Origin of the sequence: Aromatoleum sp. (assembly GCF_032027225.1) — a bacterium.
Lineage (GTDB): Bacteria > Pseudomonadota > Gammaproteobacteria > Burkholderiales > Rhodocyclaceae > Aromatoleum.
Map to the genome: position 1 here is coordinate 1 of NZ_JAVSMM010000011.1, position 57,671 is coordinate 57,671.

A 57,671-nucleotide genomic window follows, 5' to 3' on the forward strand; every position below is an offset into this window, starting at 1 on the left:
TATTGACGTAACTGAACAGAGCGTTCTGTTTGTGGTCGGTGCCACGCATCGAGATTATTGATTTGTTGATTCGAATGGAATTATATCAGCCCTGAAATACCCGCCAATACTAGGATTTATCGTAAATCAACACCCTGCTAAGTACGGCAGTCAAAGCGGCCCCGCGGAAGGCGATTCAGGCGGGGCGCCCCGTTTTGGGAAGGCCGCGCGCTTCGTTGCGTGTATCTCCAATCACACGCGCGGGAACGCCAGCCACGATTGCGAAGTCGGGAACGTCCCGCGTCACGACTGCGCCAGCACCGATGAGCGCGCCTTCGCCGATCGTCACACCCGCCATGATCGTCGCGTTCGATCCGATCGACGCGCGACGGCATACGTGCGTCGGCTCGACGCTCCAGTCGCTTTCATCCTGCAAACTGCCGTCCGGATTCGACGCGCGCGGATGGCGATCGTTGATGAACATCACCCCGTGTCCGACGAAAACCTCGTCTTCGAGGACAACTCCTTCACAGATGAAGGAATGCGACGAGATCTTGCAGCGTTCGCCGACCGAGGCATTCTTCTGGATTTCGACGAAGGTACCGATTTTCGTGCCGTCGCCAATGCGGCACCCGTACAGATTGACCAGCTCCGGGTGGAATATCTGCACGCTTTCGCCTAGCGCGACCGTGTCTGCAATTGGCATCCCGACGCCTCCCCTTTCGCTTCCCGACCGCGGCACAAACGTCCAAAAAACGAATGCATTCGTGGATCGCGATTATGTGCGAAAGCACTCCGGCCAAGAATACCGACATCAAAGTGGAGAGCTATTAGGATCCACGTAGAAGATCGCAAATGAGGCGGATCGCGTGGCGCTTTTCTGCTCGGCGCCGGGACCCTCATCCAGGCCGGACATCCGGCGAGCGCAGGCGCTCTCGTGCCTCGGGCCAATCACCACAGGGAGCGCGAGGACGGACGAGGAGACGCTGTAAGCGCCTCCGCACCCGCCCTGTCGGTTCAGCTCGCCAGTTCTTCCCGCCGCTCGAACTGCGCGAGCGCCTCCGGGTTCGCGAGCGCCTCGATGTTCTTCACCGGCCGGCCATGCACGACGTTGCGCACCGCGAGTTCGACGAGCTTGCCGCTCTTCGTGCGCGGGATGTCGGTGACCTGGACGACGCGCGCCGGCACGTGGCGCGGCGTCGCGTTGTCGCGGATCGCCTGCTTGATCCGCGCGGCGAGCGCATCGTCGAGCGTGAGCCCGTCGCGCAGGCGCACGAACAGCACGACGCGCACGTCGGTCGGGTCCGTGGGCGGCCAGTCCTGGCCGATGACGATCGATTCGAGCACTTCCGGCAGCTTCTCGACCTGGCGGTAGATCTCGGCGGTGCCGATGCGCACGCCGCCCGGGTTCAGCGTCGCATCCGACCGTCCGTAGATGATCACACCGCCGTGCTCGGTGATCTCGCAGAAGTCGCCGTGGCACCACACGCCGGGGAAGCGCTCGAAATAGGCGGCTTGGTACTTCGCGCCGTCGGGGTCGTTCCAGAAGCCGATCGGCATGCTAGGGAAAGGCTTCCGGCACACCAGTTCGCCTTTCTCGCCGACCACCGGGCGGCCGTCGTCGTCCCACACTTCGACCGCGAGCCCGAGGCCGACGCACTGGATCTCGCCGCGCCATACCGGCAGCACCGGGTTGCCGAGCACGAAGCACGACACGATGTCGGTGCCGCCCGAGATCGACGCGAGCTGCACGTCGCGCTTGATCGCCGCATAGACGAAGTCGAAGCTCTGGGGTGCCAACGGGCTGCCGGTCGACAGCACCGAGCGCAGCGCCGAGAGGTCATGCGATTCCACCGGCCGGACGGTGCCTTTTGCGAGCGTCTCGATGTATTTCGCCGACGTGCCGAAATGCGTGATGCGCTCGCGCTCGGCGTAGTCCCACAGGATGCGGCCCTCGTCGACGAAGGGGTTGCCGTCGTAGAGCATCAGCGTCGCGCCGGCGGCAAGTCCGGAGACGAGCCAGTTCCACATCATCCAGCCGCAGGTCGTGAAGTAGAAGAGCTTGTCGCCTTCCCTCACGTCGGCGTGCAGCTTGTGTTCCTTCAGGTGCTGCAGCAGCGTGCCGCCGGCGCCGTGCACGATGCATTTGGGCACGCCGGTCGTGCCCGACGAATACATCACGTAGAGCGGATGGTTGAACGGCAGGCGCACGTACTGCGGCTGGGTCTCGCCGCGGTGCGGCGCGACGAAGTCGTCGTAGGACAGCGCCCGCGGCAGGCCGGCGAGGTCGAGGGGCTTTCCCGCCGCGAGATAGGGCACGACGACGAGCCGCTCGACGCTCGGCAGTTGCGGCACGAGCTCGGCGAGCTTCGGACGGACGTCGATCGCCTTGCCGTTGTACCAGTAGCCGTCGCAGGCGATGAGGAGCTTAGGTTCGGTCTGGCCGAAGCGGTCGAGCACGCCCTGCACGCCAAAGTCCGGCGACGCGCTGGTGAAGACCGCCCCGATCGAGGACGCCGCGAGCATCGCGACGAGCGTCTCGGGCATGTTCGGCATGAACGCGGCAACGCGGTCGCCCGGCTGAACGCCGAGCGCGCGCAGCGCCGCCGCAAAGCGCGCGACTTCGATGCGCAGCTCGACGCGCGTCATGCGCCGTTCGAGCTTGTCCTCGCCGCGGAACACCAGCGCCTGCGGGTTGCTGCTCTCGCGCAGCAGGTTCTCGGCGAAGTTCAGCCGCGCATCGGGGAACCACTTCGCGCCTGGCATCCGCTCCGCGTCCACCAGGCCGCGCTCACCCTGCGCGCCGATCACGCCGCCGAACTCCCACACCTGGCGCCAGAACGCGAGCGGGGACTGGATCGACCAGTCGTGCAGCGCCGCGTAATCGGCGAGCGGCAACCCCGTGGCGGCGCGCGCGTGCGCGGTGAAGGTGGTGATGCCGGCCGATGCGATCTGTTGGTCGCTCGGGCTCCAGAGCGGAGCGTTCTCGGCCGCCGCCGTCGTCCAGGCCGCGCCGCCCTGCTCCGTCCCCGACGTCGCCCGTTCCTGTTCCGACAGCCGTTTGCGGAGGGTGCGCGACAACGCTGCGAGCGACTGCGGCACGGTATTCGCGAGGACGACCGCGACGTCGACCTCCGTGATCTTTCCCGCCAGCAGGCCGGCGCGCGCGGCGAGCGCAACGTAGTGGAACCACACGCAGGCGCGGATCGCGAAGTAGTCGATCACCTGCAGCGGAATCCGCGGGCCGCCCGCGTCGCGGTACGCTCCGAGGAAGCGCTCGTACAGCCCATCGTCCTTCACGCTCAGCCGCACGTAGCCGAGGTCGAACGCCGGGTGCCCGAGGTGCACCAGCTCCCAGTCGAGCAGCGCGAGCAGATGTTCGTCGTCGTAGAGCATGTTGTGGACGCCGACGTCGCCGTGGACGAGCCCCGGCGGAAAGCCCTCGATGCATTCGGCATTCGCGTCGAGCCACGCGATCGCCGCCTGGAGGAGCGGCGACGGTTGCGGCTCCGCGTTCGCGATCCCCTGCGCGAACACCTTCAGCTCCCGTCGCATCTCGTCCGCCGTGCACTCGCGCCGCGTCAGGCGCTCCAGATCGTCGAACGGCGCCGTCCCCAGCGCGTGAATGCGGCCCAGCTCGGCGGCGAGTTCGAGCAGCGCCGGCGTGCCGCACTCCGGCACAAAGAAGCGGTCGCCACCGGCAGTGCGCCCCGGCTCGCGCGACACGACGACAAAGGGCGCGCCGATCGCGTCGGCGGAGCGCTCGACGAGGAAGGGTTTCGGCACCTTGATGCCGGCTTCGTGCAGGCGCACGAGCACGTCGTACTCGTCGCCGACCGTCCCGCCGGTGATCGAGTTCGTCCAGTCCTGGCGGATCACGATGTCGCCCGGCAGCGCGCGCGCGCCGCGCTGGGTGACGAGGACGGTGACCTTCTGTCGCCCCCCGACGAGAAGCTTCGCCTCGTCGATGCGCAGATCGGGGCCACCGAGCGGGTGACGCCGCAGGTAAGCTTCGAGCGCCGCCGCGTCGAACGCGCGTGCCGGCGGCCGGCTGCCGGCGAGCAGTGCTTCGACCCGCGCGAGCGCGTCGCGGTCATGCAGTTCGACCGCGCGACCCTCCGCTGCGGCCGGATCGTCGAGCCCGTCCGGCCCGCACAGCACCCGCCGCACGTCGTCCGAGGGCTCGACCGCGCAGGCCAGCCGCACGACCGTCTTGAGGCAGTCGAACGCCTTCTTTTTCGTGTCCCCTTCGAGCGCCGGCATCAGGTCGCCCGCGATCGCCTCGGCGACGGTGCGCAAGTACGCCGCGGCGAGTTGGGGCGACGCGGTGACGAGCAGGGATTCGAGTGCGGCGTCACGCGCCGATGGCAAATCGTTTCGCATTGGTTTTCTCTCTTTTCAGACGGGACGAACGACGCCGGGATGCCAACCTTCGGCCCAGATCGTGCCGGGCTCGAGGACTTCCGGCCGGCGCGTACCGGCCTGCAGGTTCGCAGTCGTCTCGAAGATGCCGAAGCCGACGCGGTCGCCCCAGCGCACGCGGCACATCGAGTCGAAACAGATGATTCCGTGCACCCAGCTCGCGAGGCAGGGCACGAGGGGCTCGAACTTCGCTTCGAACCGTTCGCCGGTTTCCAGCGTCATGCGCAGGTTTCCTCCGCGGTTCGTGCCGGCGTCGGCGAGGATGATCGCCTCGACTTCGATCTTTTCCGCGTAGATCGCCTGCCCATTGCGGATCACCCAGCCGACGCGGGTGATCGGCGAATCGCCGGTGAGTCGCGTGACCGCGAGGAAGGAGTTGTCGCGATCGAAAGTGCCGAGCAACCATCGGTGACTCAGGTAGCCGCCCCAGGCACGCGGGCCCCAGCCATGGTCGCGCACCGCGAGTGCCTCGACTTCGTACGTCCGCCCCTTGACCGTCAGCGTCCCGCGCACGCCGCATGCGGCGTCCACGTGGTCGCGGTGGAAGCGGTCACCGGGGGCGCGATCGCGGGGCGCGAAGCCGTTGATATCAGGCACCCAGTTATCGACGACGAGGCGCGCTTCAATCCCCGGCTCCCGCACCGTCCACACGATGTTCCGGCCGTCGTACTCGTAGCCCAGGCTGCCGTCCCCGTTCGACAAGCCGTTGTCGCGGCGGTCCTCGGGACGCAGCGGCAGCGTCGAGGAGCGATGGAAGATGCCCTCCGGCGCGAAGATGTTCGTCATGAACTGCGACCGGCCGGCGTTCGGCTCGTGGCCCAGGCGGAAGAAGCCGCCGACCGACTGTTTCAGGTCGTACCAGATCAGCACGAAGCTTTCCTGCCAGTTTTCCTCCGGCCCCGGCTCGTGCGGGAGCTGTTCGGAGGGGGGATAGACGTGCATCTTTCCCCCGCCAACGATATCCATGTGTTCTCGCCTCCTGTCTGGTTTTGCCGCTACCGCTCATGTTCGGCGCCGAACCGCCTCCCCCGCACCGGCGTCCGGTTCTTGCGAGGGATGGTTCGACCCGATGAGTGCACGGCGGCTGAGCTTGACGTGTCGTACTGAAGCATACTATATATACTACATACGAACAGAAGAAGCGGCAGCCCGACGTCACCGATGTGACCACCGAAGATCTTCGGTCACGGGCACGACGGTCGGATCTCGTATGGACGGCAGACAGGACCGGGCGCGCGCATTGCTCCCAAACCAGCAGACAGAACGCGAAGTGAGGCAATCATGGGAACCGACGACCGTTCATTCATTGCATCGCAGCCGGCGGTCAACCCGCAGCGGATCAGTGCGAGCCATACACCGTCGCGCCGCGCGGTCCGAACGAAACCGTCTTTCGCCCTCACGCCGCGGGAACTGGCCGACCAGAATCATCGCTTCGCCGGCACAGGCGGGCGCAGCGAAGAGAACTGCCACGCGGCCTTTCGCCCGGCCTTCCTCGATCGGGACACGTCACAGGTATATGAGTCGCGGTTCGCCGACGGCCGTCCCGCTCCGATCCATCTGCTCGACGGCCTCCCGGACGAGGTGGTCGTCGCGCGCACCACCTGCGGACGCGTGCTCGCCGTCAAGGAATCGGTGATCGCCGGATTCGTTCGTGCGGCCCGCTTCTACAGCCGCGAGGAGGCGGCCGCTGCGCTCTCGCTTTCGGGCGCCTGATCCTGCCCCGCCCTTCCGGCGACCCGGCCGTGCCCACGCCATCCCCGATGTGGGCGGGACGTCCTCCTCTCGCGCCGGAGGACGATGCGGCGAAGCCGCGGATCCCGCCCGCTTGCCGCGCCTACTTCCTGGCCGAACGTTCGAGAAAGCCCCGCACTCGCTCCACGAAGTCCTCCTCCGAGACGCATGCGCCGACATCGAGGCTTTCCTGAACGAAATGCTCGGCCAGGCCGATGCGGTGGGCCTTGTTGATCGCGGCCTTCGTCCTCGCGATGGCGACTCGAGGCATCTTCGCGACCCGCGCCGCGATCTCCATCGTCTTCTCGTCGAGCGCGTGATCGGGCACCACCCAGTTGACGAGCCCGATGTCGAGCGCCTCGTGGGCGTCGAAGGTGTCGCCGAGGAAGCACAACTGCTTGGTCCGTTTCACGCCCATGTGCCGCAGGATGTTGTAGCTCGCGCCGGAATCCGGGATCGCGCCGAGCTTGATCTGCGCGACGAGGAAGCGCGCAGTCTCCGACGCGACTGCGAGGTCCGCCTGCGCGACGAGCGCGAGCCCGCCGCCCGCTGCGGCGCCGCGAACGGACGCGATGACCGGCTGCGGAATGCGCTCGAGGGCGAGAAACATCTGATTCGTCTCGTCCGCGCTGCGCATCCAGAACTCGGCGCGCTCCTCCGACGACATGTGCACGGTCGAATGGAACTGCTTCACGTCGCCGCCCGCGCAAAAATTCTCGCCCGCGCCGCGCAGCATGACACATCGTACTTCGCGGTCGTGTTCGACCTCCCGCAGCAATTCGAGCAGCGCCGGCCACATGTCGGATCGCATCGCATTGAGCGCCTCCGGCCGGTTGATCGTGATCGTCGCCACCCCTTCGGTACGTTCCAGCAGCAGTTCTGACATTTCGTGCTCCTCGCTCGTGTGGTTGTCGCAAGTCTTCACGCGGTTCCGATCAGGATGCAGTCCAGGCCAGGGACTGCCTGGGGACGGACGATCGGGAGTTGTATTTCGACCGGGGCCGACCGCCCGCAGCGGAATCGGCCACGGGAGTTGCGTCGCCGATCACACGGCCGTCGCCCCGCCATCGACCAGCAGCTCGGCGCCGGTCACGAAGCTCGCCTCGTCCGACGCAAGAAAGACGATCGCATTCGCGATCTCCCGCGGCTCGGCCATGCGTTTCAGCGGCACGGCCGCGGTGAGACGGGCAAGCACGCTGTCCGCCCCGGTGCCCTCGCGCTCGCCCAGGCGCTCCATCTGTCGCGCCGCGGCGTCGGTCAGCACGCTGCCCGGGGCGACGACGTTGACCCGGATGCGCCGCTCGTCGGCGGCGAAGTGCAGCGCCGCGGAGCGCGACATCGCCCGCACCGCGCCCTTCGCCGCGCTGTACGGAAACGACTCGGGCAAGCCGACGAAGGCGGCGAGGCTCGCAACATTGACGATCGCGCCGCGTGCCGCCATGCAGCCGCTCGCCATCTTCATGCCGAGAAACACGCCCTCCGACGTCACCCGCTGATTGCGCTGCCACAGGTCGACCGTGGTCTCGTCGAGCGTGAGCGGAATGCGAAACGCGGCGTTATTCACGAGCACGTCGAGCGCGCCGAAGCGCGCCAGAACCTCGTTCCCCAACTCCCGCCAACTCGCCTCGTCGCCGGCGTCGAGCGGCATGAAAACGGCGCCCGCACCCGCGGCGGCCGCGCTTTCCATTCCCGAATCGCCATCGCAGTCCGCGACGACGACCGTCGCGCCCTCCTCTGCGAAGCGCTCGACCGTGGCGCGACCGATGCCGCCGCCACCTCCGGTCACGATCGCGACCTTGCCCGCAAGCCGCCCGCTCATCGCGCGGACTCCGCAGACGCTTGCCGTGCCGAAGCCGGATGCACGCCGGGCGACCCGAATCCCGTCCACGCAATCGGATCGCTTGCCCGCTGCGCCGCCTCCGATGGCGAAAGCATTGCGTCCCAGCGGCTCGCGAGGAGGCGGCGCCCACTGAAGCCGTCCGACGCAGCGGATGACAGGAACACCGCGGGCGCGGCCATGATCGTGTCCGGAAAGAGCTGATCCCGCGGGATGCCGACCTGGTCCGTCATGCGCGATCCGGTGCCGCCGCCGGGGATCAGCACGTTCGCGGTCACGCCGGTGCCGGCGAGCTGATTCGCCATCACGGCGGTCTCGGCCTCGAGCGCCGCCTTCGACCCGCCGTACAGCGGAAAGCGCAGCATGCTGTCGAGGCTCGTCGTGTTCGCAACGATCCGTCCCCAGCCGCGCTCGACCATCGCCGGCACGAGCCGGTTGGCGAGCAGCATCGGCGCCACCGCGTTGACCGCGAAAAAGCGCTCGATCACGGTCCGGTCCGACCGCCAGAAGCGATAGGGATCGACGAGGTAATCGGTGCTGACCGCGTTGAGACTCAGGCCGGCGTTGTTGATCAGGATGTCGACGCGGCCGAACGCGGCGAGCGCGGCGTCGGCGAGCCGCTCGGCTTCGCCGCCGAGCGACAGGTCCGCAACGATCGCCCGCGCGCGTCCGGCCAGGCCTGCCGCTTCGGCCACGGTCGCCGCGAGCGCATCGGCATCGGTGGCGGCAATGATGACGTCGTGGCCGTCGCGCAGCAGCGCGAGCGCCATCACCCGCCCCAGCCCGCGTCCGCCGCCCGTGACGAGCGCCGCCCGCTTGGGCGCGGTCATGTCCGCACCTCGCCGTCAGCGACGATGCAAGGGGCCACGCCTCGCGCGTCGATCACGTCCTTCAACCGACCGCCCGGCGCTCGGATCCCGTCGGCGCTCATTTGCCGCTCCACACCGGTTCGCGCTTCGCCGCGAACGCGCGCAGACCTTCGCGAAAATCCTCGGTGCCGAAAATCCGCTGGTTGCGAGCGTCCGCCGTATGCCCGACAAGCGCGTCGAAGTCGGTGTCGCCGAACAGCGTGTCCTCGGCCAGTTCCTTCGTGACCTCGACCGGGATCGGTGCGCCGCGGACGATGTCGCGTGCCCACACCTTCGCCGTTTCGAGGAGCCGGTCCGCCGGGACGACCTCGTTGACGAGGCCGAGCCGCGCGCCTTCGGGGGCATTCAGGCGGCGGGCAGTCAGCATCAGCCCGAGCGCGATGTTGTACGGGATCTTCCGGCACAGGCGCGGAATGCCGCCGCCGAGTGCCGCGGCGCCGATGCGCACTTCGGACAGCGCGAACTGCGCGTGTTCAGCGGCGATGATCAGGTCGCAGCAGATCGCGAACTCGAAACCACCGCCGAACGCGAGACCATTGACGGCGGCAATCACTGGCTTCTTCAGCCGCCGGTGCGACAGGCCGCCGTAACCGTTCTGCGGCAGCGTGATCTCATCGACCCCCGCGTAATACTTCAGGTCGCTGCCGGCGCTGAACGCCCGCTCGCCCGCGCCGGTCACGATCGCGACGCGCAGGCCGCGGTCGGCTTCGAATTCGTCCCACAGCCCGTCGAGCCGCCGATGCACGTCGGCATTGAACGCATTGAGTACTTGCGGTCGATTGATCGTGATCGTCAGAACTCCGCCGTCCACTTCCGTCAGAACTTCGCTCACGTTGTCTCCTCTCGCTGCGAATCGGTGCTCACCCGGTCCGCCGTCGTCGCCGACCGGCAGAAACGGGTGATCCCGCCTGGTTCATAAACGCCACCCCAACGACCGGCCGCCCGGGGAACGCTGTATCCACCGGCGCCCGCGCGCCTTCAACGCGGCAGGTCGCCTTACAACGACTGCATCGTCGGACGGATGACGATCTCGTTCAGCGACACGCGCGACGGCCGGCTGAGCGCGAACACGATCGCTTCGGCGACGTCCGTGCCCTTCAGCACCTCCATCGCGGCGCGCATCTGGTCGAAGCTCTTCTTTTTCTGCTCGTCGAAGTGATCGAAGAACTCGGTGTCGACCATGCCGGGATAGATGTCGATGACGCGGACGTCGTCGGCACAGAGTTCCTTGCGCATGACTTCCGAGAACGCGGCGACCGCCGCCTTCGTCGCGGAGTACACCGACGATCCCGGAATCAGCGCCTTGACGACCGTCGACGACACATTGACGAGGCTGCCCCGGGACTTGCGCAAGGCCGGAACGGCGAGGCGGGTGAGATTCGCGAGTGCGAACACGTTGGTGTCGAGCATCAGGCGGATGTCGTCGGAAGTGGCGCTTTCGAGTTTGGCGCCGCGCGACAGGCCGGCGTTGTTCACCAGCGCGTCGAGCCCACCGCCCCAGCCGAGCGCGCGCTCGACGAGTCGCTCCACATCCCGCTCGTCGCGGATGTCACACTGCACCGCGAGGAATCGATCGTCACGCGCGTCCAGGCGCTTCGCCAGCTCTTCGAGGCGGTCGAGCCGGCGCGCGGCGGCGACGACCCGCGCGCCGGCGGCGACCAGCTCGGTGGCGGTCGCCGCACCGACTCCGGACGAGGCGCCGGTGACGATCACGACTTTGTCTTGCAATGATTCGGCCATCTTCGCTCTCCTTCAGTTCGCTTCGGCGGCCGTGGCTGCGGGCGCCGTGGTTCTCATGCTGCGGAAGCAGTTCCGCACTTCCTCGACGAACAGGCCGGGCTGCTCGAACGCAGGGAAGTGCCCGCCTCGCGGCGGCGCATTCCAATGGATGAGCTTGCTGAACATCGCTTCGGCCCACGCGCGCGGCGGGCGGCTCAGCTCGCGCGGAAACAGGCTGCAGCCGACCGGCAGGTCGACCTTGCGCGGGCGCTCGCGGAAGCTCTCCCAGTACAGCCGTGCCGCCGACGCCGCGTTGTTCGGCAGCCAGTACAGCATGATGTTGTCGAGCAGTTCGTCACGGCTGAAGACGTTCTCGGGCATGCCGTCGCAATCGGCCCATTCGCGGAATTTCTCGTAGATCCACGCGGCCTGCCCCGCGGGCGAATCGGCGAGGCCGTAGGCGAGCGTCTGCGGACGCGTCGATTGCTGCTTCGAGTAGCCCGCGCCGTGCCGCTGGTAGTCGGCGATCGCATCCCAGGCGGCCTTCTCCGCGGCGTCGGGGTTGTCGGAGCGCTTCGGCGGAATCGTCATCACGGTGTTGAGGTGAATCGCGGCGAGCCCGGGCGCACGCATCGCGCCCAGCGCCGTCGTCACCGCCGATCCCCAGTCACCGCCCTGGGCGACGTAGCGCTCGTAGCCGAGCCGGCGCATCAGTTCCGCCCACATTTCGGCGATGCGCGCGATGTTGCAGCCGGCGCGGGTCGGCTTGTCGGAAAAGCCGTAGCCGGGCAACGAGGGCGCGACGACGTGGAACGCGTCCGCGGCCGAGCCGCCGTGCGCGACCGGGTCGGTGAGCGGACCGATGACCTTGTGGAACTCGATCACCGAGCCGGGCCAACCGTGCGTCATGATCAGCGGCATCGCGCCCGGGTGCGGCGAGCGCACGTGCAGGAAGTGAATGCCCAGCCCGTCGATCTCGGTGCGGTATTGGCCGAGAGAGTTCAGCATCGCCTCGCAGCGGCGCCAGTCGTAATCGGTGCGCCAGTAGTCGACGAGTGCGCGCACGCGGTCGAGCGGTGCGCCCTGCGCCCAGTCGTCGACCGTCTCGCGATCGGGCCAGCGCGTGGCGGCGAGCCGGCGGCGAAGGTCGTCGAGATCGGCTTCGCGGACGTTCAGCGTGAAGGGATGGATCGAGTCGGACATCGGAACTCCTTCAAGGGGACTCGAGCCGTCGCCGCGGCGGGACGCGGACTCGAGAAGGAAGGTGGGGACGAGGCGGAGGACGAGGCCGGGACGCGACCGCCCCTGCGTCAGGGGCCCTGCCGCCTGCTTCCTCGGAAAGGCCATCGCCGGAAATCGCCGCCCGCAGGAAGGCGGTGCCGGCCGGCCGTCAAGGACCGATCTGGCGCTGCAGCGCGGCGGCGATCTTCATCTCGATCTTGCGCAGGCCGGCGAACGAATTCATGCCCTTCATGTAGTCCTGGGTCGCGCCCTCGACGTAGTTGCGCGCGGACATCGCCACCAGCGTCGTGCCCTTGAGCCACTGCAGCAGGTCGGCGAGCGCGATGCGCTCCTCGTCGACGTCGGGCCCGCCGGCCTCGCGGTAGAGGCGCATGAACGCCTCCCACGGCATCGCCGCTTCGGCGAACGGCCGGATCACGCCGAGGTCCTCGGCGGGATCGCCGACGTGCATGAACTCCCAGTCAAGGATCGCCGACAGCCGGTCGCCGTCGACCAGCCAGTTGAAGCCGCCGGCGTCGCCATGGACGATCACCGGCCTGCCCTCGTACGGCTTGTCGATCACCTGACGCGCCCACGCGTAGGCGTAATCGATCAACGCCGAGCCGCGCGTCGTGTTTTCGCGCCAGGTCTTCCAGTAATCCTCGATGCGTGCCCGGACGAGCTCGCGCGGGTCGGCGCCGGTTACTTCCAGTCCGACTTCCGCCGGATCGAGGCTGTGCAGGCGCGCGAACGCGCGGGCAATTTCGGCGACAGATTCCGGGCAGGCGCGGGACGGGCCGTAGAAATCACCGATCGGCGCGCCCGAAAGCCGCTCCATCAGATAGAAGGGTCCGCCGACGCCGGTGACGCCCGTTTCGGTATACAGCGGCGACGGAACCGGCAGCCCGAGTGCGCGCAGGCGCTTGAGCGGCTCGACTTCGTTGATGACGCTGCGCACGGCGTACTTCAGCACGAGGTCCTGGCGCAGGATGAGCTTCGCGGGCAGTTCGGCGGTGTTCGCCACGGTGATCGCCACCGTGCGTTTCGACTTGCCGCCCGGCACCACCGACACTTCGGTCGCGAGGATCGCCGGCGAGTCCGGAAACGCGCCGCGCAGATAGTCGGTGACGCTCTCCGGCGTGAGCGAACCGTCACCGCCCGCGGTCGGCGCGCCTCCCGCCGCGTCGCCGCCGAGATTCGCCACCCGCGCCTGGCGCGCCTCGTCGTAGAGCGTCAGCCACTGGAAATCAAGCCGCCCCAGCTCGCGGATCACCGCGGCGGACGCGGTGCCGACGTCGCGCTGCGCGTCGGACAAATCTCGGATGACACGGCCGGCCAGGTCGCGCAGCGCCGCGAGCTCGCGCTGCGCGGCGAGCCCGTCCTGGCGCTCGATCGCTTGCAGCGATTCCCGATGGGGCGCGACGATTTGCGCGTCGGCGAAGGTGCCGAGAGCCGCGGCGATTGCCTGCCGGTAGGGCTCGCGCAGGTCGCGCAGCAGCACGGACGACACGTCGAGGTCGGCCGCGAGGTAGTCGAGCACCATGCGCGCGAAGTTCATGTCCTCGACGCTTTCGGGAGACTGGAGCACCGGCACGATCCGGTCGGCGAGGCGCTGCGCGACGGCCCGCAACAGGCGGGCGTGATGAAGGTGGGTATCGATCTTCTGCGGCACGTTGAGCTTCCCGTCTTGTGTCGGCAGGGGCGCCGATCCGGATGAGTCCGCCGACCGCGGCCGGCCCGTATTTCGTCAGTATCCTATACGGTGTTTTACCATACGGTAAAGATATTGTTGTACTTGCTTCGGCGTCTGACCGTGCATTTGCTGAGGCACATCGAGCTTTGCTCGCCCGGGGCGCTCGAACATGCGGGCGAGCGGCAACCACCGGCCGACAACCAGGATCATTAAAATATATATACGGTATTGTTGCATACGGTTCGATTTGCTAAAGTTCATCCACAGGCCACGACCGCGGTGTGTCGAACCTCTTCATCCATTCGAAGAGAGCGATCGCCGGATGGCGCCCTTGCGCCTGGACTGCCGTGAAAGCGGCGACGAACGAATCGAACAGGCCCGGCTTCGCCTCTCACCGGAACAATGCCCCGCCACCACCGACAGACGACAACGCCAAGATGAACGCACGCACAGGAACTCTCGACACGGTCGTTTCGCGGCTCCAGCCGGGCACGACCGTGTTCGTCCCCGGCGTGTCGGGCGAATCGCAGGCCTTCTTTGCCGCGCTCGCGCGCAATCCGGCGAAGGCCGACGGCGTGCGCTTCGTCGGGGTGCATTTTCCGCAGCTCAACCACAACGATTACGCCGGGCTTCATCCCGCGGCGCGGCTGCGCGCCTACTTCATGCAGCCGGAGCTGCGCGAGCCGTTCCGCCAGGGCCGCGTCGAACTCGTGCCCGCCGACTACCTCGGCGTCCTGCGCGACCTCGCCCGACTGGAGGTCGACATCGCGATCGCACAAGTCAGCGCGCCCGACGCCTCGGGCGACATGAGCCTCGGCCTCGCTTACGACTTTCTGCCCGCGGTGTGGGCGCGCGCGCACTTCAGGGTCGCGCACCTCAACCCGGAACTTCCGGCGACACGCGGTTCGTTCCGCGTTGCCGCAAGCGACTGCGATCTGATCTGCGAAGAGGATTCCCCGCTGATCGAATACGACAGCGGCGATCCGTCGGACGCACTGCTGCGGCTCGGGCGGAATGCGGCGAGCGTGATTCGCGACGGCGACACGATCCAGCTCGGCATCGGCAGGTATCAGCGCGCGCTTCTCAAGGCGCTCGACGGCCACCGCGGTCTGCGCATGGTTTCGGGGCTCGTGACCGCCGACGTGCTGCCGCTCGTCGACCGCGGCGTCATCGCCGGCGATGCGGCGATCGAGGCCGGCGTCGCGCTCGGCGACCGGGCCTTCTATCGACGGCTCGCGCAGGATCCCACCTTTTACTTCCGCCCCACGAGCGAGACGCACGACGTGCGGCGCATCGCGGCAATCCCGGATTTCGTCGCGGTAAACGCCGCGATCGAGATCGATCTCTTCGGACAGGTGAATACCGAATCCCTCGGCGCCCAGCTCGTCGCCGGCGTCGGCGGAATGCCCGCTTTCGTTCAGGGTGCCCAGCTCGCGGAAAACGGCCGGGCGGTGTTCTGCATCACGGCAACGGCCGACAAGGGACGCGTCAGCCGCATCGTGCCGCGCCTCGCCGACCGCTTCGTCGCGCTGCCTCGACACGCCGCAGACATCCTCGCGACCGAATTCGGCGTCGCCCGGCTCGAGGGGCTGTCGGCCGACGAGCGCGCCGCCCGCCTGATCGAGCTTGCCGCACCGCAGTTCCGCGCGGCGCTCGCCGGGCAATGGCAGGAAATCCGCAGCGCGCTTTAACCGGCTCGACTTTCGACGCCGCTCCCACACCAAAAGGAAACGAAGGAGAACGAAATGGCAGGCAAATACTTCGAGCAGCTGGAAATCGGGCAGACCTTCGAGCACGAGATCCGGCGCACCGTCACCGAAGGGGACAACATCTGGTTCTGCAGCGCGACCTACAACCCCGCGCAGATCCATATCGACAACGAATACTGCCGCGAGACCGAGTTCGGCCAGCCGCTGGTCAACAGCATCTTCACGCTCGGCCTCGTGATCGGCCTGACCGTGCAGGACACGACGCTCGGCACGACGGTCGCAAACCTCGGCATGACCGACGTGCGCTTCCCGAAACCGGTCTTCGCCGGGGACACGCTGCGCTCGGTCACGACCGTGCTCGAAAAGCGCGAGAGCAAGTCGCGCCCGAACCAGGGCATCGTCACCTTCCGTCACCAGGGCTTCAACCAGCGCGGCGAAGAGGTCGCGACCTGCGTGCGCCAGGCGCTGATGCACAGGCGGGCGGTGCCCGTCGGCGCCGTCGAGGCCGCCGCCTGACGCGCAAGGCGCTCCGGACATTCGATCCGAACGCCGCAGAGCCCCGGCACGCGGCGAGGCATCCGAAGACCGGAGCCCGTAGTCGAACTTCTACCTGAACTCCTCCTACCCTCCACGGGTATTCCGCCGAGAGCGAAAGCTCTCGGTTTTTTTTACCCGGAACGCGACTCGCGCCCCGCATCGCGATCGCTTTACCGTGCGTCACGGCGAAAAAACACCGCCCCGAAGGGCGGCGCAGGAATACCGAAAATACTGCCGACGGCGGCCGACCGCTCTCAAGCTAACTGGGCGCGCTCGTTCGCCTGCTTCTTCACCAATCGCGCCGCGTACACGAACAGCGCAGCGGCCAGCAGGCAGAAGATCAAGGTCGCGGCCGTGAGCGCATAGCGCAGGCTGTCGTCCCCGAAATCCGCCGCCCACCGATCGCTCATCACGCCGACGACGAAGGCGTAGAGACCGCCGCCGATGACCGAGTTGATGCATCCGGAGAGCCCGGCCGCCGTGCCCTGCGCGCGGGAGTGGCAGATCGACTGCCACGCCGCGGTGAAGCACGGCGAGTACACGACGCTCATCGCCGTGCCGAGCAGCGTCGCGGTGAGCGCGGCGTAAAGGGACGGCAGCCAGAACATCAGCAGGAACAGCGGAATGATCAGGATCATCGAGATCGCCGACAGCCAGATCAGGCCGGTCACCGACTTGCTCGCGATGCGGTTGCCGACCCAGCCGCCGAGCAGCATTCCGACCGTCATCCCCGCGGCGAGGACCGGGCCGAACAGCATCCCGACTTCCTGCAGCGTCAGATCGTGGCTGCGCAGAAAGAAGTTGGGCAGCCATGCGGCGATGCCGATGTTGGTCGACGTCGCGGTTGCGCCGGCGAGCAGCACCCACACGAGCGGACGGTTCTCGAACACGAGCCGGTACGAGGACCGCCCCGCACCGGCAGCGGCTTCGGCCGCCGACTGGGGTTCGCGCATCGGCTCGCGCGCGAACAGCGCGACCAGCAGCGCGAGCAGCAGTCCCGGCGGCCCGGCGACGAGGAAGGACGCGCGCCAGCCGTACTCGGTCGCGATCCACGTGCCCAGCACGAAGCAGGCGAGGATCCCGACCATGCCGCCGGTGTAGAACAGCGCCACCGCCATCGGACGCTTGGCGAGCGGGAAGGTGTCGCGAATCGTCGACGCCGCGGTCGGCACGATGGCCGATTCGCCGATGCCGACGCCGGCACGGGCGATCGCGAGCTGGATGAACGAACTCGCCAGGCCGCACATCATCGTCACCCCGCTCCACACCGCAAGCGAGATCACGATGATCCGCTTGCGGCTGTAACGGTCGGCGAGCCAGCCCGAGACGATGTTGAAGATGCCGTAGATGACGATGAACGACGCCCCGGTGAGGAGCGAAAGCTGTCCGTCGGTCAGCGCGAACTCGATCTTCACCATCTCGCCGACCGCCGCCATCAGCATGCGGTCGAAATACGCGAGGAAATAGGCGAGCGCGAGAAAGACCAGCATCAGGTTCGCGGGCGACAGTCCCGCGACGGTTCTGGAGCCCGCGGCGTCACCGGGAAGGACGCCCGTATCGAGGGTGGTGGCGGCGGAGCCGATGCCGTTCGTGCTCACTGGCTCACCTCCCGCGTTCCGGGTTTGTGCTCGCTTGCATTCACTGTGGTGTCTCCTGTCTTTTGATAGGTGTGACGTCGGGGGTGAAGCGACCGCCGGTGCAGGCAGCGGGGCCCGCGCACGGCGGGAGGTTGCGGGCCTTCAGGAAGGGAAGCCGAGGAAGGTCGCGAACTCCTCGGGCCGTGCGCGCGTCGTCGGAAAGCGGTTAACCGGATGCTCGGGATCGGCATAGCCGACCGACATCCCCGCGAACAGCATCAGGTTCGACGGCGAGCGGACGTACTGGCCGATCGTGCGCGGATAGAGCGCCCAGCATTCCTGCGCGCAGCTGTCGAGCCCCTCTTCACGCAGCAGCAGCATCACCGACTGCAGATACATGCCCAGGTCCGACCACTGCGGCGGGCCCATATAGCGCTCGACGAAGCAGAACAGGCCGACCGGCGCGTCGAAGAAGCGATAGTTGCGGCTGAACCAGCGCCGGCGCGCGGCACGGTCGTCGCGCGCGATGCCCATCTGCGCATACATCGCCTCGCCGACCGCGAAGCGGCGCTGCGCATAAGGCGAGTCGAGCGCTTGCGGATAGATGTCGTACTCGGTGCCCTCGCCTTTCGGGTCGGCGCCGGTGCGCTCTTCCATCAGCTGCTTGAGGCCGTCGAGCGCCTCGCCGGCAAGCGCGTAGATTCGCCACGGCTGAAGATTGCCGCCCGACGGCGCCCGCGACGCGCGCTCGATCACGCGACGGATCACGTCCGGGTCGACCGGACGATCGAGGTAGGCGCGCACCGAGCGGCGCGTCGCCAGCGCTTCGCTGACTTTCATCGCCCGCCCTCCCCACGCGCCCCGCTCACATGACCCCCTGCAGTTGCGGTGCGACGAACTCGACCCCGAGTCCGCCCTGGAAGCGCGAACGGACCGCCGCGGGCACGTTGCCGTAGAGCTTCACTTCGCTCTTCACGATCTGGAGGATGTTCGCCATCGTGGGGCCGGCATTCGCCATGTGCGCGGCGAGCGCCTCGGCGTCGCGATAGACGTCCAGCGTCAGGCACTCGGTTCCCGCCGCATTGAGGAACCATTCGTACGCGATCGTCCCCGGCTCGCGCGCCTCGACGGCCGCGAGGCACTCCGCGGCGAGCGCGCGGAATTCGTCCTGCTTGCCCGGCTGGATCGAGAAGTGCGCGACCGCGAAGATCATCGAGCCCGCATCCGGGCCGCCTGCGCCGACGGCGGGGCTGTTCAGCCGCCCCTGGAAGCGCGGGCCGAAATAGTCGACCGTCCCGAGGCGCGCGCGCATCCGTTCGATCACCGCGTCGGGCACGTCGCCGGCGAAGCGGATGCTGAACTTCGCGAGCTCGAGGATCGGCGGAATCGTGTGGCCGACCATCTTGCCGTGATGCGCGACGCCCTCGGCGCCGTCGTAGATCTCGATGACGGTGCACTCCCGGCCATCGTCGGAGAGGAACCATTCGTACGCCGTCGTCCCCGCGAGATCTTTGCGCGCGGCCTCGATGCACGCAGCGGCACGCTCGCGGAAGTCGTCCGCCCGCCCCGGTGCGATCTCCATGCGGACGATGCCGAAAATCTTGTCCATTGCGTTCTCCCGTTTCCTGTTCTCGTTGCTGACCGTCGCCGCCGGCTCAGATCGACATGCCGCCGTCGACCGGCAACGCGACCCCGGTCACGTACCGGCTTTCGTCGGACGCGAGCCACAGCACCGTATCCGCCACCTCGTCCGGTTCGCCCATGCGCTGCATCGACACCTTGGCTTTCAGCATTTCGAACTTCTCGGGCGCTTTCGCGAGCGCCGCGCCGAGCATGTCGGTCATGACGAGCCCGGGGCACACGGCATTGACGCGCACGTTCTTCGCCGCGAACTCCATCGCGATCGCCTTCGTCATGCCCACCACCGCGTGCTTGCTCGTGTAGTACGCCCCCGAACGCTGTCCGCCGCGCAGGCCGGTGATCGACGCGCAGTTGATGATCGAGCCGGCGCCGGCTTCCAGCATTGCCGGGATCTCGTACTTCATCGACAGCCACACGCCGCGCACGTTGACCGCCATCACCTGGTCGAAGCGCTCCTCGTCGGCCTCGGTGATCAGCGCGTCCACCTGCCCGGGGAAGCCGGCATTGTTGAACGCGATGTCGAGCCGCCCGAAGCGCTCGACGCAGGCCGCGACCATGTTGCGCACCGATGCGGAATCGGCAACATCGGTCTCGACGAACGCCGCCTCGCCGCCCGCGGCGGCAATGCCCGCGACCGCGGCGTTCCCCTCCTCACGCCGCCGCGCCGCGATCAGCACGCGCGCCCCTTCGCGCGCGAACGCCTGTGCGGCGGCGAGCCCGATGCCCGAATTGCCTCCGGTCACGAGCGCGACCTTGCCCGCGAAGCGTCCTTTCGTTTCAGTCGTCATCAGTGGTCTCCTTGTCCCGGCGGCGGCGCTGCGCGCCGGCCGATCACTGCTTTTCGAAGCGCGGCGACGCCGCGGTGGCGAGGACCCGCAACGCGGTCGACATGTCGAGCGCGTCGGTGATCGGCATCGCCGGCGTGCGCACAACCTTCTGGATCTGCGCGAGCGTCGCCTCGATGTCGTCGCTTTCGATGTCGTACACGACCATCACCTTCCAAGCCGGGACGGCGATGCCTTGCGGCTGCTCCTCGACGCGGAAACGCTGCGCGGCGACGAAGCCGTCGAGCGCGAGGCAGTCCGGGATATGGCGCGTGTCGTACCAGTGCTCGAGATCGCGCTCGCGTCCCGGGACCGGCGTCGATAACGCGACCCACTTGTAAGCCTGCATTCGAAACCTCCTCTGTCGAGCCTGCGGATATACGTGAAACGCGTGTCACCCCTTCCCGCGCCGAGCCCTGTGGTCGCCGCGCGACGGAAGCACGCGTTACCTGCTGTCGTTTCAGATCATATCGTAGTTTATGAGACGGTATAGTATCTATACCACCTCGCGGGTCGACCGAGAATCCAAAAGGGGAGCAGCGAGGAACGAGCAGTCGAGGTCAGGAACGGCTGGAGCAAAGGTGCTCCGCAGTCCTCTTCGCGACGCGCAAATAGCCACGGCGGAACGCGTCGCTCGCATCGCATATCCGCGCCAGCCCTGCCTTTCAGGTTGCCGCCATCGCTCGACTTTCGCTGCATTCGAAGGCATACCATTCAAACATACATAATGTATTGCAGCATACAAGTTGCTATAGTACGATCAGTTCCATTCGCGCTCGAACCGCTTCGTCAACGGTGAAAAAGCGGGACGGCCGAGGGCGCTCCGGCCGGGGTCTTCGACGTCATTCGTGACGCGCATGGGAGGCTCCGGAGGGGGTTCCTCTGGAGCAGTGGGTGCCGCGCGGTCGATCAGGCCACGCGCGCAGACAACAGTGAGACAAGCAAGAACAGCGACCATGAAAATCCTCGTACCCGTCAAGCGCGTCGTCGACGCCAGCGTGAAGGTTCGCCTCAAGGCCGACGGCAGCGGCGTCGACTTCGCGAACCTCAAGATGAGCATCAACCCGTTCGACGAGATCGCCGTCGAAGAAGCCGTGCGGCTGAAGGAAAAGGGCGTCGCGACCGAGGTCGTCGCGGTCTCTTGCGGCACGACCGCGTCCCAGGAAACGCTGCGCACCGCGCTGGCGATGGGCGCCGACCGCGCGATCCTCGTCGAGTCGGAAGCCGAACTGCAGCCGCTCGCGGTCGCGAAACTCCTGAACGCCCTCGTCACGAGAGAGCAGCCCGATCTCGTGATCCTCGGCAAGCAGGCGATCGACGACGACTGCAACCAGACCGGCCAGATGCTCGCCGCGCTCGCGGGGCGGCCGCAGGCGACCTTCGCGAGCCGGATCGAGCTCGCCGACGGTTTCGCGTCGGTCACGCGCGAGGTCGATGGCGGTCTCGAAACGCTGAAGATCAAGCTGCCCGCGGTCGTCACCTCCGACCTGCGTCTGAACGAGCCGCGTTACGTGACGCTGCCGAACATCATGAAAGCGAAGAAGAAGCCGATCGAGACCGTGAAGCCGGACGCGCTCGGCGTCGACATCGCGCCGCGCATCCGCACGCTGAAGATCGCCGAACCACCCCAGCGCAGCGCCGGCATCAAGGTGCCCGACGTCGCGACCCTCATTGCCAAACTCAAGAACGAAGCCAAGGTGATCTGAATGCCCGTCCTCGTCATTGCCGAACACGACAACGCGTCAATCAAGGGCGCGACGCTCAACACCGTCACCGCGGCGCTCGCCTGCGGCGGCGAGGTTCATGTCCTCGTCGCCGGAAGCGATTCGTCGGCGGCTGCGCAGGCCGCGTCGCGCATTTCCGGAGTTTCCCGGGTGCTCCACGCGGACGCGCCGCATTTCGATAAAGGCCTCGCCGAAAACATCGCCGCGCAAGTCGTCGCGATCGCGCGGGATTTCAGCCATGTGCTGTTTCCGGCGACCGCCGCGGGCAAGAACGTTGCGCCGCGCGTCGCCGCGCTGCTCGACGTCGCACAGATCAGCGACGCGACCAAGGTGATCGATGCCGACACCTTCGAGCGCCCGATCTACGCCGGCAACGCGATCGCGACGGTGCAGAGCACCGATCCGATCAAGGTCGTCACCGTGCGCTCGACCGCATTCGAAGGGGCCGCGCCGGACGGCGGCAACGCTCCCATCGACGCGATGCCGGTAATCGCCGACAGCGGTCTGTCGAGCTTCGTCGGCAGCGAGATCGCGAAGAACGACCGGCCCGAACTGATCGGCGCCAAGATCGTCGTCAGCGGCGGCCGCGCGCTCGGCAGCAGCGACAAGTTCAACGAGGTGCTCGCGCCGCTCGCCGACAAGCTCGGCGCCGCGCTGGGGGCGAGCCGCGCCGCGGTCGACGCGGGTTACGCACCGAACGACTGGCAGGTCGGCCAGACCGGCAAGATCGTCGCGCCGACGCTCTACATCGCCTGCGGCATCAGCGGCGCGATCCAGCATCTGGCGGGCATGAAGGACTCGAAGATCATCGTCGCGATCAACAAGGATGGCGACGCCCCGATCTTCGGGATCGCCGACTACGGCCTCGAAGCGGACCTCTTCGAGGTCGTACCCGAACTCGTCGCACAACTTTGACCGCTCTCACAGGGCACCCGGGCAGACGGCCGCCTCGCTCCCCGCTCTCCCTCCCTCAACCCGGCGGGGGCGAGGCGTGCCCGACGCGCTCGAAAACGATTAGGAGACAAGCATGAACTTTGTCCTGGCAGAGGAGCAGGTTGCCATCCGCTCCGCCGTCGAAGCCGTGTGCGCCGGCTTCGACGACGAGTACTGGCTGAAGAAGGACCGCGAAGGCGGTTTCCCGGAGGACTTCTACCGCTCGATGGCGGAAGCCGGCTGGCTCGGAATCGCGATGCCGACCGAGTACGGCGGCGCCGGCCTCGGCATTTCCGAAGCGGCGCTGATGATGGAAACCGTGTCCGGATCCGGCGCCGGTCTGTCGGGCGCGTCGGCGATCCACATGAACGTGTTCGGCCTGCACCCGGTCGTCGTGTTCGGCACCGACGAGCAGAAGGCGCGCTGGCTGCCGCCGGTCATCAAGGGCCAGGCCAAGGCGTGCTTCGGCGTGACGGAGCCGAACACCGGCCTCAACACCCTGAAGCTCAAGACCATGGCGGTGCGTCACGGCGATCGTTATGTCGTCAACGGCCAGAAGGTGTGGATCTCGACCGCGCAGGTCGCGCACAAGATCATGCTGCTCGCGCGCACGACGCCGATCGAGGACGTGAAATCGCCGACGCAGGGCCTGAGCCTGTTCTACACGGACCTCGACCGCAGCAAGATCGAGGTGCGCGAGATCGAGAAGCTCGGCCGCAAGGCGGTCGATTCGAACCAGCTCTTCATCGACGGCCTCGAAATCCCCGTCGAGGACCGCATCGGCGAGGAAGGCAAGGGCTTCGAGTACATCCTGCACGGGCTGAACCCGGAGCGCGTGCTGCTCGCAGCCGAAGCGACGGGCCTCGGCAAGGTCGCGCTGCGGCGGGCGGCGAAATACGCCGGCGAGCGCATCGTGTTCGACCGGCCGATCGGCAAGAACCAGGGCGTCCAGCATCCGCTCGCGAAGTGCTGGGTCGAGCTCGAGGCCGGCTCCCTCCTCTACCAGCGCGCCGGCTGGCTCTACGACCGCCACATGCCCTGCGGCGCCGAGGCCAACGCGGCGAAGTTCTTCTGCGCCGAAGCCGGCTTCAAGGCGTGCGAAACCGCGGTGCTGACGCACGGCGGCTTCGGTTACGCGAAGGAATACCACGTCGAGCGCTATTTCCGCGAAGCGATGCTGCCGCGCATCGCCCCGATCTCGCCGCAACTGATCCTGAGCTTCATCGCGGAAAAAGTGCTGGGCCTGCCGAAGTCGTACTGAGCGGGCGGCAAACGGCGCGCTTGCGCTGTCGTTGCAACAACCGAGGAGACAAGAATGAGCCAGCAAGGCAAGGTCATCATCAGCTGCGCCGTGACCGGCGCGATCCACACGCCGTCGATGTCGCCGTATCTGCCGGTCACGCCGGAAGAGATCGCGGAATCGTCGATCGCCGCCGCCGAGGCCGGCGCAGCGATCATCCACCTGCACGCGCGCGACCCCGTCACCGGCAAGCCGGACCAGCGGCCGGAAGCGTTCGAACCCTTCCTGAAGCTGATCAAGCAGGGCTCCGACGCGATCGTCAACCTGACGACCGGCGGCTCGCCCTACATGACCGTGCAGGAGCGGATGCAGCCGGCGAAAGTGCTCAAGCCCGAAGTCGCGTCGATGAACATGGGCACGATGAACTTCGGCCTGTACCCGATGCTCGAGCGCTACAAGGAGTTCAAGCACGACTGGGAGCGCCCCTACCTCGAAGGCAGCAAGGACCTGATCTTCCGCAACACCTACGGCGATCTCGAGACCGTGCTGACGGAGCTGTCGGTCAATGACACCCGCTACGAGTTCGAGTGCTACGACACCTCGCATCTCTACAACCTCGCCCACTTCGTCGAGCGCGGCCTGGTGAAGCCGCCGTTCTTCATTCAGACGGTGTTCGGCATCCTCGGCGGCATCGGCACCCACCCCGACGACGTGATGCACATGAAGCGCACCGCCGACCGCCTGTTCGGCAACCACTACCGCTGGTCCGTCCTGGGCGCCGGCGCGGCGCAGATGAAGGTCGCGACGATGGCGGCATCGATGGGCGGCAACGTGCGGGTCGGTCTCGAGGACAGCCTGTGGATCGGTCGCGGCAAGCTCGCGGAGTCGAACGCGCAGCAGGTGTCTAAGGTCCGCGAGATCCTCGAGGGCCTCGGCCTGCAGATTGCAACGCCGGCCGAAGCGCGCGACATCCTCCAGCTGAAGGGCGCCGACCGCGTCGCGTTCTGAAGCTCGAACCGCATCGGGCCGGGGGGCGATCGGCGCGTGGGCGCGATGCGGATGAATGACGGCCGTGATATTCGATGTTGCAGAAATTCGTTGCGACAAGCCGGGCGGATGATAGAATTTATGTAAGCATATAGTTGGAAGGAATGACCGCCATGGGCAATACGATTGAATCCGATCTGGCACAGGGACAGACGCCCAGGCGCGCCAAGGCACCGGGCAAGCAGCGCCGCAGCGGCGACCAGGAGAACTGGGATCAACGGCTCGGCTTCCTGATGCACGACGTGTCGCGGCTTCGCCGCACGGTGTTCGACGAGTTCATGCGCCCGCTCGGCGTCACCCGTTCTCAATGGTGGGTGCTCGCCTACGTTTCGCGTCACGACGGCATGACGCAGAGCGACCTCGCGAACGTGCTCGAAATCGGCAAGGCCGCACTCGGCTGCCTGATCGACCGTCTCGAAGCGTCCGAACTCGTCGTGCGCGGCTCGGACTCGGTCGACCGGCGCGTCAAGCGCGTCTTCCTGTCGTCGAAGGGCAAGCAGCTCGTCGAACAAATGGCGCAGCAGAGCCACGAAATGAGCGAACGCATACTCGAAGGCCTCGACGAGGAAGAGCGCCGCGCGCTCGCCGAGCAGCTGACGAAGGTCAAGCAGAATCTCCTGCGGATCAAGGGCGAGACCGGTCCCGAGAAGGACTGATTTCGACCTCTGCCGGAGCGGCCGAAAAGGGCGGACCGCGGCGGTCCGGTCCGTTCGGACGACCGGGTCACAAACGCGATCGGGGTCCGTCCTGGTCTGCGCGGAAGGCGTTTCTGCACCATGCGGGCGCCGCTGGCACGCGAAGCAAACGCGAAGCAAACGCGAAGCAAACGCGATGGAAATCAATGACTCGATGACCGCGCCCCCGCTGAAGCCGCCCCCGTTCCTCTAACTCCGCGTCCCGCGCTGCTACATGCACGTCGCAAATGCGGCTTCCGCTTTCCGTTTCGCCCCCCTCCGCACCTGCCCCCTAACCGGAGATCAACACGACCATGACGGACAAGACGGTCCTTTTCGAACCCCGCGGTCGGGTTGCGATCATCACGATCAATCGCCCGGACGCCATGAATGCCGTTAACGGCCAGGTGTGGAAGGAACTCGGCGAGGCGTTCGAATGCTTCGCCGGCAACGCCGAGCTGTGGGCCGCAGTTGTTACGGGCGCCGGCGACAAGGCATTCTGCGCCGGCGCCGACCTGAAGGCCGCGGCGGCGGGGGAGCTCCTCGGGGCGCACGAGACGAGCACAGGCGGTTTCGCCGGCCTCGTGCGCCGTTACACGGACAAGCCGGTCATCGCGGCCGTGAATGGCGTCGCATTGGGCGGCGGCGCCGAGATCGCGATGTTCTGCGATCTCATCGTCGCCTCGGAGCGGGCGAAGCTCGGCCTCCCCGAAGTCAAGCGCGGGGTAATGGCAATCGGCGGCGGCCTGTTGCGCCTGCCCCGCGTCGTACCGCTGAAGGTCGCGATGTATCACATCATGACGGGTGACCCGATGAGCGCGGCCGACGCGCTGCGCTGGGGCCTCGTCAATGAAGTGGTGCCCCACGACCAGGTCCTCGACGCCGCCATCACGCTCGCCGAGCGGATTTGCACGAACGCGCCGCTCGCGGTACGTGCAAGCAAGGACGTCGTGTATCGGACGCTCGAGACGTCGGTCGACTTTTCCGACGCAAGCTGGGAGATCAGCAACCGTCTCGCCGCCCGCAACCGCGAAAGCGAGGACGCGAAGGAAGGCCCGCGGGCGTTCGCGGAGAAAAGACCGCCGGTGTGGCAAGGGCGGTAGCCGCACCGGGCGCGCAAGATGCAGATTCCCCGCCGCGCGACAAAAGAAAGTCCCCTTCAGTCGCGGGCGGGCGACATTCACGAACAGGAAACCGCTGTTGCAATAACGGTAACGCGGACCGGCAGGCGGTGCGCTTAGAAAGCGGCGCGTCGATCGAAAATTTCCGACTGTCGCACGACCCTGGATTATGAAGCGGCAAATCAGGACAAGCGTTCGCGCTGAACTCGTCGAAGGGGCTTGCCACGGCGCCCCGAGACAATGAAGCCGGACACTGGCGATGCACCGTCGTCCAGACCGGATGCCCTCTTTCATGTGTAACTGGCGCCGCGCCCCGACAAGCTCCGCCGGAACGGATTTTGGCAGCCGCGTTGTTAGCGGATGCGCCGCCGAGGCGATCGTCCGATCAATGAATTCAGGGCTGCCGGGCGGACGCCCGGCAGCCCCCGACCTCACAGCTTCCAGCCGCCGTCCACCGAGAGCGCCTCGCCCGTGATGTACCGGGCCTGCCGCGACGACAGAAAGACCACCGCATCGGCAACGTCCTCGGGCTGGCCGAGCGCGCCGAGCGGGATCGACGAGACGATCGCCTGCTTTGCCTGGTCGGCGACCTGTCCGCCAATGCCGTGCGCGAACTTGCCGCCGTCGAGCCATCCCGAGCGCACCGAGTTGGCGCGGACGCCGTAGCGCCCGTATTCCCGCGCGGCGACCTGCAGCATGCTCTCGATGGCCGCTTTGGGTGCCGACGACAGCACACTCATCGGAACGTGGCGGGCGAACTGCGTCGTCGTGACCGCGGTGATGCTGCCGCCGCGCTGCTCCTTGAGCAGCGGCAGCATCGCGTGCACCAGGTTGAAGCAGGCATGGGTGTCGAGCTGGAAGGTCTTCACCCACTCCTCTTCCGATATCCCGCCGACGAAGTTGATCGGCAGCGACGGGCCGGCCGCGTAGATCACGCTGTGGATGCGGCCGAAGCGCTCGCGGACGTCGGCGGCGAGTTCGGCTACGCGCGCCGAGTCTTCGAGCGCGAGCTGACGGCACTCCACGCGGGGGCCGATCGGGGCGAGCTCGGAAACGAGCGCGTCGGCGGCAGCGCCGTTGCGGTTGTATGTGAATACGACGTCGGTGCCGGCGTGCACCAATGCGCGGGTGATCGCGGCGCCGATGCCACCGCTTCCGCCTGCGACCAGCGCCACGCCGTCATCGAATTGCAGTCTCGCTCCGGGGGTTTCCATCGAATTCTCCTTTTGACTCAGTTGGATCGGTACGCGCCGAGGCGGCGCTTCACAGCGGGATCGTGATCGTCCCGAAGCGGGGTGCGCCCTGCGTGAGCGGCGCGGGAAGGCCCCCGGCCGGCCAGTCGCGACCGGCCTTCGGGTTCGTCGCAAGTGCCCGGGGCTTCACATCCCGGGCGGTGTCCGGCTCATTCGCTCATCATTGCCACCGCCTGCACGCGCACGGCGGTGCGGAGTCTTCGGAACACCTCAGGCAGAAGCTGCAAGCTTCTTGAGGTCGACCGACGGGTCGACGAGCTGCTCGGGCGATACGGCATCGCCTCTCTCGAGCAGCTTGCGGATCGAACTCTTGTTGCGCGCGTCGTTGATCATCGTCGCGCCCACGAGGCGGCCGCCGTCGAGGTGAAAGGCGGTGACGCGGCCGGCTTCGAGGCTGCCGCGAATCGCGGGCGGGTCCGACGACTCGGGGCTGCCGAGCACCTGCAGGTTCAGGTCGTACTGGTCCGACCACACCCACGGCAGTTCGGCGTAAGTCTGCCCCTTGCCGAGCATGTGACGCGCCGAGTGCGCGCCGTGCAGCCGTGCGTGGGTCCAGTTTTCCCAGCGCGCCCATCGGCCATCCGGCAACTGGAAGGTGGCGACATCGCCGGCAGCATAGACGCCGTCCGCGGCGGTCTGGGCCCGAACGTCGACCATGATTCCGCCGTATCGCAGCTCGAGCCCGGCATCGACCGCGAGCTCGGCGTTCGGCACGGAGCCTATGCCGACGATCACGATGTCGGCCGCCAGTGTCGTACCGTCACCAAGCGTGACGACCGATTCGTCGCCCTGCCGCGAGACCGATTCGATCACGACCCTCGCATGCAGCTTGACGCCCCGCGCGGCATGGACTTCCGCAAGCATCTCGGAGAGTGCCGGCGGGAAGAAGCGCGCCATGATGCGCTCGCCCGCTTCCAGCACGGTGACGTCGCAGCCGAGCTGGACCAGCGTGGCCGCCGCTTCCATGCCGATGACGCCGCCCCCGATCAACACCACGCGCGCGCCGGCCTTCACGGACTCACGCAGACGGTCGGAATCGGCCCGGGTGCGGATGTAGTGGACGGGCACCTCGGGCGCGACCACCGACACGGGCAGCTCGCGCGCCCGCGCGCCGGTGCCGATCAGTACGCGGTCGTAGCCCAGCGCCTGCCCGCCCGCAATGCGGACCTGCCGCGCGGACGGATCGATCGCCTCGACCTTTCTTCCCAACTCCAGGTCGACGCGCATGCTCTCGTACCATGCCTCGTCGTGCAGCAGGATGCCGCCGAGCGGCGTCTCGCCGCTCAGGTAGGCCTTCGACAGCGGCGGCCGGTCGTACGGGATCTCGGCCTCGTCGCTGACGAGCCGAATGGCGCCGTCGTAACCTTCGGCGCGCAGGGTTTCGATCGCCGCCAGCGACGCGAGGCCGCCGCCGATCAAGACAACATTTTTCGGTCCGCTCATCGCATGGCTCCCGGCACGGTTCAGTCGATTTCGATCATCACCGCGCCGTCTACGACGGTCACCGGATAAACCTGGATCGGCGTCGAGCACGGCGCGCAGAGCGGTGCGCCGGTGCGGATGTCGAATTTTCCATCGTGCCAGGTACACACGACGCAATGGCCTTCGAGCTCGCCCTCTTCGGAGAACGACGCCTTGCCATGCGTGCAGGTGTCGTCGGTGACGTAATACTCACCCTCGACCTGGTACACCGTCAGCGGAGGACGGCCTGGCACCACCGCCTGGATCATTGCGCCTTCTTCGACTTCATCGGTGCTGCAAAGCCTGACTTTCATGTCCTTTACTCCTGTCTCCATCCAACCGTGAAGCCGTCCGACGGGAAGCGGCTGCAAAAGCGCTCCGCCGTCGCCGCCCGCAATCCGCCTCGTGGCCGGAAGTCCGGTCGCGGCCGCCGTGGATCTTCGCGTCCGACTCCGGGCGCTCCGCCCTACGATGAGGGCGGTCGCGATGCGAACGTATATCGTACGCTAACATAACGATTCTGCTCCGGCAATGCAGGCAAAGCGGAAACGATGCCCTGCTCCCGACGACAAGTTCGTTCGTGGTTTTTATTGTATGCAAGAATATCGTCTGATATTTTCCACATCAAGCTTTTCGGACACGGCACGACCCGCGCTTCCGAAAAGTCCGCCCCAAGCGTGAGCGGCGCCACCCGCTTCAGCTGCAGTGCGCGGCCCGGATCTGCCTGCCGGTGCCGTTTTCCCTATCGACAACGCTCCCCGAAAAGGGACAAAGGATGACGTCATGTACCAGCACATACTCGTTCCCACCGACGGCACGATCCTGTCCGCGCAGACGATCGTCGATGCGCTGCAGCTCGCACGCTCGCTCAAGTCGCGCGTGACCTTCCTGCACGTCGAGCGCGACCACGCCTCCGATATTTACGGCGATGCAGCGTTGCTCTATTCGATGGCGCCGGAACAGTTCGCGGAAACGTACAAGTTGCGCGCGCGCGAGACCCTGTCGAAGGCCGAGGCCGCAGCGCAAGCGGCCGACGTGCGCTTCGACTCCGTCAGCCGGGTCGGCAACTCGCCGCACCAGACGATCCTCGAGATTGCCGAGGAGCGAGGCTGCGACCTGATCTTCATGTCGTCGCGCGGGCGCAATACCTCGGCCGGGATGATGATCGGGTCCGAGACGCTGCGGACGCTGATCCACTCGAAGATCCCGGTGCTGGTGTCGAGCGTCGCCACCAACGAGGGGCCGGGGGCGTACGCCGTCGGCGTCATCATGGACGAGCATCAGTCGATCGCCGCCGCGCTGCATCGCTTGCAGGAGATCGCCGTGGAGGCGCGGAATGTCGGCCGGCTCGACGACCTCGAAGCGGTCCGTGCGATCGTCACCTACTTCCGCGAGTTCCCGGAGAAGCTGCACCATCCGAAGGAAGACACCTTCCTGTTCGATAAGCTCGGGCGCCGGACGCACGACGTCGACGCGGAGTTGGCGACGCTGCGCAAGCAGCACGCCGACGAGGAAGCGTACGTGCGCGAGATCCAGCTCGCGGCCGACGAGTTCGCCGCGAAACCGGGGACCGGAGCGGCACGCTTCAGCGCCGCGGTGGAACGTTATGCGGCGTTCAACTGGCAACACCTGGCGCTCGAAGAAAGCACGATCATCCCCGCCGCCCGCAAGCACCTGACGGACGCCGACTGGGTCGAGATCGACGAAGCGTTCGCGAGCAACCGCGCACCGCTGAACGCGGCGAGCGCGCGCCTGTTCCGCTCGATCTTCACGCGCATCGTCAACAAGGTCGCCCACTAAAGCGCATGCACCTCGGCCGCGCGCCTGCCGCGCGCGGCGCTGCCCTCCGCGGCTGTAGCGTCGATCCCGCCGCTGGGCGCCCTCTCCCGAAGCGATACGCGCGCCGGCGATGACCGGCGATGCGGCGCCGAGGCCGGAAGTTCGTTCCTGCACGGACTCCCGCCTTCCCTTTCACTTTCCGGGTTCCACACGCGAATCACGAAGCCCGGAGGCATGGGCGCACATACAGGCTTGCGTCATTCGTATGTTTGTATATAGTATGTTTTTGCAACGGCCCGAAGCAGCAGTGACTTGCAGGATTCGGAACTGCGGAGTCGTCACTCGCACGCCTTCTCCCGCAGCGCGCAGGGCCGCCGAAAGCCCGGACAATCGCGACGTGAGAACCGGGCCGAGCGACTTGTTTTTTGCTCTATACCGTATGCTATAGTACGAGCACGTTTGTTCGAAACCCATGACGCCCGGTACGAACAGCCGGCGTTCCGACTCTGACAAGGAACCGAAATGAAGATTTGCGAAGGACGCGTAGCGATTGTCACCGGCGCCGGCCGGGGTGTGGGCCGGGCGTACGCCCTGATGCTGGCGGCGCAGGGTGCCAAGGTCGTGGTGAACGATCTCGGCTCGACCGCCGCCGGTGAGGGCGCTGACCTCTCCCCCGCCCAGCAGGTCGTCGACGAGATCACCAAAGCTGGCGGCGTCGCGGTCGTCGACGGCACGGACATCTCCGACTTCGAAGGCGCGAAGGGCATGATCAACAACACCATCGCGCGTTTCGGCAAGCTCGACGTGCTGGTGAACAACGCCGGCATCCTGCGCGATCGCATGATGGTCAATATGACCGAAGACGACTGGGATTCGGTCATCAAGGTTCACCTGAAGGGTACGTTCGCCCCTTGCCACCATGCCGCGAACTACTGGCGCGCCCAGAGCAAGGCCGGCAACCAGATCGATGCGCGCATCATCAACACGACGTCGGCCTCGGGCCTGTTCGGCAATATCGGCCAGGCGAACTATGCGGCGGCGAAAGCCGGCATCGCGTCGTTCTCGATCGTGATCGCGCGCGAACTGGCGCGCATCGGCGTGACGGTGAACTGCATCGGCCCGCGCGCCGAGACCCGCATGACCGAAGGCCTGCGCGAGAAGACCGAGGAAGAGATCCTGAGGCGCGATCCGGAGTGGATTGCGGCGCTGGTAACATGGCTCGCAAGCCCGGCCTCCAAGGACATCACCGGTCGCGTCATCGAAGCCTGGGGCTTCGGCTATTCGGTCGCCGAGGGCTGGACGCATGGTCCGATCACCGAAGCGACCCGCGATCCGCTCGAAGTCGAGCAAGGCCTGCGCCACATCATCAATGCTTCGCGCTTCAACGCGGGCATCGAACGCGACATGTGGCTGAATCCCTGAGCTGAGCTGCGCTGGCCGTGCGGTGGCCCCTGGAGACGGGTGTTCCAATCAGAGAGAGATAACGATATGTCGGAAAAAAATCTGGAGTCGATGGAGATCGTCGACGTCGATATGGGCAAAAGGTCCTTCCGGGTCCGCCGCACCGCCTACACGTCGCCCGAGATCTTCGAGCTCGAAAAGAAGCGGATCTTCGACAAGGTCTGGCTGTACATCGGCCACGGCAGCGAGCTGAAGAAGAACGGCGACTTCCGGACGCGGCGGCTGGCGGGCCGCGACCTGATCTTCGTGCGCGACAAGAACGGCGAAGTGGCGGTGTTCTACAACAGCTGCACGCACCGCGGCGCGCGCATCTATCGCGAGCCGAGCGGCAACGCGCGCAACATCGTCTGTCCGTATCACGGCTGGGTGTTCAATACCGAAGGCAAGCTGCTGTCGCTGAAGAACGAAACCGGCTTCGGCGAAAAGCTCAACGACGACGGGCACCTCGACCTGATCCGCGTCGCGCGTCTCGAGCAGTACCGCAACTTCTACTTCATCAACTTCAATCCGAAGGCGATCAGCCTTCACGACTACCTCGCCGGCGCGCGCGACGTCATCGACGCGATCTGCGACCAGGCCGAGACCGAGCAGATCATCCTGCCGGGGGAGCAGAGCTACACCGTTCGCGCGAACTACAAGTACCTCGCCGAGAACAGCTACGACGGCTACCACGTCACGGCGACACACGCCTCCTACCTCGACTTTCTGCGCGACTCCGCGAAGGGCACGCCCGCCGAGGCGAAGTTCGACGAGGTCATGCGCAACTACGCGACGCAAGGCCAGGTGCGCTCGCTCGGCAACGGCCACGCGGTCCTAGAATCCTTCGTGCCGTCGGGCCGCGCGGTCGCGCAATGGACGCCGGCGATGGGCGCCAAATTCAAGGAGCCGATCGAGGCGAAGAAGCGTTCGCTGGTCGAGCGCTTCGGCCCGGAGCGCGCCGACTACATCGCCGAGACGCAGAAGAACCTGGTGATTTTCCCCAACCTCGTGATCAACGACATCATGGCGATCACGGTCCGCTACATCGAGCCCGAGTCGCAAAACTTCCTGCGCGTCAATTCCTGGGCGCTCGGCCCCGCCGAGGAGAACGAGGAGCTGCGCGCGGCGCGCCTCGACGGCTACGTGTCCTTCCTCGGCCCGGCCGGTTTCGGCTCCCCGGACGACATCGAGATGCTCGAACTGTGTCAGCAGGGTCTCGAGCACACGGCCGGCGAATGGAACGAAATGTCGAAGGGCGCCTTCACCGACGGCGACGCCCGCACACTGGTGGGCGGGCCGCAGGACGAAGTGCAGCTGCGCGCGTACTGGACCCAGTGGGACCGCATCATGCGCGGCCTCGACACGCTTGAAGAATAAGACCAGGGACGGACTGAGACATGTTGACGCGAACGCAAGCCGAGGACTTCCTCTTTCACGAAGCCGAGCTCCTCGATGACTGGAAGCTCGACGAGTGGGCCGCGCTGTATAGCGAGGACGCGCGCTACGAAATCGCCTCGCCGGCAACCGAAGACCCGAGCAACGCCGACCCCAACCAGACGCTGTTCCTCGTTGCCGATGGCATCGCACGCATTCGGGGGCGCGCGGTGCGCCTGTCGAAGAAGACCGCGCACGCCGAGTTTCCGCACTCGAAGACGCGCCACCTCGTCACCAACGTGCGCGTGGTCGGCGGTGAAGGCGACGAGACCCGGGTGCGCGCGAACTTCGCGGTGTATCGCACCAAGGAAGACACGACCACGGTGTACATGGGCGAGGCGTATCTGACGCTCGTGCAGGACGGCGAATCCGTGAAGATCCGGCGCAAGCGCTGCATCCTCGACCTGAACAGCCTCTATAACCAGGGCCGGCTCACGATCATCCTCTGATCGCCCGCTCAAAACCCAAAAGGGGGAGACAAGATGCCAGTCGATTTCAGATACAAGGGTCTGGGCTACGTCGTGCTCAATGTCAGCGACATCGAGCGTTCGACCGCTTTCGCGACCGACGTGTTCGGCCTGGACCTCGTCGGCGAGGCCGAGGACGGTTCGCGGTTCTTCCGCTCCGGTTCGCAGCACCACGACATCATCCTCGCGCCGGCGAAGAGCCCGGCCTTCGCACGCGGCGCGTGGCAGCTCGAAACCGATGCGGACGTCGACAAGGCGTTCGCGCACTACCAGCGCATCGGCCTGTCGCCCGAATGGCTGGGCGACAGCGAAGCCGCAAAGCTCAAGATCGAGAAGGCGTTCCGCGTCGTCGAGCCGGTACTCAAGACGACGCACGAATACTTCTCGAAGATGACCTACATCTCGTCGCCGCGGAAGAACCGGCTGACGAAGTTCCAGGGCGGCAAGCACTACGGCCTGGCCGTGCCCGACTGTCAGGCGGTCACGCGCTACATGGTGGAGAACATGGGCTTCCTGGTGTCGGACTATCTCGAAGGCGGTTTCGCGGCGCTGCTGCGGGCGTTCCCGAATCCGAACCACCACAGCTTCGCCCCGCTGCAGCTGCCGGGCGGGGGCAAGACCGGCTTCCACCATGTCGCGTTCATGGTCGAGGAGATCGACGACATCGGCAAGTTCTTCAACCGGATCAAGAAATACAACGCCCGGATCCAGTTCGGAATCGGCCGCCACCCGACCTCCGGGAGCATCCACCTGTACGCGTACGACGACGATTTCTTCGTCTGGGAATACACGCTCGGGATGGAGCAGTTCCCGGAGACCGGAGCGCGGGAGCCGCGGCGGATGTCGTCGAATCCGGAGGACTTCGACCTCTGGGGCGCGGTCCCGGACCGCGAGTTCGCCGGCCGCAATCCGCGCTTCCTCACCGCCGAGTAGGCGCGCGGGATTGACCGCCGTGGCGCCGTTCCCACCGGAGCGGCGCCGCGCGAATGGAACATCACCGACGCTGCCAAGCAGTCCTGCGCATGCCCGCGCTGCGGGTGTGCGGTGCCCTGCCGCCTGTAGAAACCCCGGCCCGATCCGGGGAGCCCCGGCGAGACTTGCCGGATCAATGATGGTCCAAGGATCGATTCGACAATGATTATCGACTTCCACACCCATTTTCTGCCGCGCGCGTTCCCGGCGCAGCCCGCCGGCATCGACGAACCGGCCTGGCCGCGAATGGAGGCGACGGGCGACACGACCGCGAAGATGTACGTCGGCGCGCGCGAATTCCGCAGCTTCGACGACCAGTACTGGAACGCCGAGCGCCGCATCGCCACGCTCGACCGGACCGGCGTCGACGTCCAGGTGATGTCGCCGCTGCCCGAGATCCTGTCGTACTGGCTCGACCCGAAAGCCGCCGAGATCATCACCGATGCGGTCAACGCCTACGCCGCGGAAATGGTCGCGCAGGCGCCGAAGCGGCTCACGGCCCTCGGCGTCGCCGCGCTGCAGAACTTGCCCGCGGCGGTGCGGCAGCTCGAAACGATGAGGGCCGCGGGGCTTGCCGGCGTGCTCGTCGGCAGCAACGTCAATGGCAAATCGGTGGCATCGCCCGAGTTCGAGCCGTTCTTCGCGAAGGCCGAGGAACTCGGGCTGGTCGTGTTCGTGCACGGCGTCCGCCCCGCCGGCGTCGAGCGGATGGTCGGCCCCGCGCTGATGGGCGCGGTGATGGGCATCCCGCACGAGAACGCGATGGCGATCGCGTCGTTCATGATGGCTGACGTGCTCGGCCGCTTTCCCGGCCTGAAGCTCGTCTTCAGCCACGGCGGGGGCACGGTCGGTTCCGTGATCGATCGCATGACGCACGTATGGGAGAAGTTCCCCGCGATGCGCGAGACGCTGAAGACGCCGCCCGCCGAATACGCCCGCGGCTTCCATTACGACACCGCGGTGTTCAGCCCCGACTACCTGGGCTATCTCGTGAAACGCTTCGGCGCCGACCGGATTCTGGCGGGCTCGGACGGCCCCACCGAAATCGGGCAGACCGATCTGGCCGCCTTCGTCGCGGACGCGGACGTCACCGGCACCGCGCGCAACGACATTCTCGGCGGCAACGCGGCTCGCCTGCTGGCCTCCGCCGGCAAACCCGCGCTCGCGGCGACGGCGGCCTGACGCCTCGCCGCACACATTGAAGGACTGAGAGCATGGCCAAGACAGCAGTCAAGCTGGACGACAAGTTCACGCAACAGGAAGGACGGATCTACATTTCATCGAACCAGGCGCTGGTGCGCCTGCCGATCATGCAGCGTCAGCGCGACGTCGCCGCCGGCCTCAACACCGCCGGCTACGTCACCGGCTACCGCGGCTCGCCGATCGGGATCTACGACACCGCGTTGTGGGCGGCGTCGTCGCACCTGAAGGAAAACCACATCGAGTTCCAGCCCGGCGTCAACGAGGAAATGGCGGCGGCGTCGGTGCGCGGCACGCAGTGGCTGCACTACTACAAGGAAGCCAAGTACGACGGCGTGTTCTCGATCTGGTACGCGAAGAACCTCGGCGTCGACCGCGCGTTCGAGGTGCTGCGGCAGGGCAACCTCGAAGGCTCCGCGGCGCACGGCGGCGTGCTCGTCGTCGGCGCCGACGACGTCGGCGGCAAATCGACCGTGACCGCCACCGCGTCGGACCCGGTGTGGCGCGCGGCGCTGATGCCGATCCTCTATCCGTCGAACACGCAGGAGTACCTCGACTACGGCCTGTACGGCTTCGGCATGTCGCGCTTCGCCGGCGTGTGGACCGGATTCAAGGTCGTCACCGACACGATCGAGCTGACGTCGACCCTCGACCTCGATCCCGAGCGCTCGCGCATCGTCATCCCGACCGACTTCAAGATGCCGCAGGGCGGTCTCAACAAGATCCGCGGCGACATCATGCCGCTGCCGATCGAGCGCCGGCTGGTCGAATACAAGCTGCCCGCCGCGATCGAGTTCGCGCGCGTCAACCACCTGAACCGCACGATCTTCGACAGTCCGAAGCGCGAACTCGGCATCCTCACCGCCGGCAAGCCCTACCTGGACGTGCGCGAGGCGCTGAAGGAGCTGGGCATCGACGAGAGCCGCGCCCACGAGCTCGGCATCCGCCTGTACAAGCTCGGCATGATCTACCCGCTCGAGCCGCAGGGTGTCGAGCAGTTCTGCGTCGGCCACAAGGAAGTCCTCGTCGTCGAGGAGAAGAGCGCGTTCATCGAGGACCAGCTCACGTCGCTGCTCTACGCGACGCCCGCGGACCGCCGGCCGCAGATCACCGGCAAGCTCGACGAGCAGCGGCAGCGGCTGATCCCCGACTTCGGCGAAACCTCGGTGAGCATGCTGATCGATGTGCTGAGCCGGCGCATCGAAGCGCTCGGCCTCGCCGACGAGCGGCTCGCCGAACGCATCGCGAACATCCGTGCGCACCGCAACAACGTCCAGCTCATCAAGGGCACCGGCCTGATGCGGACGGCGTATTTCTGCTCCGGCTGCCCGCACAACACCTCCACGCGCACCATCGACGGCAGCCTGACCTTCGCCGGCGTCGGCTGCCACGGCCTGGCCGGAATGTTCATGCCCGACCGTCCCACCGAATGGGCGGTGCAGATGGGCGGCGAAGGCACGCTGTGGGCCGGCCTGTACCGCTTCGTCGACGTGCCGCACGCGTTCCAGAACCTCGGCGACGGCACCTACTTCCACTCCGGCATCCTCGCGATCCGCGCCGCGGTCGCGTCGGGCGCGCCGATGACCTACAAGCTGCTCTACAACGACGCGGTCGCGATGACCGGCGGCCAGCCGATCGACGGCAAACTGTCGATCGAGGCGATGGCGAACCAGGTGTACTGGGAAGGCGTGAAGCCGATCGTCATCGTCACCGACGAGCCGGAGAAGTACCCGGCGGCGATCAAGTGGCCCGAAGGCACGACCGTGCGCCACCGCCGCGACCTCGAGGACGTCCAGCGCGAGCTGCAGAAGCTCAAGGGTGTGTCGGCGATCATCTACGACCAGACCTGCGCCGCCGAGAAGCGTCGCCGCCGCAAGCGCAAGACCTTCCCCGATCCCCAGAAGCGCGTGTTCATCAACCAGGACGTGTGCGAGGGCTGCGGCGACTGCTCGAAGAAATCGAACTGTGTCAGCGTGCAGCCGCTGGAAACCGAGTTCGGTCGCAAGCGCAAGATCGACCAGTCGAGCTGCAACAAGGACTTCTCGTGCCAGGAGGGCTTCTGCCCGTCCTTCGTCAGCGTGCATGGCGGATCGGTGCGCAAGTTCGGCGCGGCGTTCAAGGACGACGAGCTGAAGCAGCTCTTCGCGTCGCTGCCCTCCCCGGCCTGCGATTCAACCGCGCCGGTCTACAACATCGTGCTGACCGGCATCGGCGGCACCGGCGTGCTGACCGTCGCCGCGATCGCCGGCATGGCCGCGCACCTCGACAACAAGGGTGCGAGCGTCATGGACATGACGGGCATGGCGCAGAAAGGCGGCTCGGTGCTGAGCCACATCCGCATCGCCTCGTCGCCGGACGCGCTGTTCGCGCCGCGGCTGTGGAACGGCTCGGCGGACCTCGTGCTGGGCTGCGACCTCGTCGTCACCGCGAGCCCGCAGACCATCGACCTGATGTCGGCGGAAGCGACACGCATCGTCGTCAACACCGATATCGTCCCGACCGCGCAGTTCCAGTCGAACGCGTCGCTGTCGCTCGACCCGGAAGCCCAGCTCAAGGTCCTGCGCGAAGTCGTCGGCGCGGACCAGCTCACCGGCCTGAACGGCACGTCGATCGCGACGCGACTGATGGGCGACAGCATCACGACCAACATGTTCATGTTCGGCGTCGCGGTGCAGAAAGGTCTGGTGCCGCTGTCGATCGAGGCGATCGAGGAAGCGATCCGCCTGAACGGTTCGCAGGTCGCCAGCACGCTGCAGGTGTTCAACTGGGGCCGCCTCGCCGCGCACGACCCGCAGAAGCTGCAGCAATACCTCGCCCGCTGCGGCGCCGCCGACACGTCGGAACCGGTCTCGCAGACCCTCGACCAGCTGATCGCGTCGCGCGTGAAGCATCTGACCGCTTACCAGAACGCGGCGTGGGCGCAACGCTACGCCGAGTTCGTCGACAAGGTCGGTACGGCCGAGCGCAAGGCCGTGCCGAACGGCGAGCTCACGGTGACGACCGCGGTGGCGCGCTACCTCGGCAAGCTGATGTCGTACAAGGACGAGTACGAGGTGGCACGCCTCTACACGAACGGCGACTTCGAGCGCCGGCTCAAGCAGCAGTTCGACGGCGACTTCAAGCTGCACTTCCACATGGCGCCGCCGCTGCTGGCCCGTCCGCGCAAGCCAGGCGGCGAGCCGCAGAAGATGGAGATCGGCGGCTGGATGTACAAGGCGCTGAAGATCGTCGCCAAGTTCAAGGGCCTGCGCGGCGGGGTGCTCGACCCCTTCGGCAAGACCGCCGAGCGCCGCATGGAGCGCCGGCTGATCGAGGAGTACCGCACGCTGATCGACTCGCTGCTGCCGCGCCTCACGGCCGACAACCAGCAGCAGATCGCGGACATCGCCGCGCTGCCGGAGATCGTGAAGGGCTACGGCCACATCAAGGACGGCAACGTCGCGCTCTACGAGAAGGAAGCGAAGCGCCTCGTCGCCGACCTCGACAACAAGGCCGCGCCCGCCCGCGTGATCAAGCTCACCGCAGCCGCCTGACCGACGCCACCGCCCCGCGCACCGAATCGCGCGGGGCGGTCCGCGGCAACCCGAAGACGTTCAACGCCAAAGGATCGATACAGTGACCAAGGAATATTCGACGTTGCAGTTCACCCAGGACGGCCCGATCGCGAGGGTCGTGCTGACCCGGCCGGAAGTGCTCAACCGCATGGACGACGTCACCAGCGCCGAACTCGCCGACGTCGTCGAGCGCATGCGGCGCCCGGGCGACGCGCGCGTGCTGGTGTTCGCCTCGACCGGCGCCGCGTTCTCGGCAGGCGGCGACCTCGACGAAGTGCGCCGGCTCGCGCAGGACAAGGACCGGCGCTTCGAGGCCTGGGACGTGGGCCGCCGGCTGATCTACGGCATGAACGAGATTCCGATCCCGACCGTAATGGCGCTGCATGGCGACGTCTATGGCCTCGCGACCTCGATCGCGCTGAGCGGCGACGTGATTATCGCGAGCAAGAACGTGCGCATCGGCGACCCGCACGTCCGCGTCGGCCTCGCCGCCGGTGACGGGGGCTGCCTCGTGTGGCCGGCGGCCTTCGGCATGTCGAAGGCGAAGCGCCACCTGCTGACCGGCGATCCGATCGGCGCGGAGGAAGCCTATCGCCTGGGCGGTGTCACGGATCTGGTGGATACGCCCGACGAAGTCCTCCCGCTGGCCGAGAAGATCGCGCGCCAGATCGCCGAGCTGCCGCCGATGGCCGTGCAATTCACGAAGCGCTCGCTGAACCACGCGATGCACAAGCAGGCGGTCGACGTCTTCGAGTTTTCACTCGCGCTCGAGCAGTACGGGATGCTGAGCGAGGATCTTCTCGAGGCGATCGACGCGTTCAAGAACAAGCGCAAGCCGGTGTACCAGAACCGGTAACGGAGAGAGCAAATGGCCGAACAGGAAATCCTGACCGAGATCGACGGACCGATTGCGCGCATCACCTTCAACCGTCCGCACGCCCGCAACGCGCTCACCGCCGGCATGGTCGAGACGATGCGCGAATTTCTGAAGCAGATCGAACACGACCCGTCGGTGCGCTGTGTCGTGATGACCGGCGCCGGCGAGCACTTCATGGCGGGCGGCGACGTCGCCGGTTTCGGGCGCACGCTCGAAGCGACGCCCGACGAGCGCCGCCGCGACTTCGAGCAGCGAGCGCGCATCGCGATGCCGCTGTTCTCGGTGATGGAGCGGCTGCCGCAGCCCATCATCGCGAAAGTGCGCGGTGCCTGCGCCGGCGCGAGCGTGGGCTGGGTCGCGGCTGCGGATTTCGTGCTCGCGTCCGACACCGCGCTCTTCATCGTTGCGCACATCCACCTCGGCACGAGCCCGGACGGCGCGGTGACCTGGCATCTGCCGCGCTCGATCGGGCTGCGCAAGGCGAAGGAAATGGCGCTGCTCGGCGATCGGCTGAGCGCGCAGCAAGCGGTCGAGTTCGGGCTCGCAAACCGCGTGGTCCCGGACGCCGCGCTGGATGCCGAAACCGAGAAGCTCGCGCAGCGCCTCGCCGCCGCGCCGAGCATCGCGATCGCCCGGACCAAGCGGCTGCTCAACGAATCCGCCGCACGTTCGCTCGCCGAGCAGATGGACCTCGAGACCGAATACTTCGGCGTCTGCGCCGCCACCGACGACTTTGTCGAAGGCATCCGCGCATTCAACGAGAAGCGCAAGGCCGTCTTCAACGGCCGGTGACAGGCCCAGTTACAGGAACAGGAAGCTCATGGCAAATCTGCTTCAGGGAGTGCGCGTCCTCGACGTGACGCGCTACGTCGCGGGCCCCGTCTGCACCGCGCTGCTGTCCGACCTCGGCGCCGACGTGATCCGCATCGAGCCGCCGGGCGGCGGCGAGGACCGCACGCCGCTACCGTTCGCCGAAGGCTTCCACGGCGGCGTGGGGTTCACGCAAACCAACCGCAACAAGCGCGGCCTCACGCTCGATCTCGCCTCCGAGCGCGGCAAGGAAGTGTTCGAGAAGCTCTTGAAGACCGCCGACATCGTCGTCGCGAACCTGCCGCCCGCTTCGGTCCGCTCGCTCGGGCTGGAGTACGAGCGCCTCGCCGCGGTGAAGCCGGACATCATCTTCCTGCACCTGACGACCTTCGGCACAACCGGTCCGTTCGCCGACCGCCTCGGCTTCGACGCGATCGCACAGGTCATGAGCGGCACGACGCACCTCTCGGGGGATCCCGACAAACCCATGAAAAGCGCCGCCGCGTGGGTCGACATGGCGACGGGCTTTCTCGGCGCCTACGGGCTGATGGCAGCGCTGCGCCACCGCGATCTCACCGGCGAAGGGCAGCGCGTGGAAACCAACCTGCTGCAAACCGCGATGACGGTCTCCAACTACTTCCTGATCGACGAGGCGTTCAACCAGTACGGCCGCGTCGGCACCGGCAACCGCGCGCAGTCGGGTGGTCCCGCGGATCTGATTCGCACGAAGGACGGCTGGGTGTACACCGTCGCGCTCGGCAACCCGATGTTCAAGCGTTGGGCACGCATGGTCGGGCGCGAGGAAGAACTCCTCGCGGACCCGCGCTTCGTGAGCGACGAGAGCCGCGCCGAGAATGGCGAGGCATTGAGCGAGATCGCCACGCAGTGGGCGAGCCGGCGCACGACCGCCGAAGCCCTGGAGGAACTCGCCCGCTGCAAGATCCCGGCCGGGCCGTTGCTGAGCCCGGCACAGGTGCTGCGCGATCCCCGGATCACCGACGTTTACATGGAGAACATCCCCGTCGACGGCCTTTCGAAGCCGGTGCCCTATGTCCGCTCGCCGGTGACGTTCAGCAAGACGCCCGCGCAGATCAAGTCGGGCCCCCCGACCGCCGGCCAGCACACCGGCGAGCTGCTGCTCGACGCCGGTTTCACGGCGGCGGAAATCGAAGTGCTGCGCGCGGAAAAGGTCGTCTGACCGCAGACGGCAAACAACCAGAACAACGATCGGCCCGCGGCGAACGCCGGGCCACCTGGAGACACGAACATGCTGACGCTTTACGGCAACCGCCAGACCCGCACCGCCCGCTGCCTGTGGACGCTCGAAGAACTCGCGCTGCGCTACCGCCATATCCCGCTCAACCCGAATGCCGGCGAAACGCGCAACGCCGACTATCTCGCGCTGAACCCGGCCGGCAAGGTGCCGACGCTGGTCGACGACGACTTCGTGCTGAGCGAGTCGGTCGCGATCACCTACTACCTCGCGTCGAAGCGCCAGACCTCGCTCTGGCCGTCCGACCCGCGCGCCGTCGCCCGCATCTACCAATGGTCGAGCTGGGCCTCGACCGAACTCGAATTCCCGCTGACGATGATCGTGCGCGAAATGCGCCGCGCCGCCGCTGCGAACGACGAGCCGAACAAGGAAATGATCGCAAACTGCCTCAAGGCCACCGAAACGACGCTCGCGACGCTCGAAACCCATCTCGCGGGAGGCCGGAAATACGTCGCACATTCGGCGTTCTCGATCGGGGACCTCAACACCGCGATCTCGGTGAGCTTTGTCGCGCCGCGCGTCGACATGTCGCGTTTCCCGGCGACGAAGGCCTGGCTCGATCGCTGCCTCGCGCGCCCCGCATGGCAGCGTGTCCAGGCGATCGACGAGGACAAGCTGCGCGCCGAAGCGGCGGAAGCATCGGCCTGATCGAGCGGCCGGAGCGCTGAAATGGCGAACATCGTCGTCATCGGCGGCAGCGGCGAAATCGGCCGCGGTATCGTCGAAGTCCTCCTCCGTCACGGCCACAGCGTCGTCGCCGTCGGGCGGCAACCGCAGAAGCTGGCCCGCCTCGCCGAAACCCTTGGCCACCCGCCGCGGCTCCGCACGCTTGCCGGCTCGGTCGGCAGCGACGCGGAGGCGGAAGCGCTGCGTGCGGCGCTCGTCGCCGGCCATGCCCCCGTCGACGGCGTCGTCGTCTCGGTGAACGCACCGCGCTCGCCGGCGCCACTGCTCTCGCACGGCTCCGACACGCTCGCCGCGGTGCTCGGTACGGACATGCTTACCCATTACGCCGCCGCCAAGGCACTGGTCCCGCTGCTCGCACCCGGCGGCAGTTTCATCGGCATTGGCGGCGGCTCGGCCGATTTCGTGCTGGAAGGCGGAATCGCGCTCTCGGTCGCGCAAGCCGGACTCAGGATGCTCTATCGCGGCCTCGCCCACGAGTTCCGGACGCGCCAAGTGCATGTGCACGAGCTCATCGTCGCGTCGGTCGTCGATTCCGCGAGCACCCGGCACTTCGCCGACCCTCACTGGGTGAGCGACATCGACATCGGCGAACAGATCGCGCGGATGTTCGCGACCCCGGAAGCGTACGCCGACCCGATCTGGCGCATCGCCCGCCGACCCCGTCCGGACGCAGCGCCGGAGGTGTCCGCCGAAGCGCCGACGCGGGTACAGGGTTTCCGTCAGGCGCTCGAGGCGACCGCGCCCGGAGCGCCCGGCGCCTCGGCGAGAGCCTGAACGCCGGACGGCATCTTTCCCGCCCTCGCGCCGCTTCGCACTCCCGTGCAAACCGTGCGCTTGCTCCCGTCACCTCTTCACCTTCGCAGGCCCTGCAATGACAAACACCGAGATCGTCAAGCAATTCATCGAGTCGTGGAGCGCTCGCGACCTCGCGCACACGATGTCGTTCTTCGCCGAAGACGCGGTCTATCACAACATCCCGATGCCGAAACTGACCGGCCGGACGGCGATCGCGGAGTTCATCGGCCGATCTTTCGAACGCTCCGACACCGTCACATTCGAGATCCTGCACTCCGCCGAAAATGCCGCAGGAACGGTCCTGAACGAACGCCTAGACGAATTCGTCCTCAAGGACGGAAAGCAGATCAGCATGCCGGTGATGGGCGTGTTCGAGATGCGCGACGGCAAGATCGCCGCCTGGCGGGACTACTTCGACATGAAGGAGTACGAGGCGCAACTCGCGGCGTGACAACGCATCATCGGCGCCCTGGGGATTGCGGTTCCCTAGGGCGAGCGCTTCCAGTACCTGCAAGATTCTCGAACGCACGGCCGCGGCGCCTCGGCGTAAACTCGATCGCCAAGCCGGCCGTTTCAAGCTCCCTTCCTCTGCTTGACGACGGGTTTCCACTTGAATTTCCGCCCTTCCCCGCGACTCAAAGTCGATGGCAGCGCAGAAATGGGAGTGACGCATGTCGAGAGCGATCCAAGCGAGCTGGTTGTCCCGACCCGAGAACAACGCGCGGGTGAAAGCCGCGTGGGAAGCGCTTCTGACGGGCCACCTGTCGCGCCCGCTTCCCGTCATCCGACCCGCAATCAACGAGTCGTGGCGACGCTGCGTTGCGAAACACGTCAGCCCGTTCGGAGATCCCCGCCCGCCTCTGGAGCGGGGCGAGCTCGAGACATTGCGGCGCCAGAATGAGCGGCTGCTGGCCGCGAGCGCACCATTCCTGGTCCAGGCGCGCGGCTTTCTCGCCCATACCGGCACCGTGATGATCCTCACCGACGCCCAGGGCACGATTCTCGATGTCGAGGGAGACGCGCAGCTTCGCGATGCGATCGAGATGGCCTGCCTCGTGCCCGGGTACAACTGGCTCGAGGCGACGATGGGGACGAACGCGATCGGCACCGCACTTGCCGCCGGTCAACCCGTCCAGGTTCACGCGTCGGAGCATTACCGCGAGGAAGTCCAGAAATGGACCTGCTCGGCGTCGGTGATTCACGATCCGATCGATCGCTCGGTCCTCGGCGTGTTCGACCTCAGCGGGCTGCGGCGCGATTACAGCCCGCAGAGTCTCGCGCTGATTTCCGCCATCAGCGACGGCGTCGAAGCGAAGCTGGTGCAAATGGAAACCGAGCAACGGCTTCGGTTGCTCGACGCGGCCGTGACCCGCTTGTCGAGCCCGGAGGGGGTCGTCGTTTTCGACGCTCATGGTCGTCTGGTCAAGGCAAACGAGCGGGCTTCGGCTGCGGCCGCGGCCCTCGGCGTCACGCTGACGGCGGGCGTGCGGATTCCTGTCGGGGCGGCGCGTTCGGGCGACGACGAGCATCCCCTGCTACCGACGTGGGTGGTCGAAAATCGCGTCGAGCCCGTGTTTCAACGCGGCGGGCTGCTCGGCTTCGTCGTCTCGTTCGGGTTGCCGCCGCAGGAAACAGGAAGCCGCAAGACAGGCACCGCCCGAAGGCGGAACCCGGCGCCTTATACCGCCCTGCTCGCAACGATGATCGACCAGTCCGTCACGCTCGTCGCGCTCAAGGATCTCGACGGTCGCTACGAATTCGTCAATCGACGCTTCGAGGAGGTGTTCGGGCTGCGGTCGGCGGACGTGGTCGGACGTACCGATGCCGACCTGTTCGAGCCGGACGCCGCCCGGCAGATTCGCGCGCGTGATCTCGAGGCAATGGAGCGAACGGCACCGACCGCGTCGAACGTGGAACTCGACCTCGGCCCGCGGCACGTGCGGCTCGCGACCAGCCGCTTTCCGGTTTTCGACGATCAGGGCCAGGTCGTGGCCTTGTGCCTGCAGGCCACCGAGCTCGATCGCGCGGCGGACATTGCACCCGCCGCCTCCCCGGCCGAAGCGCTTCGCCGCGCCGACGACGGAGTCATGGTCACCGACGCCGAGGGCGTCATCCTCACGGTGAACGACACCTTTACCCGCGTCACCGGCCACTCGCGCGACGAGGCCGTCGGGAAGCGCCCCAACTTGCTCAAGTCCGGCCTGCATTCGAAGGAGTTCTACGACCGCATGTGGCGCGGACTGATCGAACAGGGGCAGTGGCAGGGAGAAATCCAGAATCGACGCAAGAGCGGAGAGATCTTTCCCGAATGGCTGACGATCTACAGCGTGAAGGACGCTGCGGGCCGGACCCAGAACTACGTCGCGATCTTCGGCGAAAGCGCCGCCTTGGCCACTGCGCGCGAGCGGGCGGAATACGCGACCACTCACGACAGCCTCACCGGCTTGCCGAACCGGGAGCTGCTGACCTCGCGGCTGTCCGGCTGCCTGGCCGAAGCGCGCAAAACCGGCGAACGGGTCGCGGTGCTGCTGATCGACCTGGACGACTTCAAGGGCGTCAACGACTCGCTCGGACACGAGATCGGCGACCTGCTCCTGCGCCAGGCTGCCGAGCGGCTGCGGCGCAGCCTCTGCGACGCTCACACGCTGGCACGGGTCGGAGCGGATCAGTTCGCGGCCATCCTCAGAGGGGTGGACAACGACGGGCTTCGACGCGTCGCGGCCGAAGTTCTCGACTATCTCTCGGTCTCGTTCTGCCTGCGCACCCACGAGGTGCTCGGCGGAGCGTGCATGGGAATCAGCGTTGCGCCCGACGACGGTTCCGAAGCGGGTGAATTGCTGCGGCATGCCGGCACCGCGCTGAACGAGGCCGAGCGCCGCGGGCGCAACGGCTTCCAGTTTTTCTCGTCGCAGATGCAGGTGGCGGTACAAGAACGTGTAACGCTCGCGACCAGCCTGAGAGCGGCGATCGACAACGACCGCTTCGAGATCGTCTATCAGCCGCAAAGCGAGCTCGAGAGCGGCAAGCTCGTCGGCGCCGAGGCCCTGTTGCGCTGGAAGGACGACGTGCTCGGAGAGGTTCCGGCAGGACGTTTCATTCCCGCCGCGGTCCGCGCCGGACTGATCACCCCGATCAACGAATGGGTGCTGAACAAGGTCGTGGGCCAGGTGGCGGTGTGGCGCGAGCAGGGTTACGAGCCGCCGCGGATCTCGATCAACATCGCCGCCGAGCAGTTTCACGAATCCCGCTTCGTCGAGCACATCTGCGAGCTTCTCGAGCTCCACGGCGTCCCGCAGAAGGCGATCTGCCTCGAGCTGACCGAGGGGACGCTGATGGAAGATCTCGACGGCGGAACGGAACTCCTTTCCCGACTGGCCGAGAGAGGCATCGTCGCGAGCATCGATGACTTCGGCACCGGCTATTCGTCCCTCGCCTATCTCAGCCGTTTGCCCGTCCATGAACTCAAGGTCGACCAGAGCTTCGTGCAGGGCATCGAGAGCGAGCCGCGCAAGCGATCCATCGTCACCGCGATCATTCAGATGGCGCACGCGCTGGGCATGACCGTCCTCGCGGAAGGCATCGAAACCGAAGCGCAGCTGTCGTTTCTGAAGGAGCGGCATTGCGAACTCGGACAGGGCTTTCTCTTCCACCGCCCGCTCGACGCAGACAGCTTCGAGCATCTCTTCGCGACGCAGGCCAAGCGAGGACAGGAGCCGGTCGCGCTGAGCGCGCGGTAGCGGCAAGCAGGCACACGGCGAGCGCCGGGCACTCTCGCGCGGACCCAGCGGCGGATACCGCTGTGACGAGGCGCGGGTCATCTTCATCTTCCCGGGCCGGCGCGAGCTTGGGACGCCCCTTGCCCCTCCCCGCGTGTACGGAAAGAACCCGCCGAAGCGGGTTCGAGTCTCCGAATATCGCGAGGGCGAAGCGGAAATCCTTACGCGGGCGACCGCTCGATTTCCGGCTCGCTGCCTAATGCCACCTTGGCCTCCTGCGATTTTGCGTGGGCAGAACATCCGTGATCGATCATGGAGATCGCGATCGCCGCAATGACCGCGGGAACCGCAATGGCCACGAAGTTGAGCTCGAGCGACAGCGTCATGCTTACGAGAATGCCGATGACAATCGGCGCCAGAATGGCCCCTCCACGTCCAACCGCGAGTCCCCAGCCGAGTCCTGTCGCACGAATCTCCGACGGGTAAAACTGCCCCGCGTACGCGTTGATGACGATCTGCGTCCCGATCGTCGACGCGCCCGCAAGGCCGACTGTGACGAACAATGCCCACGTCGGCAGGGGCTGTCCAAGCAGGGTAATGGAAACGGCCGCAAGCACGTACATGGATATCAATACGTGTTTGATCCTGAAGCGGTCGGCGAGCCAACCGCCCCCGACCGCTCCGATCATCGCCCCGACGTTGAGCACGAGAAAGAAGGTCAGCGCGGACCCGAGGCTGTAGCCCGCGTTCGACATGAGTTTGGTCAGCCAGGTGCTGAGCGCATACACCATGAACAAACACATGAAGAACGCCACCCAGAACATGAGCGTGCTCAGAGCGCGGCCTTCCGCGAACAAGCGCCGAATCGAGGCCTCCCCGGATCGGGCGCCCGCCGGCAGCACAAAGGAATAGCCGGAAGCTCGCTTGTATGCGGGATCGATTCGCTCGACGATCGACCTCAACTCGTCATGCCTGCCCTTTTTCAGCAAGTAGAGCATCGATTCGGGAAGCGATCCGAAGATGAACGGAACGAGCAACAACGGAGCGATCGCAGCGAAGAAAACGGATTGCCACCCGAAACTTTGCATTATCGTTTTGCCCAGAAGTGCCGCGAGAATCCCGCCAACCGCATAGCCGCTGAACATCAGCGTCACCAGCGTCGAACGCAGGCGGCGGGGCGCGTACTCGGTCATTTCGGCGACGACGTTGGGCATTACGCCCCCTATTCCCAGCCCGGCGAAAAAGCGCAGGACACTGAACGTCAGCGGATCGGTCGCCAGGCCGGCCGCAGCCGTGAAGATGCTGAACAACGCGATGCTGATCGCGATGGCCAATCGGCGGCCCTGGCGATCGGCGAACGTTCCTAGCGTGACTGCGCCGAACATCATGCCGAACAAGGCCGAGCTCGCCATCAATCCGGCCTGCGTCGCATTGACGCCCATGTCACTCATGATTGCCGGCATCGCGACGCCCGCGACCGCGAGGTCGTAGCCGTCGAATACGATGATCAGCGCGCACCAAAAAAGTATCAGACCGTGAAAGCGGTTGAACTCGACTTCATCGGCTACCGTTTGAACGTTGACCTGGCGCATTGTGTCTCCTTGATCGAACAATGCTCATCGATTCTGACGTCACGCGAAGCGGGCCGCTTCGATGCGGGCTCCTCACCCGCCTGCTTTGCAGAGATCCGAAGACGGCCCGAGCCAATGAGCTTCGGGTTCTTTCCGAAACGCGCGGCTCGGCGATGCGTGCCACCCTTGGTGTTTAAGCGTATTTCGCGCCTCTGGCGGGCGTTCTCTTAATCCCGGCTTGAGCCGGACGCTTCAAACGGCCACGGCTTCCTTCTCCGCCGCGATCTTTGCCGCGATCATTTCCCGGAGATCTCGTTTCAATATCTTGCCCACCGGACTGACCGGAAAGGCACCGAGCAACTCGAGTCGTTCGGGCAGTTTGAAACTCGCGATCTTTCTCGTACGCATGAACTGGATGAGTTCGTCGAAACCGAGCGTCTCGCCTGGTTGCGGACGCACAAAGGCGCAGGCCTTTTCTCCGAAGATCTCGTCGGGCATCGCCACGAGCGAGGTCTGCATCACTTTCGGATGCTGCAGGATGAGATTCTCGATCTCTTCACAACAGATCTTCTCTCCCCCGCGGTTGATGAAGTCCTTCTTGCGGCCCTCCGCAAACACGTACCGCCCTTCCTTGCGGACGATGTCGCCGAGAAGATAGAAGCCGTCCGCCGTGAAAGCGGTGCGATTCACCTCCGGGGCATTGAAGTAGCTGCGGATGGTATAGGGGCCTCGCGCCGCCAGTTCCCCCGCTTCGCCGTCCGGCACTTCGTTTCCGAATTCATCCAGCACCTTTATTTCATCGTCGTCGCACACCGGGGCGCCGGAACTCTCGAGCATCAGGTGCTCCGGATCGCCGATGCACGTCATATTGATGAGGCCTTCGGCGGTGCCGTATATCTCCTGCGGAAAACACTTCATCCGCTCGATGATGCGCTTGCGCAATTCGGGCGCGAGCCGGGCCCCTCCGTTTTGCACGATCTTGAGCGATGACAGATCGTACTTTTCGAGTCCATCGCAGCTCACCCAACTCGTGATCAGCGGAACGACGGCGGCGATTACGGAAACCCGCTCGCGTTCGACCAACGCAAACACGTCGTGTGCATCCCCCGAAGGGGCGATCACCACCTTTCCGCCGTAGTAGAAAGCCCCGAGGATTCCCGGGGAAGCCAGGTTGTAGTTGTGACCCAGCGGGAGAATCGCCATGAACACGGTGTTCTCGTCGAATGCTGCCGCCCTGCCGCACAAGCGCGCGTTCAACACGTAGTCGTTGTGAGTACGCGGAATCAACTTGGAGATGGACGTCGTTCCGCCGGAGAGCAACAGCGTGGCCAAATTGCCCGGCTCGACCTTGACGCGCTGAAGTGCGCTCGAAATTCGCGCCGCGTCGATCTTCTCCTCGAGCATGGCGCTGATCGACCGCTGCCCCGCAGCCGGTTCGCCGACGACAAACACCTTCGCGAGGCTCGGGCATTGGGCGCGAAGGTTTTCCGCCATCGGGCGGTAGTCGAACCCGTTTGCCTGATCCGCTATGACGTAGGCGACGGCTTCGGAGGCGCTAATGAAGTGTCGGATTTCGGTTTCGCGATGGGCGCGCAAAGCCATGACCGGCACGGCTCCGATGCGCGTAAGGGCCAGATAGACGTAAATGAATTCCGGCAGGTTCGGTAATTGGACGACGACGCGGTCGCCAGTCCGCAGACCGGATTCGATCAGACGACAGGCCAGGCGCTCGACGTTCGCGACCAATTCCCGATAAGTGATGCGTCGATCTCCAGCCACGACCGCGATCTTTTCGGGATATCTGAGCGCCGTTCGGCTCACCATCTCGGCGACGCCGATATTTTCCCAGTATCCCTTTTCTCGATAACGGCGAGCGGTTTCCTCCGGCCACTTTGTATATCCGGTGATCATTAGCGACGAGCCTCCTTCGAATGCGATGGGAATCGGTCGGTTCTCGACCTGCATCCAACGTACGGAAGTTCGGCTAGCAGCTCAACGCGTCGTGGCAATTCCTCAAATTACCGTGGCCAATATTAGGCCTGATGCCACCAGGGCTTATTCACTGAAGGTTTCGAAGATCAGAGTGCGTAACCATTGATTGCCGGCTTCGTGGTGGAACTTCGCGTGCCAGAAGAGGTTGATTTGAATCTGGGGCAAATCGAGCGGATGGGGCACGGAACGAAGCGAGAATGACGAGGCGAGCCGCGTCGCGATTTTTTCCGGCAGGCTGGCTATCAGGTTCGTCTCGGAAAGTATGTAGGGGAGCGCCACGAAGTGCGGTATGCGCATTCGCACATTTCGCTGCACGGCGCGCTCGATCGTTTCATCGGTCTTGCCGTGACCGGTGCCTGCGGAAACAACCACGACGTGCTCGGCGGCGACAAAATCCTCTACGCCGACGGGAGCGCCGTCGAGCGGATGGCCACCGCGAAACACGCAGGAATAGCCCTGCTGAAAGAGTCGGCGCTGGTAGAAATCCGACTTGAGATCGGGCAGCAGGCCGATCGCAAGGTCGACCTTGCCATCCTCCATTTCTTCCTTGAGATTCACCCTGCTGTTCCGCACCGTGCTGATCCTCACGTTCGGCGCGAATTTGCTGAGGGTGCGCATCAGCGACGGTAGAAAGAAGATTTCCCCGACGTCGGTCATCGCGATCACGAAACTGCGGGAACTGGTGAGGGGATCGAAGGTGGACCGCTGGTTCACGGTGCTCGCAATGAGTGCCAGCGCCTCGGCAATCGGTGCCGCCAATTCCTCGGCGTAGGGCGTCGGACGCATTCCACTGCCGGTCCGGTAGAACAAGTCGTCTCCGAGTATGCGGCGCAGGCGGTTCAGTGCGCTGCTCACCCCGGGCTGCGAGAGCTCCAGTGCTTCGGCCGCCGTCGTGACGCGCCCGTCGCGCAAAAGCTGGAGAAAAACCACCAGCAGATTCAGGTCGAGATCCTTGAGCTCGATGCCTCGCATTATTGCCTCCAGTAATACCGACTATTAGCGAGCGCCGGTTTTGTAATTTTCGTCAGGATGCAATGATGGACACGCTGATGTTTTGACGCCAATCAATAAAAAGCGAGAACGTAATGTAATCAGTCGTTTACTGTTTATTGATGGCTCATGGCCGGTTTTTTCGGAAGCCGTTTTTTGAGACTTAGTTCAGGGGCGATTGTGATCCGAACTTCCCTGGGCGCAACGAAGCCGCCGGACTCACCCGACAGGAAGATTTGCGCGGGCCTCCGTATGGAAATCGATCCGTCCGGGATACACGACGAAGATCGAAAAAAAAATGCCGCGCAATCGTGCTGCAGACCGCCGAGCAACCTGGAGCCGAGATCGCTATTTATGAAGGATGAGACGATGTTGCCGAACCAAATCGACGCCTGGCAGATGACCAAACCCGGCGAATTAATGCGCACGCAAGTTCCGATGCCCGAGATCCGTCCAGGCGACGCGGTGGTAAAGATCTCGGGCTGCGGCGTGTGCCATACCGATCTTTCGTATTTCTACATGGGCGTGCCCACGATTCACGAACCTCCCCTGTCGCTCGGCCACGAAATCAGCGGCGTGGTGGTCGGGGGCGATCCGGGACTGATCGGCCGGGAAGTGATCGTTCCGGCGGTGATGCCCTGTGGCGAATGCGAGGTTTGCTCGAGCGGTCGCGGCAACCGCTGCCTGTCCCAGCAGATGCCGGGCTACTCCATGGGGATCTATGGCGGGTTCTCGAGCCATATCGTGGTCCCCGCCAGGTTTCTCTGCGTTGTCGAACACCGCGGCCCAATCCCTCTGGAACACCTTTCGGTGGTCGCCGATGCGGTGACGACGCCATACCAGGCCGCACTACGCGCGCGTCTGCAACCCGGCGACCGGGCGATCGTGATCGGGGCGGCGGGCGGAGTCGGCTCTTTCATGACGCAGGTGGCCAAGGGCATGGGCTGCGCAGCCGTCGTCGGTATCGACATCAACGACGAAAAGCTGCAGGTGATGCGGGACTACGGCGCAGACTTCACGATCAATCCGCGCGGCCTCGCGCACAGCGACGTGAAGGGATTGCTCAAGACGTATTGCAAGGACCACGGGCTCGTCGCGAACCACGGCTGGAAGATCTTCGAAGTCACCGGGACCAAAGCGGGACAGGAACTCGCGCTGGCGCTGCTCGGCTTCACCGGCAGCCTGATCGTAGTGGGTTACGGCACCGATCAGACCACCTACATGCTCTCCCGGCTCATGGCGCTGGATGCCGAAATCATCGGGACGTGGGGCTGCCCCCCCGAGAGATATGGCGAAGTACTCGAGATGTGCCTGGACGGACGCATCGCGCTCGCGCCCTTTGTCGAGACGCGCCCGATGAGCGAAATCGCCCACGTCTTCGAGCAGGCCCACCACGGCGAACTCAAGAAACGCGTCATTTTGACACCCGACTTTTAGGAGGCGTTGCATGAAACCCGGTGAACAGAAACTCCCCTACCTTTTCCAGCCCGGACAATTCGGTCGCTTCAAGATCAAGAACCGCATCAAATACGGCGCGTGCTGCGTTTCGAATTACAACACGCGCGACGGCGCCATCACCGAGCGCGAGCTCGCACGAGTCAAGGTCATCGCGAATACCGGCTGCGGCATCATCACGAACCAGGGCGCATATCCGGATCCGTTGGGCGAGGGCAAGGCGTATTTCCGGCAGGTCGCGATCTACGACGACAAGTTCCTGCCGCAGTTCGAGAAGATCGCCGCGATGATCAAGGAACAGGGGGCGATGGCGATCCAGCAGATCCTGCATGCCGGGCGCTATGGCGGCATCGATCTGGGCTACTGCGTCCAGCCCTCCGACGTGCCGCAGACGCTGCCGCACTTTCGCCCGCCCAAGATCATGACCCGCGAGGAAATCCGCGACTGCGTGCGCCAGCATGCGGACGCGGCCAAACGCTGCATTCGCGCGGGCTTCGACGGCACGGAAGTGACGAGTTTCATGGGCTACCTGCTGGCCAACTTCAACTCGCGCTTCACGAACCAGCGCACCGACGAATACGGCGGTTCGATCGAGAACCGCGGCCGCTTCATGCGCGAGCTCATCGACGGGATCAAGCAGGCGACCCCGGACAATCCGCTGATCGTGCGCCTGAACGGCGCCGAGCTGATGGACAAGTGGGGCGGCAACACCGAGGACGAGTGCTTCGAGCTCATGCAGCAGGCGGTCGAGTGCGGCGTCGACATGATCAGCGTCACTGTCGGCTGGCAGGAAGCGCCGGAATCGTCGATCGGGCGGGATATACCGCCCGGGTACTGGAACTACCTCTCCGAGCGCGCGAAGAAGATGTTCCCGAACACCCTGGTCACGTTCGGCAATCGCCTGCCCGACCCGCGCATGGCCAATGACTGCATCCGGGACGGCATCTTCGACTACTGGGAGGTCTGCAGGCCGCTGCTCGCCGACCCCGAGATGATCCACAAGGCGGCCGAGGATCGGCTCGACGAAGTGCGCCGCTGCGTCGGCTCGCTGAACTGCCTGTCGCGCCTGTTCCGCGACCTGCCCTACACCTGCACGATGAACCCCGCGCTCGGGCACGAAGTCGAGCCGGAGTACCACGTCACGCCCGCCACCGTGAAGAAGAAGATCATGGTGATCGGCTCCGGCCCGGCCGGCATGGAATGCGCGATCACCGCGGCCAAGCGCGGGCATGAAGTCACCGTCTTCGAGAAGGCCGATCGCATCGGGGGCAACCTCTACGCCTACGCGAACAACGATCTCGCCCGCCCCGACGACCTGCACTCGATCATCCGCCACTACGAGGCCGTGGCCAGGAAGCTGGGCATCGAGCTCCGGCTCAACACCGAGGTGCACGCCAAGTTCATGCGCAGCGTCCTGCATCAATACGACGTCTGCGTGGTCGCGGCAGGCGCCCCCATCGATCGCGAAGCGTTCGCGCACGTCGAAGGCCACGAGCGGCTCGTCGATGCGCTCGACGTCGCGCACGGGCGGATTCAAGCCGGCGAGCGGGTCGTGGTCATCGGTGGCGGCAAGATCGGACTGACGGTCGGAGAGTTTCTGCGCAAGAACGGCGCCGAGGTGACGATCGTCGAACAGGAAAAACGCATCGCCGGGGACATCAAGCCCTCGTTCAAGTGGCGTCACGCCTCGTGGGTCGAGGAGCTGGACATTCCGTGCCGCACGAGCAGCCGTGTCACCCGGATCACCGAAGAAGGCGTGACCATCGTGAACGACAAGGGCGATCGCTCTTTCGTCGCCGCCGATACGGTGCTGCTGGCCTCTCCGCGCAAGCCGTTGCACGAACTGCTCCACGAGTTCGAGTGGATGATCGACGAGTTGCACGGCATCGGGGATGCGGTCGTCCCGCGGGGACTCGAGCAGGCGATCCAGGAAGGGTTTCGCCTGGGCGTGCGGATATGAACGTCGCCGTGCTTCCCGATCCGCTGGCATGGCGGGCAGCGGCGGCGAACCGGCCCGAGCTCTTTCAGACGCTCGACGCCGGTTCCCGCATCGGCCTCATCGCGCGCACCTCGCCGGCGAGAATGCTGGTGTGGCACGCCGGCGACGAGGGAATCGACGTTCAGGACGCGCCCTTCCCCGGATTTGCGACCTCCGGCGTCGACCTTCTGCTCTCGGCCGACAACGAGGCATTGGCCGAAATCGTCGCTGCCGTGCAGGGGCAGCTTTTCGAAGCCCTTCGCTGCGGCATACGCAGCGGCGCCGTCGTCTGCTACATGCTGCGCCGGCGCTGCGACCTCGAGGCGAAAGGCTACGACGAGTTGCTCGAAGCCCTGGGCTTCGCGTTCATGGGGGCGTGCCGATGATCTTCAACAATCCAAAAGGCGCGCCCGAACTGGCCTGCGACGAATGCGGCTGCCGCTGGGTCGATCGGATCAGTGGCACCTGTTACGAGTGCGGCGCGCCGGTCTCCGCCGAGGCGCAAGCCGAGTTCGTGCGGGCCCTCGCCGCCTTCGCCGACGACAGAAGACGTACGGTGCCGGATCTTCTCAGCTAGCACCCTATCAAGGGCAGGCGCGAGCCGCGGCGGCGTGTGCACGCCGAGACGCGCACAAAAGGCCGTACGGGCTCGCCGCCTGCTGCCCCCCCCTGCCCGCCCTGCACCTCGCCCGGACAAGCGCATGTCAGGAACGGATCGCTTTTGGCCTGCCTCGCCCGCCCGTGGCTCCTGATGGCCCGCCCTCTGCGCCCTTTGCAGGGCGGACAAATTTGCCCCGGCGCCGCGCCGGGTCACCGCTGAGTTCAGCCTTTCCGTAGTCGCAGCGTGGCACGCGCGATGCAATAGACCCGTTCGACAGCTTGCTCTCCGCGCGAGCCCCTGTTGATCCGGGATCCTATGTACACGAGCCTTGCCGCCACCAGCGAAACGCTGCGCCAACTGTTGTTGGAAGCGATGACGACCGACGTCGGACCGAGCGGGCTGGCGGCCTTCTTCACCGGAACAACGACGGTTTCGCTCGAAACGCCGCAGGAAATGGTCGCCGCGGGCCGCCAGGGGCTGTCGGTGTGGCTCTACCGCATCGCCCGCGACGAGTTCCGGCTGAACGAACCGCCGCAGGTGCGCACGCTGCCGAACGGCGTCACCCAGCTCGTGCCGCCGCCGCTGCCGGTGCGCCTGCATTACCTGCTGACGCCGCTCGCCCCCGGCATTCCCGACACCGAGCAGCGCATCCTCGGCCGCGCGCTGCAGCTCTTCCATACCCATCCGGTGATCGCCGGCGCCTTCCTGCGCGCGGAACTCGCCGGCACCGACGCCGAGATCCACATCCACCTCGAGGCACTCAACATCGAGGAGATCACGCGGGTGTGGGAGGCGCTCGAAGGCTCCTACCAGCTCGCGGTTTCGTACGAGGTAACGCTGGCGCATATCGACAGCGGCGCGGACCCGC

At 66.1% G+C, this 57,671-nt stretch carries 49 protein-coding genes and 1 pseudogene (1 of these 50 running past the window's edge); 28 read left to right on the plus strand and 22 right to left on the minus strand.

Features of this window, described 5'->3' with window-relative positions:
* Positions 1 to 175: 175 nt before the first annotated feature.
* From ROZ37_RS12950 to ROZ37_RS12965, 4 genes and pseudogenes are all read right to left on the minus strand, one after another.
* A complete protein-coding gene (locus ROZ37_RS12950; RefSeq protein ID WP_312659903.1) occupies positions 176 to 685 on the minus strand; it encodes an acyltransferase in 510 nt (169 codons plus the stop codon).
* A 311-nt stretch (positions 686 to 996) separates the two neighbouring features.
* Entirely contained in the window at positions 997 to 3,036 is a 2,040-nt protein-coding gene (locus ROZ37_RS12955; RefSeq protein ID WP_312660056.1) for an acetoacetate--CoA ligase, read from the minus strand.
* Positions 3,037 to 3,240: 204 nt separating this feature from the next.
* Positions 3,241 to 4,362, minus strand: a pseudogene (locus tag ROZ37_RS12960) (phosphotransferase); the annotation flags it as partial.
* A 15-nt stretch (positions 4,363 to 4,377) separates the two neighbouring features.
* On the minus strand, positions 4,378 to 5,367 hold the full coding sequence (locus tag ROZ37_RS12965; RefSeq protein WP_312659905.1) for a hypothetical protein: 990 nt from the start codon (positions 5,365 to 5,367) through the stop codon (positions 4,378 to 4,380).
* A gap of 315 nt (positions 5,368 to 5,682) precedes the next feature.
* Between ROZ37_RS12965 and ROZ37_RS12970 the strand changes: the two genes are divergently transcribed.
* On the plus strand, positions 5,683 to 6,114 hold the full coding sequence (locus tag ROZ37_RS12970; protein WP_312659906.1) for a hypothetical protein: 432 nt from the start codon (positions 5,683 to 5,685) through the stop codon (positions 6,112 to 6,114).
* 121 nt (positions 6,115 to 6,235) lie between these two features.
* On the opposite strand, the gene ROZ37_RS12975 is transcribed toward ROZ37_RS12970, so the two are convergent.
* From ROZ37_RS12975 to ROZ37_RS13005, 7 genes are all read right to left on the minus strand, one after another.
* A complete protein-coding gene (locus ROZ37_RS12975; RefSeq protein ID WP_312659907.1) occupies positions 6,236 to 7,018 on the minus strand; it encodes an enoyl-CoA hydratase/isomerase family protein in 783 nt (260 codons plus the stop codon).
* 159 nt (positions 7,019 to 7,177) lie between these two features.
* A complete protein-coding gene (locus tag ROZ37_RS12980) occupies positions 7,178 to 7,951 on the minus strand; it encodes an SDR family oxidoreductase (protein WP_312659908.1) in 774 nt (257 codons plus the stop codon).
* Positions 7,948 to 8,799 carry an SDR family oxidoreductase gene (locus tag ROZ37_RS12985; protein ID WP_312659909.1) on the minus strand — a complete coding sequence of 284 codons (852 nt, stop codon included), beginning with the start codon at positions 8,797 to 8,799 and terminating at the stop codon, positions 7,948 to 7,950. Before ROZ37_RS12985 ends, ROZ37_RS12980 begins: the two co-directional genes overlap by 4 nt.
* A 97-nt stretch (positions 8,800 to 8,896) precedes the next feature.
* Positions 8,897 to 9,670, minus strand: a complete 774-nt coding sequence (locus ROZ37_RS12990) for an enoyl-CoA hydratase-related protein (protein ID WP_312659910.1) — start codon at positions 9,668 to 9,670, stop codon at positions 8,897 to 8,899.
* Between the two features lie 164 nt (positions 9,671 to 9,834).
* Positions 9,835 to 10,578 (minus strand): SDR family oxidoreductase, encoded by a 744-nt coding sequence (locus ROZ37_RS12995; protein WP_312659911.1) that lies wholly within the window; start codon positions 10,576 to 10,578, stop codon positions 9,835 to 9,837.
* A 12-nt stretch (positions 10,579 to 10,590) separates the two neighbouring features.
* Entirely contained in the window at positions 10,591 to 11,760 is a 1,170-nt protein-coding gene (locus ROZ37_RS13000; protein WP_312659913.1) for an epoxide hydrolase, read from the minus strand.
* A gap of 187 nt (positions 11,761 to 11,947) precedes the next feature.
* Positions 11,948 to 13,450 (minus strand): phosphotransferase family protein, encoded by a 1,503-nt coding sequence (locus tag ROZ37_RS13005; protein WP_312659915.1) that lies wholly within the window; start codon positions 13,448 to 13,450, stop codon positions 11,948 to 11,950.
* 458 nt (positions 13,451 to 13,908) lie between these two features.
* Here ROZ37_RS13005 and ROZ37_RS13010 point away from each other — a divergent pair, with 458 nt between their 5' ends.
* Positions 13,909 to 15,162, plus strand: a complete 1,254-nt coding sequence (locus tag ROZ37_RS13010) for an acetyl-CoA hydrolase/transferase C-terminal domain-containing protein (protein WP_312659916.1) — start codon at positions 13,909 to 13,911, stop codon at positions 15,160 to 15,162.
* Between the two features lie 54 nt (positions 15,163 to 15,216).
* Complete coding sequence (locus ROZ37_RS13015) at positions 15,217 to 15,696, plus strand: MaoC family dehydratase (protein WP_312659917.1); 480 nt, start codon at positions 15,217 to 15,219, stop codon at positions 15,694 to 15,696.
* Positions 15,697 to 15,971: 275 nt separating this feature from the next.
* Here ROZ37_RS13015 and ROZ37_RS13020 read toward each other — a convergent pair whose 3' ends face one another.
* The 5 genes from ROZ37_RS13020 to ROZ37_RS13040 all read right to left on the minus strand — a co-directional run bounded on the left by ROZ37_RS13020 (position 15,972) and on the right by ROZ37_RS13040 (position 20,108).
* A complete protein-coding gene (locus tag ROZ37_RS13020) occupies positions 15,972 to 17,315 on the minus strand; it encodes an MFS transporter (RefSeq protein ID WP_312659918.1) in 1,344 nt (447 codons plus the stop codon).
* Between the two features lie 141 nt (positions 17,316 to 17,456).
* Positions 17,457 to 18,134 carry a nitroreductase gene (locus tag ROZ37_RS13025; RefSeq protein ID WP_312659919.1) on the minus strand — a complete coding sequence of 226 codons (678 nt, stop codon included), beginning with the start codon at positions 18,132 to 18,134 and terminating at the stop codon, positions 17,457 to 17,459.
* Between the two features lie 25 nt (positions 18,135 to 18,159).
* Positions 18,160 to 18,903 (minus strand): antibiotic biosynthesis monooxygenase, encoded by a 744-nt coding sequence (locus ROZ37_RS13030; RefSeq protein WP_312659920.1) that lies wholly within the window; start codon positions 18,901 to 18,903, stop codon positions 18,160 to 18,162.
* 46 nt (positions 18,904 to 18,949) lie between these two features.
* Positions 18,950 to 19,723, minus strand: a complete 774-nt coding sequence (locus ROZ37_RS13035; protein WP_312659921.1) for a glucose 1-dehydrogenase — start codon at positions 19,721 to 19,723, stop codon at positions 18,950 to 18,952.
* Positions 19,724 to 19,766: 43 nt separating this feature from the next.
* Positions 19,767 to 20,108, minus strand: a complete 342-nt coding sequence (locus tag ROZ37_RS13040; RefSeq protein ID WP_312659922.1) for a hypothetical protein — start codon at positions 20,106 to 20,108, stop codon at positions 19,767 to 19,769.
* 607 nt (positions 20,109 to 20,715) lie between these two features.
* On the opposite strand from ROZ37_RS13040, the gene ROZ37_RS13045 reads away from it, so the two are divergent.
* From ROZ37_RS13045 to ROZ37_RS13070, 6 genes are all read left to right on the plus strand, one after another.
* Complete coding sequence (locus ROZ37_RS13045; RefSeq protein WP_312659924.1) at positions 20,716 to 21,465, plus strand: electron transfer flavoprotein subunit beta/FixA family protein; 750 nt, start codon at positions 20,716 to 20,718, stop codon at positions 21,463 to 21,465.
* Positions 21,466 to 22,398, plus strand: coding sequence for an FAD-binding protein (locus ROZ37_RS13050; protein ID WP_312659925.1), 933 nt, complete (start codon positions 21,466 to 21,468; stop codon positions 22,396 to 22,398).
* 112 nt (positions 22,399 to 22,510) lie between these two features.
* Positions 22,511 to 23,677, plus strand: coding sequence for an acyl-CoA dehydrogenase family protein (locus ROZ37_RS13055; protein WP_312659926.1), 1,167 nt, complete (start codon positions 22,511 to 22,513; stop codon positions 23,675 to 23,677).
* Between the two features lie 54 nt (positions 23,678 to 23,731).
* Entirely contained in the window at positions 23,732 to 24,664 is a 933-nt protein-coding gene (locus tag ROZ37_RS13060) for a 3-keto-5-aminohexanoate cleavage protein (protein ID WP_312659927.1), read from the plus strand.
* Between the two features lie 152 nt (positions 24,665 to 24,816).
* Entirely contained in the window at positions 24,817 to 25,359 is a 543-nt protein-coding gene (locus ROZ37_RS13065) for a MarR family transcriptional regulator (protein WP_312659928.1), read from the plus strand.
* Positions 25,360 to 25,691: 332 nt separating this feature from the next.
* A complete protein-coding gene (locus tag ROZ37_RS13070; protein ID WP_312659929.1) occupies positions 25,692 to 26,480 on the plus strand; it encodes an enoyl-CoA hydratase-related protein in 789 nt (262 codons plus the stop codon).
* A 449-nt stretch (positions 26,481 to 26,929) separates the two neighbouring features.
* Here the strand turns inward: ROZ37_RS13070 and ROZ37_RS13075 are convergent, their stop codons facing one another.
* From ROZ37_RS13075 to ROZ37_RS13085, 3 genes are all read right to left on the minus strand, one after another.
* Positions 26,930 to 27,712, minus strand: coding sequence for an SDR family oxidoreductase (locus tag ROZ37_RS13075; RefSeq protein WP_312659930.1), 783 nt, complete (start codon positions 27,710 to 27,712; stop codon positions 26,930 to 26,932).
* Between the two features lie 249 nt (positions 27,713 to 27,961).
* Positions 27,962 to 29,194: an FAD-dependent oxidoreductase gene (locus ROZ37_RS13080; protein ID WP_312659931.1), complete on the minus strand. Its 1,233-nt coding sequence runs from the start codon at positions 29,192 to 29,194 to the stop codon at positions 27,962 to 27,964.
* A gap of 20 nt (positions 29,195 to 29,214) precedes the next feature.
* Complete coding sequence (locus ROZ37_RS13085) at positions 29,215 to 29,526, minus strand: non-heme iron oxygenase ferredoxin subunit (RefSeq protein WP_312659932.1); 312 nt, start codon at positions 29,524 to 29,526, stop codon at positions 29,215 to 29,217.
* 469 nt (positions 29,527 to 29,995) lie between these two features.
* Between ROZ37_RS13085 and ROZ37_RS13090 the strand changes: the two genes are divergently transcribed.
* The 14 genes from ROZ37_RS13090 (at position 29,996) to ROZ37_RS13155 (ending at position 48,237) form a co-directional block, all read left to right on the plus strand.
* On the plus strand, positions 29,996 to 31,012 hold the full coding sequence (locus ROZ37_RS13090) for a universal stress protein (RefSeq protein ID WP_312659933.1): 1,017 nt from the start codon (positions 29,996 to 29,998) through the stop codon (positions 31,010 to 31,012).
* Positions 31,013 to 31,513: 501 nt separating this feature from the next.
* Positions 31,514 to 32,413, plus strand: a complete 900-nt coding sequence (locus ROZ37_RS13095; protein WP_312659935.1) for an SDR family oxidoreductase — start codon at positions 31,514 to 31,516, stop codon at positions 32,411 to 32,413.
* Between the two features lie 66 nt (positions 32,414 to 32,479).
* Positions 32,480 to 33,808, plus strand: a complete 1,329-nt coding sequence (locus ROZ37_RS13100; protein WP_312659937.1) for an aromatic ring-hydroxylating dioxygenase subunit alpha — start codon at positions 32,480 to 32,482, stop codon at positions 33,806 to 33,808.
* A 20-nt stretch (positions 33,809 to 33,828) separates the two neighbouring features.
* Positions 33,829 to 34,314 (plus strand): aromatic-ring-hydroxylating dioxygenase subunit beta, encoded by a 486-nt coding sequence (locus ROZ37_RS13105; protein ID WP_312659938.1) that lies wholly within the window; start codon positions 33,829 to 33,831, stop codon positions 34,312 to 34,314.
* A 33-nt stretch (positions 34,315 to 34,347) separates the two neighbouring features.
* The gene (locus tag ROZ37_RS13110) at positions 34,348 to 35,265 is read left to right on the plus strand and encodes a VOC family protein (protein WP_312659940.1); all 918 of its coding nucleotides are present in this window, start codon (positions 34,348 to 34,350) and stop codon (positions 35,263 to 35,265) included.
* A 201-nt stretch (positions 35,266 to 35,466) separates the two neighbouring features.
* Complete coding sequence (locus ROZ37_RS13115) at positions 35,467 to 36,486, plus strand: amidohydrolase family protein (RefSeq protein WP_312659943.1); 1,020 nt, start codon at positions 35,467 to 35,469, stop codon at positions 36,484 to 36,486.
* A gap of 32 nt (positions 36,487 to 36,518) precedes the next feature.
* A complete protein-coding gene (locus ROZ37_RS13120; RefSeq protein WP_312659945.1) occupies positions 36,519 to 40,037 on the plus strand; it encodes an indolepyruvate ferredoxin oxidoreductase family protein in 3,519 nt (1,172 codons plus the stop codon).
* Positions 40,038 to 40,119: 82 nt separating this feature from the next.
* Positions 40,120 to 40,914, plus strand: a complete 795-nt coding sequence (locus ROZ37_RS13125; protein WP_312659946.1) for an enoyl-CoA hydratase-related protein — start codon at positions 40,120 to 40,122, stop codon at positions 40,912 to 40,914.
* A 12-nt stretch (positions 40,915 to 40,926) separates the two neighbouring features.
* Positions 40,927 to 41,727 (plus strand): enoyl-CoA hydratase, encoded by an 801-nt coding sequence (locus ROZ37_RS13130; RefSeq protein ID WP_312659949.1) that lies wholly within the window; start codon positions 40,927 to 40,929, stop codon positions 41,725 to 41,727.
* Between the two features lie 28 nt (positions 41,728 to 41,755).
* Entirely contained in the window at positions 41,756 to 42,943 is a 1,188-nt protein-coding gene (locus ROZ37_RS13135) for a CoA transferase (RefSeq protein ID WP_312659951.1), read from the plus strand.
* A gap of 69 nt (positions 42,944 to 43,012) precedes the next feature.
* Entirely contained in the window at positions 43,013 to 43,666 is a 654-nt protein-coding gene (locus ROZ37_RS13140) for a glutathione S-transferase family protein (RefSeq protein WP_312659952.1), read from the plus strand.
* Positions 43,667 to 43,687: 21 nt separating this feature from the next.
* Positions 43,688 to 44,479 (plus strand): SDR family oxidoreductase, encoded by a 792-nt coding sequence (locus ROZ37_RS13145; protein ID WP_312659953.1) that lies wholly within the window; start codon positions 43,688 to 43,690, stop codon positions 44,477 to 44,479.
* A 97-nt stretch (positions 44,480 to 44,576) separates the two neighbouring features.
* The gene (locus tag ROZ37_RS13150; RefSeq protein ID WP_312659954.1) at positions 44,577 to 44,951 is read left to right on the plus strand and encodes a limonene-1,2-epoxide hydrolase family protein; all 375 of its coding nucleotides are present in this window, start codon (positions 44,577 to 44,579) and stop codon (positions 44,949 to 44,951) included.
* Between the two features lie 220 nt (positions 44,952 to 45,171).
* The gene (locus ROZ37_RS13155) at positions 45,172 to 48,237 is read left to right on the plus strand and encodes an EAL domain-containing protein (RefSeq protein ID WP_312659956.1); all 3,066 of its coding nucleotides are present in this window, start codon (positions 45,172 to 45,174) and stop codon (positions 48,235 to 48,237) included.
* Positions 48,238 to 48,437: 200 nt separating this feature from the next.
* Here the strand turns inward: ROZ37_RS13155 and ROZ37_RS13160 are convergent, their stop codons facing one another.
* The 3 genes from ROZ37_RS13160 to ROZ37_RS13170 all read right to left on the minus strand — a co-directional run bounded on the left by ROZ37_RS13160 (position 48,438) and on the right by ROZ37_RS13170 (position 52,751).
* Positions 48,438 to 49,808 (minus strand): MFS transporter, encoded by a 1,371-nt coding sequence (locus ROZ37_RS13160; protein ID WP_312659958.1) that lies wholly within the window; start codon positions 49,806 to 49,808, stop codon positions 48,438 to 48,440.
* A gap of 231 nt (positions 49,809 to 50,039) precedes the next feature.
* Entirely contained in the window at positions 50,040 to 51,698 is a 1,659-nt protein-coding gene (locus ROZ37_RS13165; protein ID WP_312659959.1) for an AMP-binding protein, read from the minus strand.
* A gap of 144 nt (positions 51,699 to 51,842) precedes the next feature.
* Positions 51,843 to 52,751: a LysR family transcriptional regulator gene (locus ROZ37_RS13170; protein ID WP_312659960.1), complete on the minus strand. Its 909-nt coding sequence runs from the start codon at positions 52,749 to 52,751 to the stop codon at positions 51,843 to 51,845.
* Between the two features lie 372 nt (positions 52,752 to 53,123).
* On the opposite strand from ROZ37_RS13170, the gene had reads away from it, so the two are divergent.
* The 5 genes from had to ROZ37_RS13195 form a co-directional block, all read left to right on the plus strand.
* Complete coding sequence (gene had, locus ROZ37_RS13175; protein WP_312659961.1) at positions 53,124 to 54,206, plus strand: 6-hydroxycyclohex-1-ene-1-carbonyl-CoA dehydrogenase; 1,083 nt, start codon at positions 53,124 to 53,126, stop codon at positions 54,204 to 54,206.
* Positions 54,207 to 54,216: 10 nt separating this feature from the next.
* Positions 54,217 to 56,184 carry an FAD-dependent oxidoreductase gene (locus ROZ37_RS13180; protein ID WP_312659962.1) on the plus strand — a complete coding sequence of 656 codons (1,968 nt, stop codon included), beginning with the start codon at positions 54,217 to 54,219 and terminating at the stop codon, positions 56,182 to 56,184.
* Complete coding sequence (locus tag ROZ37_RS13185) at positions 56,181 to 56,588, plus strand: hypothetical protein (protein WP_312659963.1); 408 nt, start codon at positions 56,181 to 56,183, stop codon at positions 56,586 to 56,588. Before ROZ37_RS13180 ends, ROZ37_RS13185 begins: the two co-directional genes overlap by 4 nt.
* Entirely contained in the window at positions 56,585 to 56,779 is a 195-nt protein-coding gene (locus tag ROZ37_RS13190) for a cysteine protease (RefSeq protein WP_312659964.1), read from the plus strand. Before ROZ37_RS13185 ends, ROZ37_RS13190 begins: the two co-directional genes overlap by 4 nt.
* 324 nt (positions 56,780 to 57,103) lie before the next feature.
* Positions 57,104 to 57,671, plus strand: the 5' portion of a protein-coding gene (locus ROZ37_RS13195; RefSeq protein ID WP_312659965.1) for a DUF4255 domain-containing protein. Its footprint extends 65 nt past the window's final position; the window shows 568 of its 633 coding nt (coding positions 1-568); it begins with the start codon at positions 57,104 to 57,106; its stop codon lies beyond the right edge, outside the window.

Coding starts and splice junctions, on each gene's coding strand:
- ROZ37_RS12950 (WP_312659903.1), bottom strand. CDS start 685: ATGCCAATTGCAGACACGGTCGCGCTAGGCGAAAGCGTGCAGATATTC.
- ROZ37_RS12965 (WP_312659905.1), bottom strand. CDS start 5,367: ATGGATATCGTTGGCGGGGGAAAGATGCACGTCTATCCCCCCTCCGAA.
- ROZ37_RS12970 (WP_312659906.1), top strand. CDS start 5,683: ATGGGAACCGACGACCGTTCATTCATTGCATCGCAGCCGGCGGTCAAC.
- ROZ37_RS12975 (WP_312659907.1), bottom strand. CDS start 7,018: ATGTCAGAACTGCTGCTGGAACGTACCGAAGGGGTGGCGACGATCACG.
- ROZ37_RS12980 (WP_312659908.1), bottom strand. CDS start 7,951: ATGAGCGGGCGGCTTGCGGGCAAGGTCGCGATCGTGACCGGAGGTGGC.
- ROZ37_RS12985 (WP_312659909.1), bottom strand. CDS start 8,799: ATGACCGCGCCCAAGCGGGCGGCGCTCGTCACGGGCGGCGGACGCGGG.
- ROZ37_RS12995 (WP_312659911.1), bottom strand. CDS start 10,578: ATGGCCGAATCATTGCAAGACAAAGTCGTGATCGTCACCGGCGCCTCG.
- ROZ37_RS13000 (WP_312659913.1), bottom strand. CDS start 11,760: ATGTCCGACTCGATCCATCCCTTCACGCTGAACGTCCGCGAAGCCGAT.
- ROZ37_RS13010 (WP_312659916.1), top strand. CDS start 13,909: ATGAACGCACGCACAGGAACTCTCGACACGGTCGTTTCGCGGCTCCAG.
- ROZ37_RS13015 (WP_312659917.1), top strand. CDS start 15,217: ATGGCAGGCAAATACTTCGAGCAGCTGGAAATCGGGCAGACCTTCGAG.
- ROZ37_RS13025 (WP_312659919.1), bottom strand. CDS start 18,134: ATGAAAGTCAGCGAAGCGCTGGCGACGCGCCGCTCGGTGCGCGCCTAC.
- ROZ37_RS13030 (WP_312659920.1), bottom strand. CDS start 18,903: ATGGACAAGATTTTCGGCATCGTCCGCATGGAGATCGCACCGGGGCGG.
- ROZ37_RS13035 (WP_312659921.1), bottom strand. CDS start 19,723: ATGACGACTGAAACGAAAGGACGCTTCGCGGGCAAGGTCGCGCTCGTG.
- ROZ37_RS13040 (WP_312659922.1), bottom strand. CDS start 20,108: ATGCAGGCTTACAAGTGGGTCGCGTTATCGACGCCGGTCCCGGGACGC.
- ROZ37_RS13045 (WP_312659924.1), top strand. CDS start 20,716: ATGAAAATCCTCGTACCCGTCAAGCGCGTCGTCGACGCCAGCGTGAAG.
- ROZ37_RS13050 (WP_312659925.1), top strand. CDS start 21,466: ATGCCCGTCCTCGTCATTGCCGAACACGACAACGCGTCAATCAAGGGC.
- ROZ37_RS13055 (WP_312659926.1), top strand. CDS start 22,511: ATGAACTTTGTCCTGGCAGAGGAGCAGGTTGCCATCCGCTCCGCCGTC.
- ROZ37_RS13060 (WP_312659927.1), top strand. CDS start 23,732: ATGAGCCAGCAAGGCAAGGTCATCATCAGCTGCGCCGTGACCGGCGCG.
- ROZ37_RS13065 (WP_312659928.1), top strand. CDS start 24,817: ATGGGCAATACGATTGAATCCGATCTGGCACAGGGACAGACGCCCAGG.
- ROZ37_RS13070 (WP_312659929.1), top strand. CDS start 25,692: ATGACGGACAAGACGGTCCTTTTCGAACCCCGCGGTCGGGTTGCGATC.
- ROZ37_RS13075 (WP_312659930.1), bottom strand. CDS start 27,712: ATGGAAACCCCCGGAGCGAGACTGCAATTCGATGACGGCGTGGCGCTG.
- ROZ37_RS13080 (WP_312659931.1), bottom strand. CDS start 29,194: ATGAGCGGACCGAAAAATGTTGTCTTGATCGGCGGCGGCCTCGCGTCG.
- ROZ37_RS13085 (WP_312659932.1), bottom strand. CDS start 29,526: ATGAAAGTCAGGCTTTGCAGCACCGATGAAGTCGAAGAAGGCGCAATG.
- ROZ37_RS13090 (WP_312659933.1), top strand. CDS start 29,996: ATGTACCAGCACATACTCGTTCCCACCGACGGCACGATCCTGTCCGCG.
- ROZ37_RS13095 (WP_312659935.1), top strand. CDS start 31,514: ATGAAGATTTGCGAAGGACGCGTAGCGATTGTCACCGGCGCCGGCCGG.
- ROZ37_RS13100 (WP_312659937.1), top strand. CDS start 32,480: ATGTCGGAAAAAAATCTGGAGTCGATGGAGATCGTCGACGTCGATATG.
- ROZ37_RS13105 (WP_312659938.1), top strand. CDS start 33,829: ATGTTGACGCGAACGCAAGCCGAGGACTTCCTCTTTCACGAAGCCGAG.
- ROZ37_RS13110 (WP_312659940.1), top strand. CDS start 34,348: ATGCCAGTCGATTTCAGATACAAGGGTCTGGGCTACGTCGTGCTCAAT.
- ROZ37_RS13115 (WP_312659943.1), top strand. CDS start 35,467: ATGATTATCGACTTCCACACCCATTTTCTGCCGCGCGCGTTCCCGGCG.
- ROZ37_RS13120 (WP_312659945.1), top strand. CDS start 36,519: ATGGCCAAGACAGCAGTCAAGCTGGACGACAAGTTCACGCAACAGGAA.
- ROZ37_RS13130 (WP_312659949.1), top strand. CDS start 40,927: ATGGCCGAACAGGAAATCCTGACCGAGATCGACGGACCGATTGCGCGC.
- ROZ37_RS13135 (WP_312659951.1), top strand. CDS start 41,756: ATGGCAAATCTGCTTCAGGGAGTGCGCGTCCTCGACGTGACGCGCTAC.
- ROZ37_RS13140 (WP_312659952.1), top strand. CDS start 43,013: ATGCTGACGCTTTACGGCAACCGCCAGACCCGCACCGCCCGCTGCCTG.
- ROZ37_RS13145 (WP_312659953.1), top strand. CDS start 43,688: ATGGCGAACATCGTCGTCATCGGCGGCAGCGGCGAAATCGGCCGCGGT.
- ROZ37_RS13150 (WP_312659954.1), top strand. CDS start 44,577: ATGACAAACACCGAGATCGTCAAGCAATTCATCGAGTCGTGGAGCGCT.
- ROZ37_RS13155 (WP_312659956.1), top strand. CDS start 45,172: ATGTCGAGAGCGATCCAAGCGAGCTGGTTGTCCCGACCCGAGAACAAC.
- ROZ37_RS13160 (WP_312659958.1), bottom strand. CDS start 49,808: ATGCGCCAGGTCAACGTTCAAACGGTAGCCGATGAAGTCGAGTTCAAC.
- ROZ37_RS13165 (WP_312659959.1), bottom strand. CDS start 51,698: ATGATCACCGGATATACAAAGTGGCCGGAGGAAACCGCTCGCCGTTAT.
- ROZ37_RS13170 (WP_312659960.1), bottom strand. CDS start 52,751: ATGCGAGGCATCGAGCTCAAGGATCTCGACCTGAATCTGCTGGTGGTT.
- had (WP_312659961.1), top strand. CDS start 53,124: ATGAAGGATGAGACGATGTTGCCGAACCAAATCGACGCCTGGCAGATG.
- ROZ37_RS13180 (WP_312659962.1), top strand. CDS start 54,217: ATGAAACCCGGTGAACAGAAACTCCCCTACCTTTTCCAGCCCGGACAA.
- ROZ37_RS13185 (WP_312659963.1), top strand. CDS start 56,181: ATGAACGTCGCCGTGCTTCCCGATCCGCTGGCATGGCGGGCAGCGGCG.
- ROZ37_RS13190 (WP_312659964.1), top strand. CDS start 56,585: ATGATCTTCAACAATCCAAAAGGCGCGCCCGAACTGGCCTGCGACGAA.